Source organism: Ensifer sp. ENS08 (assembly GCF_014852195.1).
In the GTDB taxonomy this organism is placed as follows: domain Bacteria; phylum Pseudomonadota; class Alphaproteobacteria; order Rhizobiales; family Rhizobiaceae; genus Ensifer; species Ensifer adhaerens.
Genome location: NZ_JACVBF010000005.1, coordinates 230,687 through 286,422, shown reverse-complemented (window position 1 = coordinate 286,422; position 55,736 = coordinate 230,687). Strand labels below are relative to the sequence as shown.

At 60.2% G+C, this 55,736-nt stretch carries 54 protein-coding genes and 1 pseudogene (2 of these 55 running past the window's edge); 29 read left to right on the top strand and 26 right to left on the bottom strand.

The window, feature by feature from the left end; all coding sequences use genetic code 11:
• The 4 genes in view from IB272_RS14970 to IB272_RS14955 are tightly spaced (each overlapping or abutting the next) and all read left to right on the top strand, a layout consistent with a single transcriptional unit that may run on beyond the window.
• Window positions 1-1,085: the 3' portion of an NAD-dependent succinate-semialdehyde dehydrogenase gene (locus tag IB272_RS14970; RefSeq protein WP_060610035.1), read on the top strand. Its footprint begins 316 nt before the window's first position; only the last 1,085 of its 1,401 coding nucleotides appear in the window; its start codon lies off the left edge, out of view; its stop codon occupies window positions 1,083-1,085.
• Entirely contained in the window at window positions 1,082-1,507 is a 426-nt protein-coding gene (locus IB272_RS14965; RefSeq protein ID WP_060610038.1) for a cupin domain-containing protein, read from the top strand. The genes IB272_RS14970 and IB272_RS14965 overlap by 4 nt, the downstream gene beginning before the upstream one ends.
• Window positions 1,504-1,803 carry an antibiotic biosynthesis monooxygenase family protein gene (locus IB272_RS14960; protein WP_034801905.1) on the top strand — a complete coding sequence of 100 codons (300 nt, stop codon included), beginning with the start codon at window positions 1,504-1,506 and terminating at the stop codon, window positions 1,801-1,803. The genes IB272_RS14965 and IB272_RS14960 overlap by 4 nt, the downstream gene beginning before the upstream one ends.
• Window positions 1,746-2,885, top strand: a complete 1,140-nt coding sequence (locus IB272_RS14955) for an AbrB family transcriptional regulator (protein WP_348646597.1) — start codon at window positions 1,746-1,748, stop codon at window positions 2,883-2,885. Before IB272_RS14960 ends, IB272_RS14955 begins: the two co-directional genes overlap by 58 nt.
• Before the next feature lie 174 nt (window positions 2,886-3,059).
• On the opposite strand, the gene IB272_RS14950 is transcribed toward IB272_RS14955, so the two are convergent.
• Window positions 3,060-3,845: a L,D-transpeptidase gene (locus IB272_RS14950; protein WP_034801903.1), complete on the bottom strand. Its 786-nt coding sequence runs from the start codon at window positions 3,843-3,845 to the stop codon at window positions 3,060-3,062.
• Between the two features lie 138 nt (window positions 3,846-3,983).
• On the opposite strand from IB272_RS14950, the gene IB272_RS14945 reads away from it, so the two are divergent.
• Together IB272_RS14945 and IB272_RS14940 are read left to right on the top strand one after the other, a co-directional pair.
• A complete protein-coding gene (locus tag IB272_RS14945) occupies window positions 3,984-4,331 on the top strand; it encodes a metalloregulator ArsR/SmtB family transcription factor (RefSeq protein WP_060610044.1) in 348 nt (115 codons plus the stop codon).
• A complete protein-coding gene (locus tag IB272_RS14940; protein WP_060610047.1) occupies window positions 4,324-4,827 on the top strand; it encodes an SRPBCC family protein in 504 nt (167 codons plus the stop codon). Before IB272_RS14945 ends, IB272_RS14940 begins: the two co-directional genes overlap by 8 nt.
• Before the next feature lie 103 nt (window positions 4,828-4,930).
• Here the strand turns inward: IB272_RS14940 and IB272_RS14935 are convergent, their stop codons facing one another.
• The gene (locus IB272_RS14935; RefSeq protein WP_034801898.1) at window positions 4,931-5,155 is read right to left on the bottom strand and encodes a hypothetical protein; all 225 of its coding nucleotides are present in this window, start codon (window positions 5,153-5,155) and stop codon (window positions 4,931-4,933) included.
• 654 nt (window positions 5,156-5,809) lie between these two features.
• Here IB272_RS14935 and IB272_RS14930 point away from each other — a divergent pair.
• The 3 genes from IB272_RS14930 (at window position 5,810) to IB272_RS14920 (ending at window position 9,294) form a co-directional block, all read left to right on the top strand.
• Entirely contained in the window at window positions 5,810-6,958 is a 1,149-nt protein-coding gene (locus IB272_RS14930) for a mandelate racemase family protein (protein ID WP_060516797.1), read from the top strand.
• A gap of 17 nt (window positions 6,959-6,975) precedes the next feature.
• A complete protein-coding gene (locus tag IB272_RS14925) occupies window positions 6,976-7,605 on the top strand; it encodes an SGNH/GDSL hydrolase family protein (RefSeq protein WP_192357274.1) in 630 nt (209 codons plus the stop codon).
• A gap of 90 nt (window positions 7,606-7,695) precedes the next feature.
• Window positions 7,696-9,294, top strand: coding sequence for an ABC transporter substrate-binding protein (locus tag IB272_RS14920; RefSeq protein ID WP_089046266.1), 1,599 nt, complete (start codon window positions 7,696-7,698; stop codon window positions 9,292-9,294).
• A gap of 457 nt (window positions 9,295-9,751) precedes the next feature.
• On the opposite strand, the gene IB272_RS14915 is transcribed toward IB272_RS14920, so the two are convergent.
• The 9 genes from IB272_RS14915 to IB272_RS14875 all read right to left on the bottom strand — a co-directional run bounded on the left by IB272_RS14915 (window position 9,752) and on the right by IB272_RS14875 (window position 17,719).
• Window positions 9,752-10,513: an ABC transporter ATP-binding protein gene (locus IB272_RS14915; protein WP_034801890.1), complete on the bottom strand. Its 762-nt coding sequence runs from the start codon at window positions 10,511-10,513 to the stop codon at window positions 9,752-9,754.
• Window positions 10,513-11,349, bottom strand: a complete 837-nt coding sequence (locus tag IB272_RS14910) for an ABC transporter ATP-binding protein (RefSeq protein WP_060610052.1) — start codon at window positions 11,347-11,349, stop codon at window positions 10,513-10,515. Before IB272_RS14910 ends, IB272_RS14915 begins: the two co-directional genes overlap by 1 nt.
• A 4-nt stretch (window positions 11,350-11,353) precedes the next feature.
• Window positions 11,354-12,241 (bottom strand): ABC transporter permease, encoded by an 888-nt coding sequence (locus IB272_RS14905; protein ID WP_034801886.1) that lies wholly within the window; start codon window positions 12,239-12,241, stop codon window positions 11,354-11,356.
• Complete coding sequence (locus tag IB272_RS14900) at window positions 12,241-13,263, bottom strand: ABC transporter permease (protein ID WP_192444528.1); 1,023 nt, start codon at window positions 13,261-13,263, stop codon at window positions 12,241-12,243. Before IB272_RS14900 ends, IB272_RS14905 begins: the two co-directional genes overlap by 1 nt.
• A gap of 95 nt (window positions 13,264-13,358) precedes the next feature.
• The gene (locus IB272_RS14895) at window positions 13,359-13,724 is read right to left on the bottom strand and encodes a cupin domain-containing protein (RefSeq protein ID WP_246802717.1); all 366 of its coding nucleotides are present in this window, start codon (window positions 13,722-13,724) and stop codon (window positions 13,359-13,361) included.
• A gap of 38 nt (window positions 13,725-13,762) precedes the next feature.
• A complete protein-coding gene (locus tag IB272_RS14890) occupies window positions 13,763-14,503 on the bottom strand; it encodes a FadR/GntR family transcriptional regulator (RefSeq protein ID WP_034801882.1) in 741 nt (246 codons plus the stop codon).
• A gap of 80 nt (window positions 14,504-14,583) precedes the next feature.
• Window positions 14,584-15,321 (bottom strand): FadR/GntR family transcriptional regulator, encoded by a 738-nt coding sequence (locus IB272_RS14885; RefSeq protein ID WP_060516792.1) that lies wholly within the window; start codon window positions 15,319-15,321, stop codon window positions 14,584-14,586.
• A gap of 83 nt (window positions 15,322-15,404) precedes the next feature.
• Complete coding sequence (locus tag IB272_RS14880; RefSeq protein WP_089046267.1) at window positions 15,405-16,922, bottom strand: aldehyde dehydrogenase (NADP(+)); 1,518 nt, start codon at window positions 16,920-16,922, stop codon at window positions 15,405-15,407.
• 2 nt (window positions 16,923-16,924) lie between these two features.
• Window positions 16,925-17,719, bottom strand: a complete 795-nt coding sequence (locus tag IB272_RS14875) for an NAD(P)-dependent oxidoreductase (RefSeq protein WP_192444527.1) — start codon at window positions 17,717-17,719, stop codon at window positions 16,925-16,927.
• Window positions 17,720-17,804: 85 nt separating this feature from the next.
• Here IB272_RS14875 and kduI point away from each other — a divergent pair, with 85 nt between their 5' ends.
• From kduI to IB272_RS14855, 4 genes are all read left to right on the top strand, one after another.
• Window positions 17,805-18,629 carry a 5-dehydro-4-deoxy-D-glucuronate isomerase gene (kduI, locus tag IB272_RS14870; RefSeq protein WP_112985852.1) on the top strand — a complete coding sequence of 275 codons (825 nt, stop codon included), beginning with the start codon at window positions 17,805-17,807 and terminating at the stop codon, window positions 18,627-18,629.
• Complete coding sequence (gene kduD / locus IB272_RS14865; protein WP_060529547.1) at window positions 18,626-19,369, top strand: 2-dehydro-3-deoxy-D-gluconate 5-dehydrogenase KduD; 744 nt, start codon at window positions 18,626-18,628, stop codon at window positions 19,367-19,369. The genes kduI and kduD overlap by 4 nt, the downstream gene beginning before the upstream one ends.
• Before the next feature lie 92 nt (window positions 19,370-19,461).
• Window positions 19,462-20,373: a 5-dehydro-4-deoxyglucarate dehydratase gene (kdgD, locus tag IB272_RS14860; RefSeq protein ID WP_089046333.1), complete on the top strand. Its 912-nt coding sequence runs from the start codon at window positions 19,462-19,464 to the stop codon at window positions 20,371-20,373.
• 20 nt (window positions 20,374-20,393) lie between these two features.
• Window positions 20,394-21,530, top strand: coding sequence for a mandelate racemase/muconate lactonizing enzyme family protein (locus tag IB272_RS14855; RefSeq protein WP_192444526.1), 1,137 nt, complete (start codon window positions 20,394-20,396; stop codon window positions 21,528-21,530).
• 123 nt (window positions 21,531-21,653) lie between these two features.
• Here IB272_RS14855 and IB272_RS14850 read toward each other — a convergent pair whose 3' ends face one another.
• On the bottom strand, window positions 21,654-22,574 hold the full coding sequence (locus IB272_RS14850) for an AraC family transcriptional regulator (RefSeq protein WP_060609433.1): 921 nt from the start codon (window positions 22,572-22,574) through the stop codon (window positions 21,654-21,656).
• A gap of 213 nt (window positions 22,575-22,787) precedes the next feature.
• Between IB272_RS14850 and IB272_RS14845 the strand changes: the two genes are divergently transcribed.
• The 6 genes from IB272_RS14845 to IB272_RS14820 all read left to right on the top strand — a co-directional run bounded on the left by IB272_RS14845 (window position 22,788) and on the right by IB272_RS14820 (window position 29,758).
• Entirely contained in the window at window positions 22,788-23,669 is an 882-nt protein-coding gene (locus IB272_RS14845) for a sugar ABC transporter permease (protein ID WP_192444525.1), read from the top strand.
• A gap of 4 nt (window positions 23,670-23,673) precedes the next feature.
• Window positions 23,674-24,558 carry a carbohydrate ABC transporter permease gene (locus tag IB272_RS14840; protein ID WP_034798658.1) on the top strand — a complete coding sequence of 295 codons (885 nt, stop codon included), beginning with the start codon at window positions 23,674-23,676 and terminating at the stop codon, window positions 24,556-24,558.
• A gap of 2 nt (window positions 24,559-24,560) precedes the next feature.
• Window positions 24,561-25,655, top strand: coding sequence for a sn-glycerol-3-phosphate ABC transporter ATP-binding protein UgpC (gene ugpC, locus IB272_RS14835; RefSeq protein WP_034798661.1), 1,095 nt, complete (start codon window positions 24,561-24,563; stop codon window positions 25,653-25,655).
• A gap of 39 nt (window positions 25,656-25,694) precedes the next feature.
• Complete coding sequence (locus IB272_RS14830) at window positions 25,695-26,960, top strand: ABC transporter substrate-binding protein (RefSeq protein WP_192444524.1); 1,266 nt, start codon at window positions 25,695-25,697, stop codon at window positions 26,958-26,960.
• 75 nt (window positions 26,961-27,035) lie between these two features.
• Window positions 27,036-28,589, top strand: coding sequence for a glycoside hydrolase family 28 protein (locus IB272_RS14825; RefSeq protein ID WP_192444523.1), 1,554 nt, complete (start codon window positions 27,036-27,038; stop codon window positions 28,587-28,589).
• Window positions 28,590-28,597: 8 nt separating this feature from the next.
• Complete coding sequence (locus IB272_RS14820; RefSeq protein WP_060516775.1) at window positions 28,598-29,758, top strand: glycoside hydrolase family 88 protein; 1,161 nt, start codon at window positions 28,598-28,600, stop codon at window positions 29,756-29,758.
• On the opposite strand, the gene IB272_RS14815 is transcribed toward IB272_RS14820, so the two are convergent.
• Window positions 29,695-30,711, bottom strand: a complete 1,017-nt coding sequence (locus IB272_RS14815) for a LacI family DNA-binding transcriptional regulator (RefSeq protein ID WP_034798668.1) — start codon at window positions 30,709-30,711, stop codon at window positions 29,695-29,697. The genes IB272_RS14820 and IB272_RS14815 overlap by 64 nt on opposite strands.
• A gap of 137 nt (window positions 30,712-30,848) precedes the next feature.
• Here IB272_RS14815 and IB272_RS14810 point away from each other — a divergent pair, with 137 nt between their 5' ends.
• The 6 genes from IB272_RS14810 (at window position 30,849) to IB272_RS14785 (ending at window position 37,087) form a co-directional block, all read left to right on the top strand.
• Window positions 30,849-31,883: a Gfo/Idh/MocA family oxidoreductase gene (locus IB272_RS14810; protein WP_082936614.1), complete on the top strand. Its 1,035-nt coding sequence runs from the start codon at window positions 30,849-30,851 to the stop codon at window positions 31,881-31,883.
• 10 nt (window positions 31,884-31,893) lie between these two features.
• Window positions 31,894-32,796 (top strand): sugar phosphate isomerase/epimerase, encoded by a 903-nt coding sequence (locus IB272_RS14805; protein WP_034798673.1) that lies wholly within the window; start codon window positions 31,894-31,896, stop codon window positions 32,794-32,796.
• A gap of 59 nt (window positions 32,797-32,855) precedes the next feature.
• Window positions 32,856-34,088 carry a sugar ABC transporter substrate-binding protein gene (locus IB272_RS14800; protein WP_034798675.1) on the top strand — a complete coding sequence of 411 codons (1,233 nt, stop codon included), beginning with the start codon at window positions 32,856-32,858 and terminating at the stop codon, window positions 34,086-34,088.
• 202 nt (window positions 34,089-34,290) lie between these two features.
• Window positions 34,291-35,193, top strand: coding sequence for a sugar ABC transporter permease (locus tag IB272_RS14795; protein WP_060584395.1), 903 nt, complete (start codon window positions 34,291-34,293; stop codon window positions 35,191-35,193).
• Window positions 35,190-36,017, top strand: coding sequence for a carbohydrate ABC transporter permease (locus IB272_RS14790; RefSeq protein ID WP_192444522.1), 828 nt, complete (start codon window positions 35,190-35,192; stop codon window positions 36,015-36,017). Before IB272_RS14795 ends, IB272_RS14790 begins: the two co-directional genes overlap by 4 nt.
• Window positions 36,014-37,087: an ABC transporter ATP-binding protein gene (locus IB272_RS14785; RefSeq protein WP_034798682.1), complete on the top strand. Its 1,074-nt coding sequence runs from the start codon at window positions 36,014-36,016 to the stop codon at window positions 37,085-37,087. The genes IB272_RS14790 and IB272_RS14785 overlap by 4 nt, the downstream gene beginning before the upstream one ends.
• 310 nt (window positions 37,088-37,397) lie before the next feature.
• Here the strand turns inward: IB272_RS14785 and IB272_RS14780 are convergent, their stop codons facing one another.
• From IB272_RS14780 to IB272_RS14770, 3 genes are read right to left on the bottom strand one after another with little or no spacing between them, the layout of a single operon-like run.
• Window positions 37,398-38,666 carry a glycerate kinase gene (locus IB272_RS14780; protein WP_113189540.1) on the bottom strand — a complete coding sequence of 423 codons (1,269 nt, stop codon included), beginning with the start codon at window positions 38,664-38,666 and terminating at the stop codon, window positions 37,398-37,400.
• A complete protein-coding gene (locus IB272_RS14775; RefSeq protein WP_034798686.1) occupies window positions 38,663-39,751 on the bottom strand; it encodes a tartrate dehydrogenase in 1,089 nt (362 codons plus the stop codon). Before IB272_RS14775 ends, IB272_RS14780 begins: the two co-directional genes overlap by 4 nt.
• Before the next feature lie 21 nt (window positions 39,752-39,772).
• Window positions 39,773-41,071, bottom strand: coding sequence for an MFS transporter (locus tag IB272_RS14770; protein WP_192444521.1), 1,299 nt, complete (start codon window positions 41,069-41,071; stop codon window positions 39,773-39,775).
• Window positions 41,072-41,199: 128 nt separating this feature from the next.
• Between IB272_RS14770 and IB272_RS14765 the strand changes: the two genes are divergently transcribed.
• Window positions 41,200-42,114: a LysR family transcriptional regulator gene (locus IB272_RS14765; RefSeq protein WP_034798776.1), complete on the top strand. Its 915-nt coding sequence runs from the start codon at window positions 41,200-41,202 to the stop codon at window positions 42,112-42,114.
• Between the two features lie 133 nt (window positions 42,115-42,247).
• Here the strand turns inward: IB272_RS14765 and IB272_RS14760 are convergent, their stop codons facing one another.
• From IB272_RS14760 to IB272_RS14745, 4 genes are all read right to left on the bottom strand, one after another.
• Window positions 42,248-42,943: a FadR/GntR family transcriptional regulator gene (locus IB272_RS14760; protein WP_226020918.1), complete on the bottom strand. Its 696-nt coding sequence runs from the start codon at window positions 42,941-42,943 to the stop codon at window positions 42,248-42,250.
• Window positions 42,944-43,072: 129 nt separating this feature from the next.
• On the bottom strand, window positions 43,073-43,969 hold the full coding sequence (locus IB272_RS14755) for an NAD(P)-dependent oxidoreductase (protein WP_060584408.1): 897 nt from the start codon (window positions 43,967-43,969) through the stop codon (window positions 43,073-43,075).
• Between the two features lie 179 nt (window positions 43,970-44,148).
• Window positions 44,149-45,141, bottom strand: a complete 993-nt coding sequence (locus IB272_RS14750; protein WP_060516756.1) for a sugar-binding protein — start codon at window positions 45,139-45,141, stop codon at window positions 44,149-44,151.
• Between the two features lie 48 nt (window positions 45,142-45,189).
• Complete coding sequence (locus IB272_RS14745) at window positions 45,190-46,170, bottom strand: NAD(P)-dependent oxidoreductase (protein WP_192444520.1); 981 nt, start codon at window positions 46,168-46,170, stop codon at window positions 45,190-45,192.
• 147 nt (window positions 46,171-46,317) lie between these two features.
• On the opposite strand from IB272_RS14745, the gene IB272_RS14740 reads away from it, so the two are divergent.
• From IB272_RS14740 to IB272_RS34940, 3 genes and pseudogenes are all read left to right on the top strand, one after another.
• On the top strand, window positions 46,318-47,109 hold the full coding sequence (locus IB272_RS14740; protein ID WP_226020917.1) for an ATP-binding cassette domain-containing protein: 792 nt from the start codon (window positions 46,318-46,320) through the stop codon (window positions 47,107-47,109).
• Window positions 47,110-47,155: 46 nt separating this feature from the next.
• Window positions 47,156-48,151 (top strand): ABC transporter permease, encoded by a 996-nt coding sequence (locus IB272_RS14735; protein ID WP_060516753.1) that lies wholly within the window; start codon window positions 47,156-47,158, stop codon window positions 48,149-48,151.
• A 189-nt stretch (window positions 48,152-48,340) separates the two neighbouring features.
• A pseudogene (locus IB272_RS34940) lies at window positions 48,341-48,464 on the top strand (cupin); the annotation flags it as partial.
• A gap of 61 nt (window positions 48,465-48,525) precedes the next feature.
• Here the strand turns inward: IB272_RS34940 and IB272_RS14730 are convergent.
• From IB272_RS14730 to IB272_RS14705, 6 genes are all read right to left on the bottom strand, one after another.
• Window positions 48,526-48,753 (bottom strand): hypothetical protein, encoded by a 228-nt coding sequence (locus IB272_RS14730; protein WP_060516749.1) that lies wholly within the window; start codon window positions 48,751-48,753, stop codon window positions 48,526-48,528.
• Between the two features lie 385 nt (window positions 48,754-49,138).
• The gene (locus IB272_RS14725) at window positions 49,139-51,436 is read right to left on the bottom strand and encodes a PBP1A family penicillin-binding protein (protein ID WP_192444519.1); all 2,298 of its coding nucleotides are present in this window, start codon (window positions 51,434-51,436) and stop codon (window positions 49,139-49,141) included.
• Between the two features lie 178 nt (window positions 51,437-51,614).
• Complete coding sequence (locus IB272_RS14720; protein ID WP_192444518.1) at window positions 51,615-52,919, bottom strand: aspartate aminotransferase family protein; 1,305 nt, start codon at window positions 52,917-52,919, stop codon at window positions 51,615-51,617.
• A complete protein-coding gene (locus IB272_RS14715; protein ID WP_127890642.1) occupies window positions 52,916-53,734 on the bottom strand; it encodes an N-formylglutamate amidohydrolase in 819 nt (272 codons plus the stop codon). Before IB272_RS14715 ends, IB272_RS14720 begins: the two co-directional genes overlap by 4 nt.
• Before the next feature lie 18 nt (window positions 53,735-53,752).
• The gene (locus IB272_RS14710) at window positions 53,753-55,096 is read right to left on the bottom strand and encodes a glutamine synthetase family protein (RefSeq protein ID WP_192444517.1); all 1,344 of its coding nucleotides are present in this window, start codon (window positions 55,094-55,096) and stop codon (window positions 53,753-53,755) included.
• A 38-nt stretch (window positions 55,097-55,134) separates the two neighbouring features.
• Window positions 55,135-55,736 carry the 3' portion of an isochorismatase family cysteine hydrolase gene (locus tag IB272_RS14705; protein ID WP_082566430.1) on the bottom strand. The gene runs 61 nt beyond the window's last position, so only the last 602 of its 663 coding nucleotides appear in the window; its start codon lies beyond the right edge, outside the window; the stop codon is at window positions 55,135-55,137.

Here is a 55,736-nt window from a genome sequence, read left to right as displayed (position 1 = left end):
TGGCGTCGAACGCGGCTGAGAGCGTCATCGCCTTCGATCCGCTCGGTGTGGTCTTGGCGATCATGCCGTGGAACTATCCGTTCTGGCAGTTCTTCCGCTTTGCGGCCCCGGCCTTTGCAGCAGGCAATGGCGCAATCTTGAAGCACGCCAACAATGTTCCGGAATGCGCGCTCGCGATCGAAGAGGTGATGCGGGAAGCCGGCTGCCCTGAAGGTCTCTTCGCCACGCTGCTGATCGAGCCGTCGAAGGTTGCCGGCATCATCGCGGACGATCGGATCGCCGCCGTGACGTTGACGGGATCGACGGAAGTGGGGGCGATTGTCGCTGCCCAGGCCGGTAAGGCCTTGAAGAAGCAGGTGCTTGAGCTCGGCGGCTCGGACCCGTTCATCGTGCTCGCCGATGCCGATCTCGAAGAGGCGGCAAAGATCGCAGTCAAGGCGCGCTATATCAATGTCGGCCAATCCTGCGTCAATGCCAAGCGCTTCATCGTCGAGGAAACCATCGCCGACCGGTTCGTTGAACTCTTCCTACAAGAGGTGGCGAAGCTGAAGATCGGCGACCCGATGGAGCGCGAAACGAATATCGGCCCGATGGCCAGGGAGAACCTGATGACTGGCCTGCACAAACAGGTCGAGCGCAGCCTTTCTGCCGGCGCGATACTTAGAGTTGGCGGTGCGCCGCTTGAAGGTGATGGATTCTACTATTCGCCGACGGTCCTCGACCATGTCCGCCCCGACATGGCTGCGTTTTGCGAGGAGACCTTCGGGCCGGTTGCGGCGATTATCCGCGTTAAGGATGCCAAAGAGGCGGTGGCGCTCGCGAACCAGACGGAATTCGGCCTCGGTGCCGCGCTCTGGACCAGCGATCTTAAACGCGCCCGATCGCTTGCGCACGACATCGAAGCCGGCGCCGTCTTCATCAACGGCATGGTCGCCTCCGACCCTCGCTACCCTTTCGGCGGCATCAAGCGCTCCGGCTACGGGCGCGAACTCGGGGTCTACGGCATCCGCGAGTTCGTCAACATCAAGACCGTGTGGATTGGCGCCGCCCAGACGCCGGCGACAGCACATGGAGGAGCACGATGAGCATTGCGATGCCGGCCGTACTGCGGCCAAGGGAATTGAAGACCAACGACCGTGGCAACGGCGCACGCACCACGCCGCTGGTCACGCGCAAGTGCGGCTCAAATAGCATGATCAACGGCATCACCGCGTTCGATCCAGGCGCTGCGATTGGCATGCACAAGCACAATTGCGAGGAAAGCGTAATGATCCTCGATGGCGAGGCGATCGCCGAGATCGACGGTGTGCGCTATCCCCTCGGACCCAATGATACGACCTGGATACCGGCGAACGTTCCGCACCGCTTCATCAATGCGTCGGAGACGGAGCCCATGCGGATCTTCTGGGTCTATGCATCGATCGATGCCACCCGGACTATGATCGACACCGGCGAGGAGCACACGATTGACGCCGAGCATGGCCACAAGCCGGGCGCCCAGGCATGATCCAGGAAGTTGCAGAACTGACCATCAAGCCGGGGATGGAGGGTGATTTCGAGCGGGGCGTCGAAAAGGCCGCTCCGCTGTTCCTCCACGCCAGGGGATGTCGCGGGATCGCTCTCCACCGTGTTATCGAGACGCCGCAGGTCTATCGCCTCGTCGTCGATTGGGAAACGGTCGAGGATCACACGGTCGGGTTTCGAGGCTCGGCGGATTTTCAGACTTGGCGCAAGATCGTCGGTCCGTGCTTCGCGACCACACCCGTCGTAACGCACACGCGCCAGGTTATGAGCTTCCGGTGAACCGCGCCGGTAGGAAGACGGGCGGGCGATTTGCGCTGACGCTCTCCATAGGTGCTTTCGGCGGCTCCTTGATGTGGCTCGCGCATATGCCGCTCGCATGGCTGCTGGGGGCCATGCTGGCTACGGCCGTCTGTGCCTTTGCAGGCCTTCCCGTCTCTCTGCCAAAACAGGCCAGACCACCGATGACAGCGGTGATCGGTGCGATGCTCGGCACTTCGTTCTCACCGGATACATTCGCGCATGCGGCAGCCTGGAGCATTTCGCTCGTCGGCTTGGTCGCCTTCATTGCGCTCACCGGTGCACTGGCCTTTGTCTATTTTCGGTGGATTGCCAGGCTTGATCCCGTCACCGCCTTCTTCTCGGCTATGCCAGGTGGGCTCGTCGAAATGATCACACTTGGCGCGGAAAAGGGCGGCGATGAGCGCATGATTGCCCTCATTCACTCTGCCCGGATTTTCCTCGTCGTCTTAACTCTGCCTTTTCTGATCCAGACATTTGCAGGCATTACCATTGACAGAACGGGCATCTTTTCTGCCGGTGAAATGGCAATATCGGCGGAGGACGTTATCTGGTTTGGCAGTGCAGTCGTTGGTGGCGTTGCCCTTGGCACGCTTCTAAAACTGCCGGCACGGTTTCTCGTGGGGCCAATGCTTGCCAGCGCCATCCTGCATCTGGTTGGTGTGACGGATTTCGAACTGCCGGTGGCCGCTCTCGCCTGTGCGCAGGTCGTGATCGGCGCGACGATTGGATGCCGCTTTGCCAATGCCTCGCCGCGCTTGATCTTGCGCGCGCTGGCGCTAGCCGCTGGCGCGACGGTCCTGATGCTTCTGTCCACCGTCATGTTCGCCTGGCTGTTGTCGCTGGCCGGCGGCGACCGCTTCGTTGCCTATGTCCTTGCCTATTCTCCCGGTGGGGTCGCTGAAATGAGCCTCATTGCCTTGTCGCTGCATGTGGAAGTGCCCTTTGTCGTACTGCACCATGTTGTGCGCGTGCTCACCGTCGTCGCCGGTGCATCCCTCGCCTTCCGGCTGCTCAAGGAGCGGTGCGGTGAGTTCGTGCAGCGCCCCTGTTCGGGTAGCTAAAGGGCAGAACGAGTCTTGAGCGCATGCCGGGTGGCTCATTTGGTGGCTCGGAAGCTGCAGCCCAGTTTGCGGCTCGTTTTCGGCCGCGATGGCGGCGGCTCTATCCGCATATCCTCTTGGCCCTGGGTGTTTGGCATCCCGCGTGACTGTTAGAAATGGGCTCGAAGCGCCCTCTTATGCGACGACAATCGGGACTTTGGTCGGCGACGCCTTGACCCGGTTGTAGAGATCGACAACGTCCTGGTTGATCATGCGTACGCAACCGGAAGATGCCTGTGTGCCGATGGTCCACCACTCCGGTGAGCCATGCACGCGATAGCCGGTGTCTTGGCCGTCTTTGAAGATATAGTGTGCCCGGGCTCCGAGCGGGTTGTCGAGGCCACCCGGCTGGCCGCCCGTCCATTTCACCAGCTCCGGCTTGCGCGCAATCATCTCTTTGGGCGGCGTCCAGGTCGGCCACACCTTCGTATACTGGATCTCTGCCCGCCCACTCCACTCGAAGCCGGCCTTGCCGATGCCGACACCGTAGCGGACCGCTTCGCCACCTTCCTGCACCCAATAGAGATGCCGCTCGCTAAGCCGCACCACGATCGTGCCCGGCGCCTCGCCGGTAGGGTCGCGAACGATCTGACGACGGAATTCCGGTTTGACCTTCTGGAATGGGATTGCCGGGATGACGAAGCCATTGTCGTTCAGCGAGGCATACATCGTGCTGTTGTCGGTGATGTTGCTGTCGACACTGATCGGTGGGATTGCGCCGGTCGACATATAGTCAACGCTCGCAGTCGACATCCGACTGGACGGCTCGAGCGATGGGAGTTCGAGGGACTGCGAGCAGCCGGAGGCACCAAGCAGGGTCATGACGCCGAGGTTCGAAAGCAGGGCACGGCGGGTGATGAGGTAGCCGGGTTCCGAATTGGTCGCGCCGGAGGTGAGCTTCTGATCTTGCGGGTTACGCATGCACTTTTACCCTAGACGAACGTCGGCATCATGCCTCCGGATCTGCGCAGTTTCACGATTCATGGTTAAAAAGAAGTGAAAGCGTCCCCCGCCGCGCCGCTTGCGTTTCCTTCGGAAGCAAGTTAAATACTGAACTACATGGTTCAGTATTCTAATGCCCCTCTCGATCTCTCGTTCGCGGCGCTGTCCGATGCGACCCGTCGCGGGATCATCGATCTACTTGGGCAAGGGGACGCGTCGATCACCAGTCTGGCGGACAAGTTCCAGATGACACTGACCGGCATGAAGAAGCACGTCCAGGTTCTCGAACGGGCGGGGCTCGTCGTCACGCAGAAGGTCGGACGGGTGAGAACCTGCAAGCTTGGGAAACGTGGCCTTGAGGCAGAGGCCGAGTGGATCGAGGCGCATCGCAAACTCTTCGAGGCCCGCTTCGAAGCACTGGACGAGATCATCAGCGAACTGAAACGGGAGGTAAGCGATGAATGAGCAAGTCAACAAAGCCGCTGGCGCGCAGAACCGCACGTCAGTCGAGCGCAAAGGGGACCGCGAACTCGTCGTAACGCGGACATTCAATGCGCCGCCGAGCATGGTCTACAGGGCGTGGAGCCAGCCCGAGCTGTTCCAGCGCTGGTGGGTGCCAAAATCGGCACCTGGCGTTTCGCTCGTATCGTGCCAGATGGACGTGCGTACGGGCGGCAGGTATCGGCTGGAATTCGGCGCCGGCGGTTCGGACACCATCGCCTTTTATGGCAAGTATCTTGAGGTGGTGCCGAACGAGCGAATAGTCTGGACCAACGATGAGGGCGAAGAGGGCGCAATTACGACCGTGACCTTTAAGGACGAGGGCGGCAGAACGTTGCTGACTTTCCACGAAGTCTATCCGTCCAAGGAAGCGCTTGAGGAAGCACTGCAGAGCGGGGCGGCCGCATTGCCCGAGCAGTTGGATCAGCTCGACGAATTGCTTTCCAGCACCGGCGAGTAGCACGGATCGGGAAACGCTCCCCGGTAGACGTCTGGTCCTTTGACGCGGACTTCACGGCCGTTGGGGGGGGGCTGGGGCAAAGGCGCATAGCTGGCGAGGGCGGCTAGAGTATCTCAGTCAACTCGAACAGCGGCAGCGCCAAGCAGACCGACAGAACGTGCCAGGGCTCGCCCTCGACCGTGGCTCCGTCACTCATTTCGCTCAGTGTTAGGTTCGGGGCGACGTCGGCGCATGCCTGCTCGAGCAGGGCGATTGCTTCTTGTGATGTCAGTCCGTCCGGATAGCGGACAGCGTATTTTCGGCGAGGATCTGCTTCGTTCAAGGTCATCTTTGCAAGGCTGTCCGCTGAGGTGATGGCGAAGGTATGCGAAGGATCAGAGCTACATCGTGCGGACGGGGAGTGCTTTCGATAGCCCTTCGTTGGTAGCGGCCGCAGTCAAAAAGGATAGGGCAGTCTCGCCGCCGCATTTGTGCTTCCAAAGCGTGTCGTGAAGGAATGGGGTCCCCCACTGTGGCGCTGCCGGTGACACAGCCTTCGATTTCTACCAGAAGCCCTGCTCAGCGGTGCGTAACCGTGAAGAAACCCGGATCAGGACGGGTCTGCCGAGCGTTGCTACAAGCCAGCGCGATTTCCAATCGAGGGCAATTTCACGTCTGGATCCTCGGGGGCTGACTGGAAACCTACCCGGCCCGCGAGTAGACGGTCGTTTCCGTTGCTGTTGCGCATGTTCCCCTCTTTCGGCACGTCAATGTTGATCTCACACGTTGGCCGGTCGCTCGCCCTGCTGAAGCACGAAGTTGTCGCTCCGCTCGCATCATGGCTTGCGTCCCGATCTATGCGAAATCACATGATGGCCGGGTCCTTATCAGGTATATTCTAAAAACATGTCATACAGGTTTGACAGGTTGACTGATATCTGTCTAATCTAGCCCTAGACAAGTTGGTGTGGCGAGGCCGCGCCTTTCACATGCCGGAGGACCAATGATCATCACTGACGTCGAAGTGCGGGTTTTCCGCACGACCACGCGCCGCCATTCGGACAGCGCCGGTCACGCGCATCCAGGCCCGCCGCACCAGGTAGAGCAAGCTATGCTGACTGTTCGCACGGAGGACGGCCATGAGGGGCATTCCTTCACGGCGCCGGAAATCGTGCGGTCGCATGTCATCGACAAATTCGTCAAGAAAGTCCTGATTGGCCAGGACCACCGAGATCGCGAGCGGCTTTGGCAGGACCTTGCCCATTGGCAACGCGGATCGGCCGCGCAGTTGACGGATCGCACGCTCGCGGTGGTCGACTGCGCCCTTTGGGACCTCGCCGGGCGGAGTTTGAAGCAACCTGTATACAAGTTGGTGGGCGGCTATCGCGATAAGGTGTTGGCCTACGGTTCCATCATGTGCGGCGACGAACTGGAAGGGGGGCTCGCAACACCTGAAGACTATGGTCGCTTTGCCGAAGCTCTCGTCAAGCGCGGCTATAAGGGCATCAAGTTGCACACCTGGATGCCGCCTGTCAGCTGGGCGCCGGATGTGAAAATGGACATCAAGGCCTGTGCGGCCGTGCGCGAAGCCGTCGGACCGAATATCCGCCTGATGATCGACGCCTTTCATTGGTACTCGCGCACGGATGCGCTCGAGTTGGGGCGGGGACTGGAAAAGCTCGGCTTCGATTGGATCGAAGAGCCGATGGATGAGCAGTCGCTGTCTTCCTACAAGTGGCTGGCCGACAATCTCGATATCCCCGTCGTTGGTCCGGAAAGCGCTGGCGGCAAGCATTGGCACCGTGCCGAATGGATCAAGGCGGGCGCCTGCGACATCTTGCGGACCGGGGTGAATGACGTGGGCGGCATCACGCCGGCATTAAAAACGATGCATCTTGCCGAGGCCTTCGGGATGGAGTGCGAGGTACACGGCAATACGGCGATGAACTTGCATGTCGTCGCGGCGACGAAGAATTGCCGCTGGTACGAACGCGGGCTGCTTCACCCGTTCCTCGAATACGACGACGGGCACGACTACCTAAAGTCATTGTCCGATCCAATGGATCGCGAGGGCTATGTCCATGTCCCAGCTCGGCCGGGGCTCGGCGAGGATATCAACTTCGAGTTCATCGAGAACAACCGCGTGCGGTGAGAAGCGGGGTATCTTTCATGAAAAACATTCTCGCTTTTGGAGACAGCCTGACGTGGGGAGCGGATCCACAGACCGGGCTACGCCATCCGCCTGAAGGCCGCTGGCCCGAGGTGCTCTCGCGTGAACTCAACGGTGCGGCAAAGGTCATTCCCGAAGGACTTGGTGGCCGCACAACCTGCTATGACGACCATGGTGGACCGGCGTGCCGCAATGGGGCCAAGGCGCTGCAAGTGGCGCTCGCAAGCCACATGCCGCTCGACCTCATCATCGTGATGCTCGGTACAAATGACATCAAGCCCGTGCATGGCGGGCGGGCGGAGGGAGCGGTCTCCGGCGTGCGCCGGTTGGCGCAAATCATCGACACTTTTCCCTACAAGCCAAGTGGTGCGAGGCCAAAAATGCTGATCGTCGCCCCTCCACCCTGTTGCGCCGGTCCGGGCGGGGTGCCAGCGGCGGGACGCAGCATTGCTGAATCAGAGCGGCTTTCTCCGCTCTACCGCAAGCTCGCAGATGAACTTGGACACGCCTTCTTTGATGCCGGCTCTGTCGCACACGCCTCGCGGGTCGATGGGGTCCATCTGGAAGCCGCTGCCACGGCGGCGATTGGCCGGGCGCTCGCAGCACCCGTTGCCGAAATTCTTGGCTGATCTGTCCTGGTGCCTGTGGAGGAACAGGTGGGGCAGAACTTGTAACCGGAAGGCCGAACTCCCGCATGGGCGGCCGCAATAGGAGGAAACATGAAACGCTTTCTAGCAACGGTCGCGTTCGGCGCGCTTCTCATCGCTTCAACGCCACACGGCGTGTTCGCCGAAACTCCGGAAGATCAACTCGTCGTCGCAACGACAATGAGCAACATCCTGACGCTCGATCCCGCTGCCATCACTGGCCGCGAGACCGTACAGGTCCTCAACAACATCTACGATACGCTGGTCATCCTTTCGCCGAAGGACCGCAGTGTCCAGCCACGCCTTGCCGAGCGCTGGGAGGTCTCCGCCGATCGCAATTCAATTCGTTTTCACCTGCGTAGCGATGCGAAATTTGCGTCGGGCAATCCCGTCACGGCTCAGGATGTTGCCTGGAGCCTGAAGCGCCTGCTTGCGCGTAATCTCGCGCAGTCTTCTTTCCTGAAAACAAGGGGCTTCACGCTCGAAGAAGCCGACAAAGCCTTCGTCGCCGAAGACGACCACACCTTCGTTATCAATCTTCCGAAACCCGACGACCCGAACCTGCTGCTGATGATCCTTGCGCAGAACGGACCTGGCTCCATCTTCGACAGCAAGACGGTTCTCGAAAACGAGAAGGACGGCGATCTTGGCGCCGCCTGGCTGACCCTGAACTCCGCCGGTTCCGGCCCATTCACGCTCACGCAGTGGAAATCGAACGAGTACATCATCCTCACGCGCAACGACGACTACTGGGGTGAAAAGGCCGCAATGAAGCGGGTGCTGATGCGCCATCTGCCGGAATCGCAGTCGCAGCGGCTGCTTCTGGAAAAAGGCGACATTGACGTTGCCTATTCCTTGCAGGCGCCGGACCTGAAGTCGCTCGAGGCCGATGAGGCGATCGCCATCGCATCGACACCAGGCTCGGGTTTTTACTACCTCAGCGTCTCGATGAAGGATGAGCGCTTCGCCAACAAGAAAGTGCGTGAAGCACTGCGCTACCTGATCGATTACGAGGGTCTCGACAAGGCTGTCATGCCCTACTACGGCAAGCTGCATCAGCGGCCCTTGTCGACAGGCGTCCTCGGCGCGCTGCCGGACGAAGGCTACAAACTGGATGTGGCCAAGGCAAAGGCGCTGCTTGCCGAGGCAGGCTACCCGGACGGCTTTAAGACGACGTTGCGTGTGCTGTCTGAAGATCCTTTCATGAAGGCTGCGACGGCCATCCAGAACACGCTGAGCCAGGCTGGCATCCAGGCGGAGCTCATCAGCGGTTCGGGCGACCAGATCTACGGCGCGATGCGTGAACGGAACTTTGAACTGCTTCTCGGCCGCGGCGGCGGTGGCCAGCAGCCGCACCCCGACAACAATTTACGCTCTATCGCCTACAATCCCGACAATTCGGACGATGCCAAGCTCACCAACTATCAGAGCTGGCGCACCAGCTTCTATGACGAGAAGCTGAACAAGATGATCGAAGAGGCCCTGGTTGAGCGCGACCAGGCCAAGCAGGCCAAGCTCTACGAGGGCGTGCAGCAGTACATGGACGAGGTCGTCATGTCGATCCAACCCTTCTCGGAAGTGGTCGACACGGCCGCGTACCGCAGCGACGTGAAAGGGATGATCGTCAGCCCCTGGCTCTCGCGCTTCGAAGGTGTCACCAAGGAGCGGTGATCGGCTCCAGGAATTAATAAAATGAAGGAAAGAAGGCGCATGTGACCATGCGCCTTCTTTTTGCATTGAAAAGTGCCGTCGGCCGGGCGCCAACGCGTTGCCGAACGAAATCGGCAACGTCACCCCGTGGCTGCCGCTGTTCGGTTTCCTCTCGCTTGAAGCCGAAGTATTCCTCATCTGTGCGGATTTGCGTGGTTGCCTACCCATCGCCCTCGCCTCGCGAAGACCTTCATCACCGGTACGTCTGGGGAGGGGCAGCGATTGGCAAGCGTGCCGCGGCCAGGTTCACATGCCCGGGCTGCACTCGCCGAAAAGGTCGCAGGCGTGCACCCGGGATCATTGGCAAGCTCAGACACCCGATAGTCCTCAACCGGGGCCATCAGGCAAGGAAAAGCCCGGCACAGGACCGGGCGAGTTGGGGAGGAGGAGTCTTCTTTGGGGAGGAGATGCGGCTTGCTCAGTGCGAGCCTTCGTACTCCAGCGAGGCGCCGATCAGCTCACGCGCGTAAGCGTGGGTTGCCTGGTTGCCGGGGATCGCCTCGCGCGGCAGCACTTCGGTGATTTCTCCGCGCAACATGACCGCGAAACGGTCGCACATATGGTCCACGACGGCCAGATCGTGCGTCACCATGATGTAGGTGAAGCCGCGCTCCTCACGCAGACGCTGAAGCAGGTTCAGGATTTCCGCCTGCACCGAAACATCGAGCGCCGACGTCGGCTCGTCGAGGAGCAGCAGGGAAGGTTCGAGGATCAGCGCCCGCGCGATCGCAACACGCTGGCGCTGGCCGCCCGAGAGCTGGTGGGGGAAACGATCGAGGAAGGAGACCGGCAGCCCCACATCCGTGATTGCCTTGCGTATGCGCTCCTCCCGGTCGCCGAGCTTGTGGATGACGAGAGGCTCGTTCAGCACCGTGCGAACCGATTGGCGTGGATGCAGCGAACCGTAGGGATCCTGGAAGACCATCTGCAGCGTGCGGCAACGCTCAATCAGCGGCATGTCACGCACCGACCTGCCGCCGATCAGTACGTCGCCGGTCCAGATGTCGGTCAGCATAGAGATGCAACGCAGGACCGTGGACTTGCCTGATCCGCTTTCGCCGACGAGGCCGAAGCATTCGCCCGGCGCCACGGAGAAGGTGACGGTTGGCAACACCTTGACCGCGGTGGGACCGCTACCGAAGGTGATAGAGACATCGCGAACTTCGATAGAGACGGACATCAGGCTTTCTCCTCCAGCCATTCGGGACGGCGATCGAGCACGCGGAGCGGTGCGCGTGGGCCGCCGATCCGCGGCTGAGCTGCCAGCAGGCCACGGGTGTAGGGATGTTGGGCCTTGTCGAGATCGCAGGCGGCCAGCGTTTCAACGATACGGCCGGCATACATGATGAGTACGCGATCGCAGAAGTTGCGTACAAGGTTCAAGTCGTGACTGATCATGATGAGCCCGATGCCGCGATCCCGCACCAGCCCATCGAGAATGTTCAACACCTGAAGTCGCACCGTGACGTCGAGTGCCGAGGTCGGTTCGTCGGCGATGACGAGCTCGGGATCGGCAAGCAGCATCATGGCAATCATCACGCGCTGCCCCATGCCGCCGGATATCTCGTGCGGATACTGGTCATAAACGCGCTCCGGGTCGCGGATCTTGACTGCCGACAGCATGGCGAGCGCCTTTTCACGCGCCTCCGCCTTGGTGCAATTGAAATGCCGCAGATAAGTTTCCGCCACCTGGTCACCGACCCGGCGAATAGGGTTCAAAGAAAATTTCGGATCCTGAAGGATCATGGACATGCGCCGGCCGCGAACCTTGAGCAGTTCCTTTTCCGAAAGGGCTGTCAGATCAAGCTCGGCAAAGCGCAGCGTGTCGGCGGTAATCGTGGCGCCCGGCAGAAGTCGCAGCAAGGCCCGTCCGACAGTCGATTTGCCGGAACCGGACTCGCCAACGATGCCAAGGCGTTCGCGGCCGAGGGTGAAGGACACGCCGCGCACGGCATCGGTCGCTGCGCCGCCATAGCGGATGCGGAGGTTTTCGACCTGAAGAATGTCTTTGCTCATCGGTCTACCTCCGGTTCATCTGCTTCGGATCGAGCGCATCGCGCAGCCCGTCGCCGAGAAGGTTGAAAGCGAGACTGACCGAAAGAATGGCGACACCCGGGAAGGTGACGAGCCACCAGCTGTCCAGCATGTACTTGCGGCCTGTCGCAATCATCGCGCCCCATTCCGGCAGCGGAGGTTGGGCGCCGAGCCCCAGAAAACCGAGACCGGCAGCCGTCAGGATAACGGTCGCCATGTTCAGTGTCAGGCGAATGAGCACCGAGGGCAGGCACATGGGCATGATCGACTTGACGATGATGCGTGTGGCCGATGCGCCCTGGAGCCTGGCTGCCGAGATGTAGTCCGCCTTGCGAAAGGTCATTGCCTCTGCGCGCGCGAGGCGTGCGATCGGTGGCCAAGAGGTCAGCGCAATCGCGATAATGGCGTTGTTCAGGCTTGGACCCAGCGCTGCAACGAAGGCGAGCGAAAGAATGAGGCTCGGGAAGGAGAGAAAGATGTCCGTGATCCGCATCATCACGGTATCGACCTTCCCGCCGAGATAGCCGGCAGTCGTGCCGATGACGAGCCCGATTGGGCCAACGACAATCGAGACGAGGAAGATAATCGTAAGCGTGATACGCGAGCCCCAGACCAGGCGGCTGAAGATGTCACGACCAAGCTCGTCGGTGCCGAACAGATGTCCATTTCCAGGCGCCTGCAGCGTGTTTGCGAGGTTCTGGGCATAGGGGTCATGGGTGGCAATCAGCGGCGCGAAGGTTGCGACAAGGACGAGCAGCACCAGGACCGCAAGACCGAAGGTCGAGGTTGGGCTCTTCAACAGGAAGCGCACGATGTTCTTGAGTGCGTAAAGCGGAGCCGGCAAGCGGAACGCAGTTTCAGCTTGGGTGGTCATCAGCGTGTCCTCGGGTCGAAGATGCGATAGAGAACGTCGGACAGAAGATTGAGGGCGATAAAGATGATCCCGACGATCAGGACGCAGGTCATGACGGCGTTCATGTCGCCGGTAATGAGGTTATTGGTGAGATATTGGCCAAAGCCCGGCCACGCGAAGACTGTCTCAATCAGCACGGCGCCTTCGAGCAGCGAGCCATAGGCAAGCGCAATGATGGTGACCAGTTGCACCCGAATGTTGATGAAGGCGTGCTGCCAGATCGTCTGGCTGCGAGAAAGGCCTTTGACGCGCGCCGTCGTGACATATTCCTGACCGAGCTGATCCAGCATGAAGCTGCGGGTCATGCGCGTGATATAGGCGGACGAGGAGTAGCCAAGCAGCGACGCCGGCAGGATGATGTGGTTGACGGCCGACCAAAACATATCCATTTCGCCGGCGATCAGGCTATCGATCAGCAGGAATCCGGTCCGCTCCTCGACAAGGCCAATATAGAACTGGTCCATGCGTCCGCTGCCGCCGACGAGGCCGAGATAAGCATAAAAGACGATAAGCGCGATCATGCCGGTCCAGAAGATCGGCATGGAGTGCCCGAACAGGCTGAAGACGCGCACGACATGGTCGGGCCAGCGGTCCTTGTTGACGGCAGCAAGCACTCCGAGCGGAACGCCGAGGCCGGCTCCGATGAGGATTGCGAAGGTCGCAAGCTCGATCGTTGCCGGCATCACGTGCAGGATATCCTGAATGACCGGCTGGCCCGTGCGGATGGAGGTTCCGAAGTTGCCGGTGAAAACGTCTCCAAGATAGTAGGCGAATTGTTCCCAAAGAGGTCGATCAAGCCCGAGCGAACGATAGACCTGTTCGTAGGTCTCGCGGGTTGCGTCCTCCCCGACGATCGCGCGGACCGGATCGGCAGGCATAAGGCGGCCGATGAAGAACGTCAGGAGCAGAAGGCCGAGCAACGTGACCGCAATGGTCCCGACCTGCCCGGCCACGCCGTGGAAGCGTAGGCGACGAATTGACATGGTTCCTCCATTTGTCAGTCGCCTGCGGTGAGGCGTTACAGGCTCCAATCCTGTATGACAACTTTCACTGAACCTGTCACAGGTTATGTCGAGTGTCAAGCAGAGCTGACGGAGAGGAAGTCATCTCTGCGGGGCGTGAAGCAGTCGATGAGCTCTCCTGCCTCCAGGCATTCGCAGCCATGTTCCGTGTTTCCGGGGATTACGAGGCTGTCGCCAGTCTTCAATTCATAGGTCTGGCCATTGCGAAAGAAGCGGAATTTGCCGCGCGCCACATAGGTCGATTGCACGTGCGGGTGGCGGTGGAGCTTGCCTTTTGCACCGTTTTCGAAGCGAAAGGAGACGACCATGAGCTCAGGCGAATCTGAAAGCACCTGGCGCGTGACGCCGGTATCGGTCGAAATCGTGGGGAAAGTAGGAAGAGACATGCGGACCTCATAGATGATGTATGACAACATCACCATACATGTCCTTTTGCCTGTATGACAACTCTGCGCGTCTATTAAATTGCGTCGGGGCTCATGGTGCGGGAACGCAAGAGCGCGTTGTACCGATCAAGGCTTCCCCGCAAGTGGGCGCGCATGCGCTCGCGCGCCGCTTCAGCATTGCCTTCGATGATTGCCTCAACGATCTGGCCATGCTCTTCCTGAAGATGGAGGTTGTAGTCCTTCGGGCGCGACCCCGGCGCAGATCCCTGCAACTCGCCGCGCGGAATGATGCCAGTACGGATCAGTTGGAGAAACTCCGGAAAACGCCGGTTTTGCGTGGCTTCCGCAATCGCCAGGTGAAGCTCGAAATCCGCATCGCGCGTAGGATTGCCAGTTGCCAGGCACTCGCCAACACGATGATGGGCCTCAAGGATGGTTTCGATCTGGGCGGGTGAACGGCGCGCGGCCGCCAGCCCTGCCGATTCCACCTCGAAAACCGTCCGAAGTTCAAGAAGCTCTATGACCGACGAAATCCGCTCGGTCTTCAAATCCTTGAAAGGCTGCTCCTTTTCCGGCTTTGTCTCAAGGGCAAATATGCCGGCGCCCTTGCGCGCTTCGACCAGCCCGTCGGCGCGAAGGATGGCAATCGCTTCCCTTACGACTGTACGGCTGACGGAATACTCGCGCGTCAGAGCGCTTTCGCTCGGAAGCCGGTCGCCGGGGCGAAACACGCCTTCCGCCAGATCGCGACGCAGCGCGGCGCTGATTTTTGCCGCAAGCGACGTGCCACGCTCCATAGTGTTTACGGCTTCCATTTTCGTCCCAACATGCTCAAACCTGTCTGGCATGTTAGTCGTAATCTGTTCGAATGCAAGTGCGGCTCTCTCAACCAGTGCTAGCGCAAGGTTCGCAGCATGGAGCGATATCGTGTCTGGCTGTTCTTCAGGTGATCGCGCATGGCCGCGCGAGCCTGTTCCTCATCCCCGCTTTGGACCGCGTCGAGTATCGCCTCGTGTTCATCGAGAAGCCGGCGCATCTCGACGGAGGGAAGGGCGGCTTCCTCTCCCTCGCGGGCGACCGCACGGCGCGGGATGACAGCCGGCCCGAGCACATGGAGAAACTCGGCAAACCTTGGATTGTTCGTCGCTTCGGCAATGGCGAGATGAAAAGCAAAATCGGTTTCGGCGGTCGGCTCACCACTTTCGGCGCGGATGCGAAATGCTTCGAACGCTTCGATAATTTTGCCTTCCTGTCCCGGGGAGCGGCGAAGTGCGGCCAACCCGGCCGCATCGCCTTCGACTGCCGTTCTGATTTCCAGCATCTCGATCAATGATGAGACGCGGGCGAGATCGACGTTGTGAAACGAATTTCTTGCGGCCGGGGCAGGCTCCAGCACGAAAACGCCGACGCCATGTCGTGCCTCGACCAATCCGTCGGAACGCAGTGCTGCAATCGCTTCTCTTACGACAGTGCGGCTGACGTTAAATTCCTTGGTCAGTTGCGCCTCTGATGGCAGGCGGTCGCCGGGCCGGTAGCGGCCCTCGGCGATATGGGACCGCAGAACGTCGGTAACCTTTGCCACCAGGGTCCTGGGCTGCGGGGCGTTCGTATCGGAAGCAGTCGCTATCGTCATGTGGTTGCCCGGTTCCAGGATGTGGCGGCACCTGCCGCTTCATCTCTGGATACGCCAAAGATGGCGGACGAGGCAATCGCTCCTCAATCCGATAGCAAATCAGCAGGCAAAAGCCCGTCAGGTACATTCTGATAGGATACGGGCCTCAGAAACCTGCGGATCGCCATAGTTCCGACCGAGGTCGCGCCGAAATTCGTAGAGGCCGGATAGGGCCCGCCATGAACCATGGCGTCGCAGACTTCCACGCCCGTGGGAAATCCGTTCACGAGAAGACGGCCGGCCTTGCGCTCCAGGATCGGCATAAGTTGGCGTGCAAGATCGGTGTCTCCGTCGTTGAGATGAAGAGTTGCAGTCAGCTGGCCATCGAAACTCCTGGCGACGACGACCAGTTCTTCAATGCTTTCGGCCGTGACGATGAGGCCGAGCGGGCCGAAGACTTCTTCTGAAAGCGTATGGTTGGCGAGCCAGTCCCGTGCAGAGACGAGGAAGAGATTGGGTGTGACGTTGCGCCGATCGCAGCTGGATGTGAAGACGTCGCGAACGCCGCGGCCTGAGGCAATGCGATTGCGCCCATCGCGATACGCTTTGGCAATTCCATCCGTCAACATCACTTGTGCGCCGATCTGCGAAAGCGCCGCACGCACGCTTTCCGCAAACGCTGGCGCCTCGCCTGCTGCGATCACGGCAATGCCTGGATTGGTGCAGAATTGTCCGGCGCCCATCGTCAACGAGCTTGCCCAACCCTTGGCGATTTCCTCGCAGCGGACCTTGCCGGCTTCGGGCAGGATGAACATCGGGTTGACCGAACCCAGTTCGCCGAAGAAGGGGATTGGTTCCGGGCGCTTCGCACATAGGTCGAAAAGCGCGCGGCCACCCGCAAGCGAGCCGGTAAAGCCGACGGCCTTGATGAGGGGATGTGTAACGAGGCCAGTGCCGACGTCCCGGCGACCGCCCTGGATGAGTGAGAATACGCCGGGGTGAAGCCCTTGCTTCCTGATCGCTGCGTGGGCAGCCTCGGCAACCACTTCGCTCGTCCCAGGATGGGCTGAATGGCCCTTCACGATGACCGGGCACCCGGCGGCAAGAGCCGACGCGGTATCGCCGCCCATTGTCGAGAAAGCCAGCGGAAAATTGGAGGCACCGAACACCGCAACCGGACCGACAGGTCGCTGAAGCAGTCGGATGTCGGGGCGCGGCAGGGGCTTTCTGTCCGGCAGCGCTTCATCGTGGCGTCTGTCGAGATAGTCGCCCTTTCCGAGATGGGCTGCAAAAAGTCGGAGCTGGCCGGTGGTGCGTCCACGTTCTCCTTCTAGCCGGGCGGGCGGCAGACCGGTTTCTGCACTGCCGATCTCGGTAATGGCCGCCCCGCGGCTTTCTATCTCATCGGCAATCGTTTCTAGAAATGCCGCGCGCTCTTTCCGGCTTGAATGGCCATAGGACCAGAAGGCATCCTCGGCCGATTTTGCGGCCCTGTCGACCAGATCCGGCGTGCCGACGGAAAAGTCAAACGCGGCACCATGGGCCGGTTCGCTGCTGAATGTCTGCTCGGTCGCGATCCACTCGCCCGCAACCAGGTGTTTGCCGTGAGGGGTGAAGGTCATTGTCACTCCTTGAAGATAGGATTGTCGGTAAAGGCACCGCCTTGAAAGCGCGCCATTGATTTGTCGGGAGTTGGTTTCGCGGCGTTCGTTTCGATTTTCTCGCGCCAGGCCTCGGCGTTGTCTTTCGCCCTCCAGCCGAGCCAAGCCAGATGCGAATTGTCCCACCAGCAGCTGTCGTTTGCTGAAACGCCCCAAATGACCGGGCAACCAAGCACTGGGGAGCGGAAAGCGGCTTCGATCAGCGATGCGAAATCGCCATGAGAAAACCAGGTCGACAGCATCCGATGGTCCATCGGCTCAGTTGTACAGGAGCCGATGCGCACCAGTGCTGTCTCCTGTCCGAACTTGTCGAAGTACAGGCGGGCGAGCGATTCACCGAAGCATTTGGACACACCATAGAGCCCGTCGGGGCGAAACGGTGCATCGGGCCCAAGTCGATCAGTCTGCGGATAGTAGCCGATCGTGTGGTTTGAACTTGCAAAGATGATGCGGGGCAAGCCATGGGCGCGCGCGGCCTCGTAGAGATTGTAGAGGCCGACGATGTTGCCGGTGACAACCTCGTCGAACGGGCGTTCGACGGAGATCCCGCCCAGATGCACGATACCGTCGCAGCCCGCCACCATCGCGTCGACGGCCCATGGTTCGGCGAGATCGCAGTGCATCCATTCCTCGTTGGGGCCGGTGACATCAGCCGGTGCGATGTCGGCAAGACGGATTGTTTCGGCAAGCAACGCCAGTCGCGGTCGCAAGGCGCGGCCAAGCGCGCCAGCCGCGCCCGTGATCAGGAGGCGTTTCATTCGGGTCTTGACCTTGAACAAGTTATCATACAATACGGACTTACATGTATTATCTCTTGTTCGCAATACCTCAAAGGAGGACCGAATGCTGACCGTCGAAACAAGGCAGGCCGTTAATCCGGACTATGCGCGAGCGCTCGATACAGAAGGCTTGCGTAAGCATTTCCTGGCGCAGGATATGTTCCGCCCCGGTGAGATCCGGCTGGTCTACACGCACTACGATCGCTTCGTTATGGGAGGTGCCGTTCCTAACGGTGCTGCGCTGACGCTCGATCGGGTCGAGGAAACGAAGACGCCGTCCTTCCTTGACCGGCGCGAAATGGGTGTCGTGAACATCGGTGAGGCCGGTACGGTGACAGCCGGTGATGAGACATACGCGCTCAACCGCGGCGATGTGCTCTATCTCGGGGCCGGTTCTGGTGCGGTGACGTTTGCCGGACGCGGACGTTTCTACATCGTCTCCTGCCCGGCGCACCGCAGCCTGCCGGCGCGGCTTGTGACACTCGGTGAAAGCAAGGAGGTCAAGCTTGGCGCGATGGAAACCTCCAACAAGCGGACCATCAATCAGTTCATCCACCCGCTCGTGATGGAAAGCTGCCAGCTCGTGCTCGGCTACACAACGCTCGAAGACGGCTCCGTTTGGAACACGATCCCCTCCCACGTGCATGATCGCCGCATGGAGGCCTATCTCTATTTCGGTATGGACGAAAAATCTCGCGTGCTCCATCTGATGGGTGAGCCACAGCAGACGAGGCATCTGTTTATCGCCAACGAGGAAGGCGCGATCTCGCCGCCATGGTCGATCCACTCGGGCGCGGGCATCGGCTCTTATACCTTCATCTGGGCGATGGCCGGCGACAACGTCGATTACACGGATATGGATTTCATTCAACCGGCGGATCTGCGATGAAAAACCTCTTTTCTCTTGAAGGACATAAGGCTCTCGTCACAGGGGCGAATACTGGTCTTGGCCAAGCGATCGCGGTTGGCCTGGCTCAGGCGGGCGCTGAGGTTGTCTGCGCCGCGCGCAGGGCGCCCGACGAGACCCTTGCGCTCATCGACAAGGCCGGGGGAAGGGCGACTGCACTGGCGCTTGATTTCGCCAATCCGATGGCGGCAACCGGAGTATTTGCCGGTGCGGGATTCGACATTCTCGTCAACAACGCCGGAATCATCCGTCGCGCTGACGCGGTTGATTTTTCCGAAGCTGATTGGGATGCAGTCATGGATGTCAACCTCAAGGCACTGTTCTTCACGACCCAGGCTTTTGCCAAGGAGCTGCTTGCGAAGGGCATGTCCGGCAAGGTGGTCAACATCGCGTCGCTGCTTTCCTTCCAGGGCGGAATTCGCGTACCGTCCTACACCGCCGCCAAGCATGGCGTTGTGGGCGTCACGAAGCTTCTCGCCAACGAATGGGCGTCAAAAGGCATCAACGTCAATGCGGTTGCGCCCGGCTATATCGAGACCAACAACACCGAGGCTTTAAGGGCAGATCCTGAACGTAGCAAGGCAATACTCGAGCGGATTCCGGCGGGCCGCTGGGGGCGCTCCGAAGACATTGCGGGTGCGACCGTGTTTCTGTCTTCGGCGGCTGCGAACTACATCCATGGTGCGGTGTTGAATGTCGATGGCGGTTGGCTGGCGCGCTAAAATAACTTGTATGATGAGTTGTATGATGACTATTGACATTGGTGTGATATCCCGATTATCTGGGGCTATCAACCATAGAGGAAATCAACGTTATGAACCCTGAGCAGATCAAGGCCGCGCTTGGATCGGGCCTGCTTTCGTTCCCGGTGACGCATTTCGATGCGGAGGGTCGGTTTGCGCCGGACAGCTATCGGGCGCATGTCGAGTGGCTGGCCGGCTACAAGGCGCCGGTTCTGTTTGCGGCCGGTGGCACCGGCGAGTTCTTTTCGCTGAAGCCGGACGAGATCCCCGGCATCGTCAGGGCGGCCAAGGACGTTTCCGGCGACACGGCGATCGTATCGGGCTGCGGCTATGGCACGGAGATGGCGGTCGACATCGCTCGTTCGGTCGAGCGCGTCGGTGCCGACGGCATCCTGCTTCTGCCGCACTATCTGATCGATGCGCCGCAGGAAGGGCTTTATGCCCATGTGAAGACGATCTGCCAGTCGGTCGGCATCGGCGTCATGGTCTATAATCGCGACAACGCGGTGCTGCAGGCCGATACGCTCGCAAGGCTGTGCGACGAATGCCCGAACCTGATCGGCTTCAAGGATGGCACCGGCGACATCGGGCTGGTGCGCCAGGTCACCGCCAAGATGGGCGACCGGCTGATGTATCTCGGCGGCATGCCGACGGCCGAACTGTTTGCCGAGGCCTATCTCGGTGCCGGCTTCACCACCTATTCCTCGGCCGTCTTCAACTTCGTGCCCGGCCTTGCCAATGAGTTCTATGCCGCCCTTCGCGCCGGCGAGCGCGCCACCTGCGAGCGCATCCTCAACGACTTCTTCTATCCGTTCATGGCCATCCGCAACCGCGCCAAGGGCTATGCGGTGTCGGCGATCAAGGCCGGCGTGCGGCTGCAGGGTTTTGATGCCGGTCCGGTGCGTGCGCCGCTGAAAGACTTGACCGAGGAGGAAGTCGCCATGCTCGACGCGCTCATCGGTGCGAACAAGCGTCAGAAATGAGTGTTTTGCGAGGATAGCCCATGAAGATCGTCGCCGTCCGCACCCACCTTCTCGAACATCGGCTGGCCGTGCCGTTCGAAAGCGCCTCCATGCGTTTTGACCGTCGCGCCCATGTGCTGGTCGAGATCGAGTGCGACGACGGCACGATCGGCTGGGGCGAGTGCCTCGGCCCGGCGCGGCCGAATGCGGCGGTGGTTGCGGCGTACACGACCTGGCTGATCGGCCAGGACCCGCGCCAGACGGAAAAGCTCTGGGCGATCCTCTACAACGCGCTGCGCGATCAGGGGCAGCGCGGGCTTGCGGTCACCGCCCTTTCCGGCATCGATATCGCGCTCTGGGATATCAAGGGCAAACACTATCGTGCCTCCGTCTCCATGCTGCTTGGCGGGCGCTGGCGCGAGAGCGTGCGCGCCTATGCGACCGGCAGCTTCAAGCGCGATGGCGTCGACCGGGTCTCCGACAATGCGCTGGAGATGGCCGAGCGCCGGGCGCAAGGCTTCCATGCCTGCAAGATCAAGATCGGCTTCGGCATCGACGAAGATCTGCGGGTCATCCGCGCGGTGCGCGAGGCGATCGGCGACGAGATGCGGCTGATGATCGACGCCAACCACGGCTACACCGTCACCGAGGCGATCCGGCTTGGCAAGGCGGCGGCCGACTACGACATCGACTGGTTCGAGGAGCCGGTCGTGCCGGAACAGCTTTCCGCCTATCGCGCGGTCAGGGCCGGCCAGCCGATCCCGGTTGCCGGCGGCGAGACCTGGCATGGCCGCTATGGCATGTGGCCGGCGATCGAAAGCCGTGCCGTCGATATCCTGCAGCCGGATCTCTGCGGCTGCGGCGGTTTTTCCGAGATGGCGAAGATCACGAGCCTTGCGACGCTGCACGGCGTTCGCATCGTGCCGCATGTCTGGGGCACGGGCGTGCATATCGCTGCCGCGCTGCAGTTCATGGCGGCGATGACGCCGGATCCGGTGCGGGTCAACCCGATCGAACCGATCCTGGAGTTCGACCGGACGGAAAATCCGTTCCGGCAGGCGGTGCTGAAGGCGCCGATCGAGGCGGTCGACGGTGTCGTTGCCATCCCCGATGCACCCGGCCTTGGCATCGAGATCGATCGTGACGCGCTCGCCAGGTTCAAGATGCCCGAGACATGAGAGTGTTGTTGACATGCGCGCCGACCAGGGCCATGTCCGAAATTGCCGGGTATGTTCTCCCACATCATCGCGGCGAGACACATGGGTGCTTGTCTGTCCGGCTTAGCGCCAACACACTTCGAGCTAGTCGGCCGCAAGCCCGTCGGCAAGTACCAGGGCCTGTTCGCGCTCGTCGAGGTGCATGAGGCCGCCATCTCGGCTTTGGCGAACCCTTTTCATGTGATCGCGTGGACTGAGACCCAGAGTTCGCTTGAACATGCGTGAGAAGTAGTAGGGGTCGGGATAGCCGACTTCCGCGGCCGCAGAGGAAACCGAAAGCCCTGCTTCGAGAAAGTGCATCGCCCGCTCCATGCGTTTCAGTTCCTGGTACTTGCGCGGCGTGCGCGCCACGCGCTTTTGGAATTCCCGCAGGAAATAATCGCGATTGTAGGGTGATGCCTCAACCGCTTTCGTCGCAATATCCGGGTCGAGCGGATTGGCGGAGATCATCGTTGCGGCCTTCATGACAGCGAGATCGATCGCGTCTGCCCCCTCGGGCTGGTAGGTGGCATGGTCTCGCCACCCGATGAACGCATCCTCGATGAAAGCGATCAACAGAACCATGAACAGGTGGTGCTGGCCAAGCGTCACGGAAGAGGGCGGCGCGCTTTGACGATAGTGGCGCGCCAACGGCTCAAGCAACCCCCACCGCGCCAGTCTCAACTTCGGCACCAAATCCATCTGCTCGACCAGGTTGTGGCGGCCGTAAATATCAAGAGTGAAATGCTGGGCGAGGCCAAGATACGTCTCCGGTCCCTCGCTCCATCCGATGAAGCGCTGGCCGCGCGAAATCAGCATGGCATCACCCGGCTCCATCACGCGTGGCTCGCCGTCGACCAGATAGTGGCCGCGCCCTTCAAGGCAGATGACGAGGTCGTCGACCGGGTTCGACTTGTCGATGCGCCAAGTCTGCGAATGCTCCATCCGGATAGCAGCGCGGGTCAGATTAAGCGTCAGCGCCGCCGGTGGAATAGCTGAGAGAATTCCACCTTCAATTTCGTCCATCTTTTTCCTCGCCTTTGTGAATTCATTCTGCGACAAAAATACGTGAATGTCATCGCAGAAATGCATGCACGCACCGCATCGAACTGGGAGGAGATCGGTCAGCGGACGGGAAGGAGGCTACAGCCTGCGCCTGTCTGCGCCGTTCCGGGAGCGTAATTTGTACGAAACCGTATCTAAAATGGCCGCTCTGCAGTGCCGTCCGGGAGGGCCGGCATGAAAGGGCATCGTCTTTTAGGGCTTGGCTATCTGGCGCCCTACATTATCGGCCTCTTGATCTTCACGGCCATTCCGTTCATCGGCTCATTCTATCTCAGCTTCACGAGTTACGACTTGATGAGCGAGCCGCGCTGGACAGGTGTCGCCAACTACGAGCGGCTGTTTACCCGCGACCGGACTTTCATCAAGTCGCTGAACGTAACGCTGCTTTACGTGTTCATTACCGTGCCTTTGAAGCTCGCCTTTGCGCTCTTCATCGCTGCAATTCTAAACCACAGGTTGAAATTCATCGGTCTTTTTCGAACGGCGTTCTATGTGCCTTCAATCCTTGGGGGGTCGATCGCGATTGCCGTTTTGTGGCGTTATGTCTTCGCTTCGCAGGGCCTTGCGAACATGGCGCTTTCGACCCTTGGTATCGCGCCCGTCGATTGGTTCGGCGATCCCGTGAATGCGCTTTTCACCATCACGCTGCTGCGCTGCTGGCAGTTCGGCTCGGCCATGGTGATCTTTCTTGCCGCCCTTCAATCGATCGACAAGTCACTTTATGAAGCGGCCGCCATCGACGGCGCCGGCAAAGTGCGCACCTTCTTCTGGATCACCCTACCGCTGCTAACGCCGGTTATTTTCTTCAACTTGATCATGCAGATGGTTCAGGCGTTCCAGGAGTTTAACGGCCCTTACATCATCACCCAGGGCGGCCCACTCAAGGCGACCTATCTACTGCCGATCTACATTTATGACGAGGCTTTCAAGAAGTTCAACATGGGCTACGCCTCGTCTATCGCCTGGGTGCTCTTCGCCATCATCACTGTGCTGACCCTTGTTGCCTTCTGGTCCTCCAAGAAGTGGGTCTATTACGCCGGCGACAAGAGGAGCTGACGAGATGACCGAGTTTCAAGCTCTCAACGATCGCGTGGCTGCACGCAGGGCAAGGGTCCGCCTGATCTCCACGGCGGTTCGCTATGTGCTTCTGTTTTCTGTTGGGTTCGTCATGCTCTACCCGCTGATCTGGCTGGTAGGCGCGAGTTTCAAGACGAATTCGGAGATCTTTTCTGGTGCTGGTTTCATGCCGGCAAATCCGACGGCTGACGGCTATGTAAAGGGCTGGCAGACGTCGACGCCCTATACGTTCGGCCGGTTCTTCTGGAATTCCTTCCTGATCATTCTGCCCAAGGTCATCGGTACGGCGATCTCATGCACGATGGCGGCTTATGCCTTCGCAAGGTTCGACTTTCCGCTGAAGAAGATCCTCTTCGGTTCGGTCATTGCCATCCTGCTTCTGCCAAATGTTGTAACCCGCATTCCGCAGTATATTCTCTTTCGCGATCTCGGCTGGCTCGACACGTTCCTGCCGCTCTGGGTACCTTCCGCCTTTGCGGGCGATGCCTTCTTCGTCTTCATGCTGGTGCAGTTCCTGCGCTCGCTTCCGGCGGATATGGAAGAGGCCGCTCGTGTTGACGGCGCAAACAGTCTCCAGACGCTGGTCTACATCGTCGTGCCGATGCTCGCGCCGGCGCTGATCTCTGTCTGCCTGTTTCAGTTCATGTGGACCATGAACGACTTCCTGGGACCGCTGATTTACCTGTCATCGGTCGACAAATATCCCGTGAGCCTCGCGCTCAAACTTTCCATCGACACCACCGAAGCCTTCGAATGGAACCGCATTCTCGCAATGTCGGTGCTGACGATCACGCCTGCCTTGGTCGTCTTCTTCGCTGCGCAACGGTACTTCATTGAAGGGATCTCCTCTGGGGGAGTCAAAGGCTGAACATGGCTAAGGTCCAATTGAAGAACCTCGAAAAGGTCTACGGCAACGCATTCAAGGCCGTGCACGGGATCAATCTCGATATCGAGGATGGCGAGTTCATGGTCTTCGTCGGTCCCTCTGGCTGCGCCAAGTCCACCACATTGCGCATGGTCGCGGGGCTCGAGGAGATTTCGGGAGGCGAGGTCGTGATCGGCGACCAGCGGGTTAACGACCTGCCGCCCGGCAAACGCTCCATCGCAATGGTGTTCCAGAACTATGCACTGTACCCGCACATGAAAGTGCGCGGCAATCTGGCCTTCGGGTTGAAGATTGCCGGCAAGCCGAAGGCGGAGATCGACGCGGCTATCGCTCACGTAGCCAAGATCCTTGAAATCGAGCCGTTGCTCGATCGGTTGCCGAAGCAGCTCTCCGGCGGCCAGGCCCAGCGCGTGGCGCTCGGGCGTGCATTGATCAAGAAGCCCGGCGTCTTCCTGTTCGACGAGCCGCTGTCCAACCTCGACGCCAAGCTGCGTGCCTCGATGCGTGTCCGCATCACCGACCTGCACCGCCAGCTCAAGGCCGAAGGCTTATCCTCAACGGTCATTTACGTGACACATGACCAGACCGAGGCGATGACGATGGGCGACCGCATCTGCGTCATGCAGGCGGGCCACATCATGCAGGTCGCCGCGCCGAAGGAGCTCTACAATCGCCCGGCGAACCTTTTTGTCGCTGGCTTCATCGGCAGCCCCGAGATGAACCTTGTCGATGCCGAACTTGTCGACGGGCATCTTTCGATCGGGACCCAGCGCCTGCCGCTCGGCTCCAACCTTCAAGCAAGGCTCTCGGCGAGGCCGGCAGAGGCGGTGCTCGGCATGCGCCCGCAGCACCTCTCACTCGCCACCGACGGCCCTGCGTTCACAGCGAAACTCACGAATGCCGAGTTCATGGGCCATGAAGTCTACCTTCACGCCGATCTCGAGGGTCGAAAGCTGGTGAGTGTAGTGGGCGCCGCCGAATTCGAGGCTCTTGGCCGCTCCGATCTGATCCGGCTGCGCCCGGACCCCAGAAAGCTTCATGTTTTCGACAAGACCGATGGCCGCAACGTGTCGCTTTGAGGAGGCGATGCGTCGTTCAATTTCAAGGAGGAGAAACCAATGAGAATGACAGTAAAGATCGCTGCGCTCGCCAGCGTTGCATATGGCGCTCTCGCGCTCGCCACGGCAGCGCACGCCGCTGAGCTACGCATGGCGTGGTGGGGCGGCGAGAGCCGCCACGTTGCCACCCAGAAGGCGATCGCAGCTTGCGGTGAAAAATATGGCCATACCGTCAAAGGCGAGTTCACTGGTTTTGACGGCTACCTCGAAAAGTTAACGACCCAAATGGCCGGCAAGACCGAGGCCGATATCGTGCAGGTCAATTGGCCGTGGCTGCCGCTGTTTTCGAAAAATGGTGACGGTTTTGCGGACCTGCGGACGCTCCAGGCGATCGATCTTTCCAACTGGAGCGAAGCCGATCTCGCGGCGGCCTCAATGAACGGCGTCTTGCAGGGGCTTTCCGTCTCGACCACCGGCCGCGTCTTCTTCTTCAACGCCACGACCTTCGAGAAGGCCGGGGTGCCTATCCCGAAAACCTGGGAAGAGTTCTTCGCTACGACGGCAACGATTAAGGAGAAGCTTGGCAAGGACTATTACACCTTCAACGCCGTCAAGGAGACCGCGCAACTTCTAACGACATTGGCCGTCGTCCAGAAGACCGGAAAGGATCTCGTCGATCCTGAGACCAACCGTGTCGCCTGGACACCTGAGGAGCTGGCTGAAGGCATTTCCTTCCTCGGCAAGCTGGTCGAGACCGGCGCCATTCGCTCCCAGAAGGAAGAGGCCGCCGACGGCAACGTCAATCTGTTCGAGAAACCCTCCTGGGCCGAGGGGAAGGTCGCCGGTTCCTATGAATGGGATTCGACCTATTCCAAGTATGCCGACCCGTTGAAGGACGGTCAGGTGTTGACGCCCGTGCCGATGCTCAAGCTTGCTGATGCGGTAACGGACGGCGTCTATCGCAAGCCCTCCATGGTGTTCTCGATCTCGAAGAATTCGAAGGACCCAGCGGCTGCGGCGCAAATCGTCAACTGCCTGTTGAACGAGCCGGAGGGGATCGATGCACTCGGTACCTCTCGCGGCCTGCCGGCGTCGAAGGCCGCTGCCGCTCGCCTTGGTGAAAAGGGCGAGCCCGAGGTGCGGGCCGCCAATGCCATCGTGCTGGCCGCCGGCGGGCCGACGGTTTCGCCGTTCAATGAACACCCAGAGATCCGCGCCGCCTTCATCGATACGCTCGAGGAATACGCCTACGGGCAGCTCGATGCCAAGGAGGCGGCAGAACAGATCATCGATACGGTGAACGACGTTCTCGCCAAGTTTGACTGATCGCTAAGACTGCCCGCCGTTGCTTGTCGCGGCGGGCGTCCCTGCGCCCTGCGGGAAGCCTACACGAGAGAGATCATGACCCGACCATCCATCATCGCGCTGTCGGCGCGAACGGCGGCGTTTTGCCTGGCGGCACGCGGAGCGCTATACCACCTGCCGGCGACAGCGAAGTGGCGCCTTTCCTCGTCCGACGGGGACAATCAGATGCGGCAGGGAGAGACCTCCCTTGCTGTGCCTCTGCTGCACGAGCTTCAACCTCGCACACGTTACTGCTTCGAAGCGGAAGGGTTTGAAGCGGTCGAGTTTGACACCCCGTCCTGCGCGGGGCTCGTCGACGCCGCCGAGTTTGGTCTTGTCCTTGATGTTCTTCCCGAGGATTTCGACGGTGCCCGCCGGAATGCGGCTGCTTTGAGAGAGGCCGTTGCTGCGGTTCCGGTGGGCGGTACGTTGAGGGTGCCGGCTGGGGTCTGGACGGCATTTCCGGTCAAACTCAAGAGCCACATGACTTTCCACCTTTCCCAAGGGGCGGTCTTGCGAGCGCCGTCGGTGCGGCGCGGATGGCCCATCCTGCCCGCCCGTGACGCGTCCGGCCGGATGTTGGGGAGCTGGGAAGGCCTTCCGGCCGACTGTTTCGCAGCTCCGCTCCATGCCGTTGGCGTGAAAGAGTTGACAATCGAGGGGCAGGGCACGCTCGACGGTTCCGGTGATAGGGGCGACTGGTGGACCTGGCCGAAAGAAACGCGTGACGGTGCACGCCGCCCGCGCGGCCTTCATCTCGTTTCCTGCTCAAATGTGCAGCTCCTTGGCTTTGCCATCCGGAATGCGCCCTCCTGGACGATCCACCCGCAGGGCTGCAGGCAATTGACGGCGGCAGGACTATTCATTTCCGCTCCGTTCGACAGCCCAAATACCGATGGCTTCAATCCTGAAAGTTGTCGCGACGTGACAATCACCGGCGTGCGCTTTTCCGTCGGGGATGATTGCATCGCCGTGAAGGCCGGCAAACGCGGCCCAAATGGTGAGGATGACCATTTGAGCGAAACGCGTGGCGTGCGGGTGAGCCACTGCTTGATGGAGCGTGGCCACGGGGGGCTCGTCATTGGTTCGGAAATGTCTGGCGGCGTGCACGACGTTTCGATCGAGAATTGCGCCATGGTCGGTACAGATCGCGGCCTGCGCCTTAAGACGCGGCGCGGCCGTGGTGGAGCGATCACCGATATCGCTATGCGCAGCGTTCTTATGGACGGCGTCGAGACCGCGCTTTCTGCCAACGCACACTACCATTGCGATGCCGACGGCCACGACGCCTGGGTGCAATCCCGCCAGCCGGCTCCAGTCGATGTGGGCACGCCTGTCATCGACGGCGTCACGATCGAGAATGTCGAGATCCGGAAGTTGGCCCATGTCGCCGGTACCTTCCTTGGCCTGCCGGAGGCCCCAATCCGCAACATCAAAATTCGTCGGCTCAAGATCGTCTCCTTCAACTACGAGGCCACAGCCGCTCCTCCTGTCATGGCCGACGGGATCCGACCGATGCGGCATGAAACGATCGTCTCGGAACAAGCGGACGTCGATTGCGACGAGCCGGCGCTCCTGAGCACCGCCGCGATATCAACGCACTTCGAGTGAGAGATCCCATGAACCCGACCGACTATTTCGACCAGTTCGCGCATCGCTACAGTCCCTACAAGGGCGGGAGCTGGTGTTACGAAGACGGCTGCCTCTACCGAGGCCTTCAGCTGCTGTTTCAGGCGACGGGCGAGAAACGTTGGATGGACCATCTTCACCGGCTGGCCGATCGGCAAATCGGGCCCGATGGCTCACTCCTCGGCTACGATCCCACAGAATACAATATCGACCACATTCTCGCCGGACGATCGCTCTTTGCCTTGGCCAGGGATACCGGCGACGCCCGCTATCTCGCGGCGGCAGAACATCTGGCTGGTCAACTCGAAAGCCATCCGCGCATCCCCCAGGGCAACTACTGGCACAAGAAGCGCTACCCACACCAGGTCTGGCTCGATGGGCTCTATATGGGCCTGCCGTTTCAAATCGAATATGCGCTGGCCACGGATAGGCCGGCGCTTGTTACTGACGCCCTTCGGCAATTTTCGACGGCGCTTTCGCTAACGGCGACCCCGGCCGGCCTCTATGTTCATGGTTACGACGACAGCCGAAAACAGCTGTGGTCCGATCCGGAGACAGGCAAATCGCCTGCCGTGTGGGCACGCGCTGTTGGCTGGCTGGCGATGGCGCTCGTGGATGCGCTGGCGCTTCTACCTGATGACGAAATCTCCGGTCCTCATCGGCTGAGGGCACGCCAGCTTTTGGTGGAACTCATGGCGCGGCAGACATCGTCTGGCCTCTGGATGCAGGTGCTTGACGCACCGAACCTCGAAGGCAACTACGAGGAAAGCTCGGCCTCCGCCATGTTTGCCTATGCGCTGATCCGCGCCGCACGCCTTGGGCTCGTCGAACCTGATCGAGCGTCAGAGACAATCGCGGCCGGCCGCCGCGCACTCGACGCTCTGCTCTCTATGCGGCTCATTGCCGACGCCCAGGGCATAACCAGGCTGACGACGATCGTCTGCGTTGCAGGTCTCGGAGGCTTCGAAGGCACGTACAGGGACGGTACGCCCGGCTACTACCTCGCAGAACGGCTGGTGAGCGACGATCCCAAGGGCGTCGGTCCGCTGATGATGGCCTTCGCCGAAAGTGTCAGCAAACGTGTCGATCAGTCGCTCTCACCCGGGACGAGCGTCATGGGCCAGAGGAACCGCGCAGATCTCACCGGGTAAATGTCGGCAAAAGCCGGCATCGTACCAAGCAGGGATTCGGCAAGTGCTATGCCAAGATCGCGTAGGGACAGGCTGAAAGCCGTCAATCGGGGCGACAGGAATTGCGAATGCGGACTTTGACGACCGATGATCGCCATGTCCCGTCCGGGCTTTATGCTGGCTTCCACCAGTCCGCGATAAAGGCCGACAGTGATTGCTTCGTTGATGAGCACAATCGCCGTCGGACGGGTCTCAAGCGCACTCAGTTCCCGGGCGATTTGATACCCTCCCGCTTCGTTCGGGGTTGAGCGGAATACATGACGCTCGTCGAGGTGAAGCCCATGTCGGGCCAGGGTCGCGCGGCACTGATCTTCAAACACATAGCCCAGGTTCATGTCGTCATGCGGCCGCGTAATCGCTATGTGCTTGTGGCCGTGCGCAACCAGCCGATCGATCGATGCCTCAGCCATGCCCTCGAAATCCAGATCAAGCCAGGGTTGACCGACATCTGTCAGGCTACGTCCGAGCGTGATGAACGGGATCTTGCGTTTGGACAACAGCTCGAAGCGGGCATCGTGTCGCCTTGTTGCCGAAAGGATGATGCCGTCGGCAAAACCGCGCGCGACAACGCGCTTCAAGTAGTCGTTCGGATCCTCCTCAGAGGAGCAGAGCAGGGCGACGAGGTCGAGCTTGTGACGAGCAAAGACGGTCTGGACACCGTCGAAGACGCTCATGAAGAATGTGTCCCCCTGGCCGGTGATTTCGGAGCCGGTCTGCATCATGAAGCCGATGACGCCGGTCGCGCCCTTGCGGAGCGCACGGCCCGATTGGTTGGCGACATAACCAAGGGACTCGGCTGCTTCGAGCACCCTTTTTCGGGTCTCTTCGTTGACGTCGGGCTTACCGTTCAGCGCCCGGGATACTGTCCCGATCGAGATATCGAGGTGTTCGGCAAGCTCGCGAATCCCCTTCATTTTTCCGCGTTCCTCCCCAGACCCGCGACTGGTCATTTTCACACCTCTTGACATAAAAACCCTTTGCCGCATAGTATCGTAAACGTTTACGGAAGCCAATTGAGGAGTTGCTGCTTCCGTTTCTTGGAGGAAATCACGTGCGATACAGGGCCGTTTTGTGCGGGTGCGGAGCTATGGCCAAAGGCTGGCTGAGGGCGCTGACGGAGAGCGAACTTCTTCGCGTGAAAGTCGAGATTGTTGGCCTCGTCGATCTCGACCAGGCGACTGCTGAGGCGCTCGCTACCGAATTTAACCTTGGCGGCATCGTTATCGGAACGGACCTGCCGACCGTGCTTCGCGAGAGCCGCGCAGATCTTTTGTTCGACATCGTCGTTCCGGCCGCACGTCGTGCGGTGGTGGCCGCCGGACTTGCGCATGGTTGCCACGTTTTGAGTGAGAAGCCCATGGCCGCCTCGCTCGGCGAGGCACGCGAATTGCGTCGACTTGCTGCAGCGGCCTCGCGGATCCATGCGATCGTTCAAAACCGTCGCTTCATCAGCGGTGTTCGGCGCATACGCCGCCTCATCGAGTCGCTCGTTCTCGGTGAGCTGACGGCGTTGCATTGCGACTTCTTCCTCGGCCCGCATTTCGGAGGATTTCGCGAGCAGATGGACAATGTCTTGCTGCTCGACATGGCCATCCACACCTTCGATGCAGCGCGCTTCATGTCGGGCAAGGACCCGCTCGCGGTCTATTGCCACGAATACAATCCCAAGGGCTCCTGGTATCGCCATGGCGCGGCCGCCAATGCGATCTTCGAGTTCTCCGACAATGTCGCCTTCACCTATCGCGGTTCCTGGTGCGCTGAGGGTGCCAACACCAGTTGGGAGAGCGCGTGGCGCATCACCGGTTCGAAGGGCACCTTGCTTTGGGATGGCGGCGATCGCTTTGACGCCAAAGTCGTTACGGGTCAGGAGGGCTTCATGCGCACCGTTGAACCGGTCGCGGTGCCCGATACCGAAGATCTCGCCGATACGAACGGGCATGCCAGCGTGATCGAGAATTTCATCCGCGCGATCGACGCGGGAACCGTGCCGGAAACCGACGGCAGCGACAACATCAAGAGCCTTGCCATGGTCTTCGGCGCGATCGACAGCGCGCGGGATGGCAAACGCGTCACCATTGCAGCCTAGGGAGCCTATTTTGATCAACCCAAGCAAATCCATCCGTATTGGCACGATGATCTCTGCCACGAAGGGCGGTGCCGACAGGCGTATCGCCCAGATCGCGGGCATGGGCTTCGAGAGTTTCGAGCCCTTCTTCTGGCAAACGACGAATGGCCAGGACCTCGCCGACCTCGGCAAGCGTTGCGTTGCGGCGGTCGGCGATCGTGACATCACCATCTCCACGATCGGCATGTTCGGCAATCCGTTGGAGACGACCGCGATCGACGAAGAGACCTTGCAGGGCTGGCGAGACTGCATCGACAATGCCCACCACTTCGGCGCGACCTGCGTTGCCGGGTTCACCGGCCGCCTTCGCGGCAAGCCTTTGACCGACAGCCTGCCGCGTTACAGGAAAATCTGGTCCGAGCTGTCGAAACGTGCCGCCGACAAGGGCGTGAGGATTGCATTCGAGAACTGTGCCATGGACGGCAACTGGCATACCGGCGATTGGAACATCGCGCATAATCCGGATGCCTGGGAACTGATCTTCAACGAGACGCCAGACGACCACATCGGGCTCGAATGGGAGCCATGCCATCAAATGGTCTATCTGATCGATCCGCTGCCGCAGATCCGCAAATGGGCAAGCAAGATCTTCCACGTGCACGGCAAGGACGCGACCATCCGCTGGGACGTCATCCGTGAACACGGGATCTTCGGCAAAGAGAAATTCGTCTTCATGCGTACGCCCGGCTTTGGCGACACGAACTGGACCGACGTGATCTCCGAACTTCGGCTGGCTGGTTGGTCCGGCTCGATCGATATCGAAGGCTGGCATGACCCGGTCTATCGCGACGATCTGGAGATGACCGGCCAGGTTCACGGCCTGAATTACCTCAAAACGTGCCGGGGCGGCGACTTCGTCATCGATCCGGTCTGAGACGTGCATGTTGGCCGGCATGGAGGATGCCGGCTCGGGGATAATCAAAGGAGGAGAAAATGGCTATCCGCGGATCCGCAATCCTGGGCGCGCTCGCCCTTGCAGGTGTCTCTCTATTCGGCCTCACCGCCAAGGCGGAGGATGTCACGATCAGCGTCTGGTCGCTCGATCGCGATATTCAACCCGCACCGAACTTGATTTCGGACTTCAACAAGCTGAACACTGGCATCAAGGTCGAGTACCGCCAGATCCAGTTTGACGACGTCGTCAGCGAGGCGATGCGCGCCTATTCGACCGGGCAGGCACCCGACATCATCGCTATCGACAATCCTGAGCATGCGCTTTTTTCGTCGCGCGGCGCGTTCCTCGATCTCACCGATATGATCGCCAAGTCGACGGTGGTCAAGACGTCGACCTATTTCCCTGGCCCGCTCGCCTCCACCATGTGGGATGGCAAGAATTACGGTCTTCCCAAGGCCACGAACACGATTGCGCTCTACTACAACAAGGACATGTTCAAGACGAAGGGCCTCGATCCTTCCAAGCCGCCGCAAACCTGGGACGAACTCGTCGATGCGGCTCGCAAGCTGACGGACCCTGCGGCCAACGTTTATGGGATCGCGTTTTCAGCTAAGGCGAACGAGGAGGGGACCTTCCAGTTTCTCCCCTGGGCCCAAATGGCCGGTGGTGGCTACGAGCACATCAATTCGGATGGCGCCGTCAAGGCGCTCGACATCTGGAAGACCATCATTACGGAGAAGCTGGCGTCGCCGGACACGCTCACCCGCGGACAGTGGGATTCGACCGGTACCTTCAACTCCGGCAACGCCGCCATGGTCATCTCCGGTCCGTGGGAGCTCGACCGGATGGTCAAGGAGGCGAAGTTCGATTGGGGTGTCGCTCTGTTGCCCGTGCCTGAGCTCGGTGCGGAGCGTTCATCGGCCATGGGCGATTTCAACTGGGCGATATTCTCCAACACGCAACACCCTGCCGAAGCGTTCAAGGTGCTCGAGTACTTCGTCTCGCAGGACGATCGCATGTTCAAGGACTTCGGCCAGCTTCCCGCCCGTTCCGACATCGCTATTCCGGAGACTGGCGTGCCGCTCAAGGACGCGGCCCTTAAGGTCTTCAATGAGCAGTTGAAATACGCAAAGCCGCGCGGCCCGCACCCGGAATGGCCGAAGATCTCAAAGGCAATCCAGGATGCAATCCAGGCAGCGTTGACGGGACAGATGAGCTCGAAGGAAGCACTCGACCAGGCTGCTGAAAAGATAAAGGCAGTCCTGGGCTAAAGTCTTGGCCAAGGCGGCCCAGAGGCATCCCGCCTGAACCGGAGAGCCGGGCCGCCTTCCGCAAGCGCTCGATCGCATTGAGGCGCTGGGACGGAAACCCGCAAAAACCATGCCGGCTATGCCGGCGTGGTTCTGGTTGTCTAGTTTGCAGGCCAAGCTGCGTCAGCCCAAATGCGCTGAGGCCTTGGCGGCGGAGGAGCTCATGAAACGCCTTCTATCCAGCATCATCGACGGCCGCGGCTTCGATATCGGCCTCGTGAGCCTGCCGCTCGCCTTCCTGCTAACCCTGTCCGGCCTGCCACTGCTCTACAACATCGCCATGAGCTTCCAGGAGGTGGACATGTTCAGCCTCGGCAGCTTCTGGCGCCCGTTCGTCGGTCTCAAGAACTACCGCGATCTCTTCGCCCAGCCGGAAACCTGGCCGATCCTGGCCAATACCGCGACTTTCGTCGTCGCCTCGATCGCCGGTCAGTTCCTCGTCGGCTTTGGACTGGCGCTGTTCTTTTGGACAAATTTTCCAGGCGCCTCGTGGGTGCGGGGTCTGTTTCTGGTTTCCTGGGTGATGCCTGGCCTCGTGGTTGGCGCGATCTGGAATTGGATCCTGTCGGGTGATTTTGGCGTGCTCAACTTCATACTGAGGGAAACGGGCCTCATCGACAGTAATATCTTCTGGCGCTCGGATCCCGGTTACTCGCTCTGGGCCGTCATAATCGCGAATATCTGGCTCGGTACCTCCTTCAACATGATCCTGATGTCCGTCGGTCTGTCGGCCATTCCGCGGGACCTTTATGAGGCGTCCGAATTGGATGGTGCCAATGTCTGGCAACGCTTCTGGACGATCACGCTGCCGATGATGCGCTCGTCCATAGGGGCCATCATCGCGCTCGGGCTCATTTTCACGCTGCAGCAGTTCGATCTTTTCGCCTCGATCACCTCCGGAGGGCCGAACAATGCCTCCAACGTCACGCAATACTGGGCCTGGGATCTGTCTTTCCGGCAGTACGATTTCGCCAAGGGCGCGACGATCTCGGTGATCATGATCGTCTTTGTGATGATCGCTTCTGTCGTCTACGTGCGTTCGACACGGCATGAGGTGCGCGGATGAGCAATGTATCCCAGGATCGCCTGCTTCTCGCAATCGCGATCATTCTCGCCGGCCTTTATCTGTTCCCACTCTACTGGATGTACATCACCACGATCAAATCGGGGTCGGAGATGTTTGCCACTCCGCCGACCTTCTGGCCGAGCGATCCCCAGTGGCAAATCTTCGGCAACGTGTGGCAGAGCCGGAACATGGGCCGGTACATCTGGAACTCCTTGGTCATCGCCTGCGGAGCGGTCAGCGTCATCACCGTGCTTGGTGTTGGCTGCGCCTACGTGCTGGCGCGCTATCGCAACATCTGGATCGATATCGGGCTCTTCCTCATCCTCATGTTGCAGGTCCTTCCGGCGTCGCTGATGGTGACGCCGATTTTCGTGGGCTTTTCGCAAGTTGGGTTGCTCAACTATCCGCGGCTTGCCGTCATCCTGGCGATTGCGGCCAAGAGCATGCCGTTCTTCGTCGTCCTGGTGCGCGCGACCTTCATGAGCGTGCCACAGGAACTGGAGGAAGCAGCCCTTGTCGACGGCAACTCCAGGGTCGGCGCATTCTTCAATATCGTCCTGCCGCTCGCACGCAACGGCATCCTCGTCAGTGCGATCCTGATTTTCATGCAGGCCTTTGGCGAGTTCGTCTATTCGAAATCGATGATCCAGGCCGTCGAGCTGCAACCGGCAAGCGTGGGGTTGAACTCCTTCATGGGGCCAAACACCAATGAATGGAACAATATCATGGCCTACGCGGCGATCTACGTGACGCCGATCCTCGCCATTTTCGTCCTCCTGCAACGCCGCATCGTCTCTGGTCTTACCTCGGGAGCGCTCAAATGAATGCCCAGATCGAACTAAGGAACGTCAACAAGTATTATGGTGCCTACCATGCGCTGAAGGACATCGAGCTTTCGATCCGCAAAGGCAGCTTTACAGCTCTCGTCGGTCCGTCAGGTTGCGGGAAGTCGACGTTGTTGCGGTCTCTGGCGGGCCTGGAGAGCATATCGTCCGGTACGCTCAAGATCGCTGGCGAGGTGATGAATGCAGTGCCGCCGCGCAAGCGCGATGTGGCGATGGTGTTCCAGTCCTACGCGCTCTATCCGCACATGACGGTTGAGGAAAACCTGACTTATAGCCTACGCATCAGGGGCGTTGCCAAGGCCGAACGCAAGAAGGCGGCACATGAAGTTGCCGCCGTCACCGGGCTCACGCATCTCCTGGCGCGCTACCCGCGCGAGCTTTCCGGGGGTCAGCGGCAACGCGTAGCGATGAGCCGGGCGATTATCCGGCACCCAAAGGCGTTCCTGTTCGACGAGCCGCTCTCCAATCTTGATGCCGCACTTCGCGTTCATATGCGCAAAGAAATCCGCGCGCTGCACGATCGGCTGGGCGCCACGTCGGTCTATGTCACGCACGATCAGGTGGAAGCGATGACAATGGCGGACCATGTCGTCATCATGCGTGACGGCGTCATCGAACAACAGGGCAGTCCGCTTGAGCTTTATGACCGGCCGGCTAACAAGTTCGTGGCCGGCTTCATTGGATCTCCTGCCATGAATTTCCTGCCCGCGGTCGGCGGTCCGGACGGACGCTCGATCATCCTCGATGTCGGTACCAAACAAACGATCGCCCTTAACCGGACGGTGCAGCCAGGACAGGCCTTGAGCGTCGGCTTGCGTCCGGAGCATATCGAACTTGCGGCAGCCGATGAGGGCATTCTCTCAGCACCAGTGGCAATGATCGAATCGACCGGTGCGACGTGCTTTCTGACAATGGCAACCACGCCCGAGCTGTCGGTGGTCTTCAATGGCCGATCGGTCGCAAGAGCAGGCGACCGGGTCGGACTGAGCTTTGCTCCCGGCAGCATGCATCTTTTCGATGCCGATACCCAGCGCCGCCTTGCCGATTGAAGCCCAAACTATCCAGGCGCGCACCGCCAAAAAAGGAGCCTGCCGACGCCTCGGCCGTGCGTTCCCGGCCAACTCGTCGGTTCTCAGCGGTGGCTCGACCCGCTTCGAGGATCATGCTTTCCCGATCTGAGCGACACGGAGATTATTCGTGCTGCCTTCAGTCGCGAACGGGAATCCGCTGACGATGACAGTTTGAAAGTCCGTCCGACGCCGGTGAGGAACAACGATTTGAGCGTTTCGGGCGAATTTGAAGCCGGCCCGACCGTCGCAACGATCTTGGCCTTGCGGTTGCTGCGTGGGAGCATGATTTCTATCCGATCAGGATTGCGCGTATGTCATTGACGTTTGTGAGTGTTGGCCCGGTGACGACAAGGTCGCCAATCGCCTTGAATGCGGTGTAGCTGTCATGTTGTGAAAGCGCGGTGCGCGGAGCAATGCCGACTTGCTGCAGACGGGTAAGGGTGTCAGGAGTGACGAAAGCACCCGCAGCGTCCTCGACACCGTCGATACCGTCTGTGTCTCCGGCAATTGCCCAGATCGAATTTGCACCACTCAAGCCAATCGCAAGGCTCAGCAGGAATTCGGTGTTGCGGCCGCCACGTCCGGTCGAGCCTTTCGGCAAGGACACGGACGTTTCTCCGCCCGACAGGAGCACGGCTGGTCCCGCAACCGGTAAGCCCTTGTCGCGCGCGGAGAGCGCGATGCCGGCAAAGACTGTACCGACTTCTCTCGCTTCTCCCTCAAGCGCATCGCCAAGGATCAAGGGGCGGATCCCGTGAGATTGCGCAACTTGTGCCGCCGCATGCAGGGCTGTGGACGGTGAGGCTATCAGCCGCGTTTCTGCGTTAATCGGGGCGCTCGCCGCCGCGGAGCCGCCACCGTCGAGAACGGCGATCGCTTCCGGTGGAAGAGCGAGTTTGTAGCGCGCGACGATTTCGCGAGCCTCGACAACGCCCGTCTCGTTGGAGACAGTGGGTCCCGAGGCAATTTCGGAAGAGTTGTCGCCCGGCACGTCGGAGATCACGAGCGTGACGACCCTTGCAGGATATGCTGCCTGCGCGAGCCGTCCGCCTTTTATGTTTGAAAGCTGCTTTCGAACGGTGTTCATCTCCGAGATCGTCGCACCGCTGGCAAGCAGCATCCGGTTGACCTCCTTCTTGTCGGCCAACGTCATGTTGCCGGCTGGAGCAACCAGCAAAGCGGAACCGCCGCCTGAAATCAGGGCAATGACCAGATCGTCCGGCCCAAGGTCGCGGACCTTCTCAAGGATACGTGTCGCCGCCTCAACGCTCATCGCGTCGGGGACCGGATGGGCCGCTTCGACGATTTCGATGCGCCCGGCAGGAACTGCATGGCCATACCTCGTCACGACTAGTCCGGAAAGTTCAACGTCGCTCCATGCGGCGTCGAGTGCCGCCGCCATCGCAGCCGAAGCCTTTCCGGCTCCGATCACGATGCAGCGGCCCTTGGGCGGATCCGGTAGGTGGTTTGACACCACTCTAACCGGATCCGCGCTGGTGACCGCTGCGTCGAACATTTGACGCAGCGCATCGCGGGCGGATGTATCGCTAAAGGTCATTCGGCAGCAACGAGGATGTTTGAGCCGGCGATCGCCTCGCAAACGGCATCGGTCACCTGCTGTGTGGTGGCGGTGCCGCCGACATCAGGGGTGAGGATGCCTGCCTCGGTGACGCGTTCGACAGCCGTCATCAGTCTTGTCGCAGCGTCTTTTTCTCCAAGATGTTCGAGCATCTGGGCGGCCGTCCAGAAGGTGGCGATGGGGTTGGCGATGCCCTTGCCGGTGATGTCGAAAGCTGAGCCGTGAATCGGCTCGAACATTGATGGGAAGCGACGCTCCGGGTCGATATTGGCAGTCGGTGCGACGCCGAGGGAACCAGCAAGGGCGCCGGCGAGATCCGATAGGATGTCGGCATGCAGGTTGGTCGCTACAATGGTGTCAAGACTTTCCGGCCTCAGCGTCATGCGCACCGTCATCGCGTCGACTAGCATCTTGTCCCAGGTCACGTCCGGGAATTCCTTCGAAACTTCGGCAGCGATCTCGTCCCACATGACCATGCCATGCCGCTGCGCGTTCGACTTGGTGACGACGGTCAAGAGCTTGCGCGGCCGCGACTGGGCGAGTTTGAAGGCGTAGCGCATAATGCGGGTAACGCCGACGCGTGTGAAGATGGCAACCTCGGTGCCAACTTCCTCCGGCAGCCCCTTGTGGGCGCGACCGCCGTGGCCCGAGTATTCGCCTTCGGAATTTTCTCGAACGATGACCCAGTCCAGGTCGCCTGGCCCGCAGTTGCGCAGCGGCGGAGTAATTCCTGGGAGTATCTTGGTCGGTCGGACGTTGGCGTACTGGTCAAAGCCCTGGCAGATTGGAAGACGCAGGCCCCAGAGCGTGATGTGATCGGGGACATCCGGCGCACCAACCGCACCAAAGTAGATTGCGTCGAACTTCTTGAGTGTCTCCAAACCATCGGCCGGCATCATGACGCCATGTTTTTTGTAGTAATCCGAGCCCCAGTCAAAGGTTTCGGAGTGGATCTTGAAGTCGCCGCTACGCTTCTCCAGCGCCTCAAGGACCTGAAGACCCGCTGCGATCACTTCCGGGCCAATTCCGTCGGCCGGTATCGCTGCAATTTTGTATTCGCGCATTGTTGTTCTCCAATCTGGATTTCAATGTTGAATGGAAGCCGTCGGAGTGGCCTCGCGGGAGGCCCCGCGAGCAAGGATCAGAGTGACCACTGCCGAAATCACGAGCAGTGCCGCGACGAAGTAGAGACCACCGGCAAAACTCCCTGTCGTGTCCTTGATCCAGCCGATCATCGAGGGGCCGACGAAGCCGCCGAGGTTGCCCAATGAATTGATGGTGGCGATACCAGCGGCTGCGGCCGGGCCTGAGAGGAACATCGTCGGCATGCTCCACAGCGGCGGCTTGGAGGCGCTGATCCCGATGTTCACAAGCGTCAGGGCGATCATCACGGCAAACACAGTCGTCGCACCGGTTGCAAAGACAAGGCCCGCGGCAGCCAGCAGACAGGAACCGACAACGTGCCAAGTGCGTTCGCCGGTCCTGTCGGAATGGCGTGCCCAGACAATCATGCCGATCACAGCAAAAACAGCTGGAATGGAATTGATCAAACCAACGTGGAAAGACGAAAGGCCAAAGCTCTTGATGATCTGTGGTGCCCAGATTCCGAGCGTGTAGAGACCTGCTGACGTGCCAAAGTAGATGAGCGAAAGTGCAAGGACCCTTACATCAGCGAGCCCTGCCCAGATGCCGTGGCTTGCCTTCACCTTGCCGGCCTGTTCCTGCTCCATGGTCTTCACAAGCCAAGCACGCTCGTCGTCGGTAAGCCACTTTGCCTTTTCCGGTCGGTCCGTCAGGAAAAACAATACGACCACACCGAAGATTACCGCCGGAACAGCTTCGATGATGAACATCCACTGCCAGCCGGCCAGGCCCCAGATGCCGTGCATCTCGAGAAGGGCGCCAGAAATCGGCGACCCGATGGCTGTTGCAAGCGGAGCAGCTGCCATAAACATCGCGGTGACCGCCGCTCGGCGACGCGCAGGAAACCAATAGCTCAGATAAAGAATGATGCCTGGGAAGAACCCAGCTTCGGCCACGCCCAGCAAGAAGCGCAGGGTGTAGAAGCTCGTCGTGCCTTGGACCAGCGCCATCGCACCCGATACCAGGCCCCAAGTAATCATCACCCGGGCAATCCAGATGCGGGCGCCGACTTTGTGGAGAATGAGGTTCGACGGCACCTCGAAAAGAAAGTAGCCGAGAAAAAAGATGCCCGCGCCCACGCCGAAGACGGTCGATGAAAATCCAAGGTCCTGGTTCATCGTCAAAGACGCGAAGCCGATGTTCACGCGATCGATGAATGCGATCAGGTAGAGAACCATGATGAATGGCACGATGCGCCATGTGATTTTGCGCAATACGCGCGTCTCCCGGTCGCTCGTCAAAACAAGCTCCTCCCTATGTTCGAACCCGGCGCGTCCTCTCGCGCTTGTCGAGAAGGTTAGTTTCTCCTTTCCTGCGCATGAAGGTTCATGCAATTATATAATTTATTGATATAATGGAGGGCGTGGGGGTGGAACTCGAACAGCTCAGGTGTTTTGTCGCGGTCGCCGAAGAACTGCACTTTGGAAGAGCTGCCCAGAAGACGGGCATGCTGCCTGCTTCGCTCGGCCGGCACATCCGGTTACTGGAAGAATCTTTGCGAACGCAGTTGTTGAGTAGAACAACCCGAAGCGTGAGCCTGACCGATGACGGCGTGTCGCTTTTGCAAGAAGTGCGGCCGCTCCTGGGGCGGCTTGACGAAGTCGCCGAAAAATTTCGTGCAGCCCGACACAGGCCGTCCGCCATACTGCGCATCGGCGCGATCGATAGTGCTGCCGCCGGTCTCTTACCGTTGCTCTTGCAGGATTTTCGGGAGGCGGCGCCTGATGTCATCACCCAGATCATTGAAGACAAGTCTGTCCGGCTTATTCCGAAACTGTTGGCCGGGCGCCTCGACCTTGTTTTGATCCGTCCTCGCGATGGGATCAGCCGCACCCTGAATGTGCAGTTGCTGTTTCATGAAACGGCAGTTGTTGCGGTACCAATGGGGAGTGCTCTTGCTGGACGGTCTGAAATTACCGTCCAGGATCTGGCGGAAGAGCCATTGATCGTGCCAGAACGCCGCTCGCGACCGCACAGTCATGACCTCACAATGGGATTGTTCGCGGACTTTGACATGCGTCCCCGCGTCGCACAAATAGCCGATGAAAAGCAGACGATAATCAATCTGGTTGCCGCCGGAATCGGGTCCGCCATCGTTCCACGCTGGACCTCGAAACTTGCTGTGTCAGGTGTCAGCTACATCCCGCTCGCTCATCCATCGGGATCGCCGATGCATCGACTACCCCTCTCAGCCGCCTGGATGAAAGCGGTGCGAGATCCGTTGCGCGACACGATGCTCGCCTTGTTGCAGCACAATGTCGCGCGATACGCGGAATTTGCGTGAACGCCACGAGCCGTAAAAGGCTGTCACGATCGCGATCCTCGGCCTGACGCTGCGCGGGGGGCCTTAGCCGGTCCACCGCATGGGTAGCTCTCAGCAGCAGTTTGTTCACGACGACGTGCGGCGCGCCCTGAGCTCACATGTTGCGCTCTGAATGCGCAATGAGTGCATCGGTGTTCGCTAAAAGTCGCCTTACGGCGTTACGGGCCGCGTTCGGGCGTTGAAGCCGAATGCTTTTCTCGATGTTCTCATGGAGCCTAAGGGCATGGACGAGGGTGCTGTCGTTCCGGGTTACCAGCAGGAAAAGGTGGTTGAGTGCGGATTCGATCAACGTCCCGAGCGGAATGAGGAGGTCATTTCCGGAAGCGCGCAGGATCGCGAGGTGGAAGCGCGTGTCAGCTTGGGTGCGAGCCTGCAGCGTTGTCGCTTGCCCCATGTCTCTCAGTGCCTCGGTGATTTCGGCCATCTGTTCTTCGCTGCGGCGGATCGCTGCAAGGGCGGTGGCTTCCGGTTCGATGATGTGACGAAATTCCTGTACGGTCTTGAGGAACTGGATCCGATCCGGCGAGTGTGCGTACCAACTCAGGACGTCGCGGTCGAGCAGGTTCCAACGCTCCTTCGGCTCCACCCAACTGCCGATTTTTGGACGCGATGCGAGTAGCCCCTTGGCCATCAATATCTTGATCGCCTCCCTGACAGCGGTTCGGCTTACATTGAAGATTTCCGTCCACTGGGCCTCGTTCGGCAGGATCGTTCCCGGAGGATAGTCGCCACGCACGATCCTGAGCCCGATATCTTCGGCAAGCGACATATGAACGCTCGGCCCTGACATGCGCGGCGCGTCGAGCCGTCGGGTCGCACGCGCCGCCTCCGCGGTACCCGAGCCTGCGGAGCGTTTTTCTGGTCGCTGTTCAGCCATTCATCTTTTCTCGTATCTCGAACCCTCTAGCCACGCATTGCGTCACCTGCCGCCAACATAGGTCCGCCAGCTGTGTTGCGGCTGAAAACCGAGCATCGCGCGCGCCTTCCGGTTCGACAGAAGTGTCTCGTATTCGCCAAGCTGTCCTTTGACCGGTACGCCCCGATAGAACCGGTCGATCAGCTCTTGCGTCGGAAGGTCTGAAGACGTCTCGTCGTTCGCTGCATTGAAGATCTGGAACCCGAGACCATCCGTGTCGATGGCCCTGAGGGTGATCTGGCCGAGGTCCCGCGCGTCGATGTAGCTCCAGGCGATGCGCTTTCGAAATCCAGGATCGGTAAACCAGCCTGGGAAAAGGTGGTATTCGTTGGGCTCGATCACATTTCCAATGCGCAATGCATAGATGTCGGCTCCGCTTCTGAGCGCAAAGGCGCGCGCGGTCCTTTCGTTCACCACCTTGGAGAGCGCGTAGCTGTCCATCGGATCGACGTCATAGTCCTCATCGAGCGGAAAATAGTGCGGGTTTCGTGGCTCATTGGCGAAGACGAGACCGTAGGTCGTTTCGCTGGATGCGATGACGATCTTGCGGATGCCAAGTTTCGTCGCGGCCTCAATGACATTGTAGGTGCCCATCACATTGATGCGAAAGAGTTCATTGTCAGGCGCGATCAGGATGCGCGGGATCGCCGCGAAATGAACAACGGCATCGATCGGTTGCGGCGCAAGCGACGGGTCGAATTCGTGCAGGCCGGTGTAGCTCGACAGCGCATTGAACACTTGGCCGCTGTCGGTAATGTCGGTGATCAGCGTGCGTACTTTCGGGTTATCGAGGGGCTTGGTGTCGAGGTTGAGCACCTGATGGCCCTGCTCGAGGAGGTATTGCACGACATGGCGGCCAGCCTTGCCGCTACCTCCGGTGAAGATGATCCGCTTGGTCATTGCGCTCTCCGTGCTTTGCAAAATTGGGGAATGGTCTTGTCGATGATAGTTCGCCGAAGGGAACTTCCAAGCGGGGTCGTTGCAAGGAGTCGCGGCCGGCCGTCAAGCGTGCTGACCGCGCTCGCTGCTCATGGGGCGGAGGCGCCGGAGGCCGTCAAAGGGCGCTCCGGCCACCGTTCCTATTTCTGGATGCAGGTATCGGCCGTATCCTTGGTGCATTCATCGAGACCGGTAAATACCGGATCGTCTACCGGCTTGCCGGCGATCAGGTCGAGCATGACCGATGGCGCCTTGTAGCCCATTTCGAAGGGTCGTTGGCCGACAAGTGCGGTCACGAGACCCTCCTTGGCGATCGCCACTTCCTCTCCGATCGTATCGGCCGCGCCGATGACGAATTCATTCTTCGCAATCTTGTCTGCCATTGGCTTGAACAGATCGCGATAGGGTTGCGGCGCACCGAACAGTGGCCAACCACCCATGATGCCGAAGGCGTCGAGATCGGGATTGGCCGCAAGAATGTCCGTCATCGCCTGCACGCCTTTGGCGCCGTCGTCATTGGTAAAGACCGGGCAGCCAGCAACCTCGGTCCAGCCACCTTCACCCTTTAGCTCGGCCAGCCCGTCCTTGCCGGTCAGCACGTCACGCATCCCTTGAGCACGGCGCAGGATGTTATCAGCGCCAGGGTTCCCTTCGATCGTGCAGATCTTGCCGCCGTTCGGTTTTGCCTTCTTGATGTAGTCCGCGATCCGCGCGCCCATCGTATAGTTGTCGGTACCAAGATAGGTCTTTCGCAGGCCCGCATCTTCCTTGGCAAGGTCGGCGTCAAGCGTCATGACCGGGACTGTCGGGTTTGCCGACTTCAACGTCTGGGCGATCAGCTTGGCGTTTGAAGGCGAAATGGCGATCGCAGCCGTGCTGGGCTTGCCGAGCATGTCCTGGACGATCTGCGCTTCTCCTGCTTCGTCGGAAGTCGACGCCGGGCCGGTATAGAAGCATTCATATTCCGAGCTTGTGTTTTCCTTGTTCCACTTCTGGCAACCCTGATTGATCGCCTCGAAGAAGGGATTGTCGAGACCCTTGACGACGATGACGAGCTGCTTTTTCGTCTGGGCGCCGGCGGGGCCGGCGGCCAGCGCCAGCGCTGCGACTGCGAGCACCAATGCTTTCCTCATTTTATCCTCCCGTTGAAACAAGCGGACACCCTCTGTCCGCGGCACAAATCAACCCGGATACCAGACGATACGAGGGTCACTTGGTGGACGCTCGTATTGAAAGGCCTGGTCGATAAGCTTTTCGAGATCGTATTCCGGTTGCCAGTCCAGCAGGAATTTTGCCTTGCTGTTGTCCAACCAGTTTGAGTGGAAATGGCTTGGAACATCGACCGACGGCAGGTCGCGCGTGCGTTCGAGATAGCTTGCGACCTCGCCGTAATCGACCGGACGATCCATGGCGATGTTGAAACGTTGACGCTCTGCGTGCGGATTGTCGATCGTGCTGAGGATCGCTGACACAAGGTCGCTGACGTGGACGAAGTTGCGCTTGAGCGGTCTTCCGTCGGCATCGCGCAGTAATGGTACGGTTCCGGCCTTTGCGTGGCGCCTGGCTTCATGGGGCGGAAAATACGTCTTCCAGTCCGGTCCACCGAAAACGTCGTCGCCGAAGGAAAGCGAGTGCCTGAAGTCGTCCTTTTCCATGATCCACGGCGCACGCAGGCAGCAGACGTTCATCCCATATTGGACTGAGTACTGCTCGACCATCACCTCCTCGAGGACTTTGGAGAGCGCGTAGCTGCCGGGATAGGCGCGATGCGGTGTCACCTCGGTTATCGGTCCTTCATGGCGATAGAAGAAATGGCCGACCGCGGCGTCGCCGCCGATCAGAATGAACTGCCGGGCTGTTGGGCTCATTCTGAACGCTTCGAGCAGCCAAAAGAGACCTTTGACGGTCACATCCATGACGTCGGCGGGCGTTTCCTTGCAGGTCGCCAGATGCACGATATGGGTCGCGCCGGCAATCGCGGCGTCAGCGACCGCGCGATCGGCGATGGAGCCGCGGATAATCTCGAGGCGCTCGCTTGGATTGAGCACGCGGTTGTGGCAGAGCGCGCGAATGCGCGCTTTCGAAAAACGTGGTCGGTCAAGCAGCGTGGATATGAGGTGCTGCCCGACCTTGCCCGTTGCCCCGGTGACAAGGATAAGCATGCTTATCTCCCAGTAGTAGCTAATATATGATTGCGACTTTCGTCAATGTCTAATTGTCATACAAATAAGGTTTATCAGACGAGAGATCATTGACGCGGTTGTGATGATTTGCGTAAATAAGCAATCTCTCACTCAAGGGGCGGGCATATTGTGACGCGCCTTGGTGAAGGCCGCGCGTCTTGGGAGTTTGGAAGGCTGGTCGTGCTGCTAGAACTCAGCAATATTTCCAAGCACTTCGGGGCCATACAGGCCGTCAATGACATTTCGCTGTCGTTAGAGGCGGGCCAGGTTGTCGGATTGATGGGCGACAACGGCGCCGGCAAGTCGACTCTCGTCAAAATGATTGCGGGCAACTTTCGACCGAGCGAAGGCACGATGCGCCTCAATGGCAGCGAAATCGTGCTGCATCGCCCGGTCGAGGCGCGGCACTTCGGAATTGAGATCGTGCACCAGGATCTTGCCCTTTGTGACAATCTCACCGCGGCGGCGAACGTTTTTCTCGGACGCGAACTGAGGCGGGGCATCGGCCCATTGGGCGTGCTCGACTACAAGGCAATGTACCGGAGGGCCGCGGAGATCTTTAAGGAACTCCGTTCCGAGACCAGAGCACGCGACCTCGTGAAACAGATGTCGGGCGGTCAACGCCAGGCGGTGGCGATTGCGCGTACGATGATTTCGGAGGCGAAAATCGTTCTGATGGACGAGCCGACCGCGGCCATTTCCGTGCGCCAGGTCGCTGAAGTGCTCCATCTCATCCGACAACTGCGCGATCGTGGCATTCTGGTTGTGCTTATCAGCCATCGCATGCCCGACGTATTCGATGTCGCCGATCGCGTCGTTGTCATGCGCCGAGGCCGAAAGGTGGCGGACAAGCCAATCATCGAGACCTCTCCGGAAGAGGTGACAGGGCTTATTACTGGCGCCATTGAGGGTGGATAGAGGAAAACGATCTGGGTCTTTTGCGCCGGAGGAACGCGAGGTTAACATGGCAACGACGCTGCACGAGACGATAGCCCATAGGCAGCGCACGCTCGCAGCAACAGTCCTGGGCAGCCAGACCTTCTGGGTACTGGTCGCCGTCATTCTCGCCTGCATCTTCCTGTCATTCGCCACCGACAGTTTCGCAACGGCAAAGAACCTCTACAACATCACCCGCAACGTCACTTTCATCGCAATCATCGCGCTCGGGATGACGCTTGTCATCATCACCGGTGGGATTGATTTATCGGTAGGGTCGGTGCTCTGCCTGTGCAGTATGGTACTTGCAGTCACGATGCATGCGGGATACGGCATAGGGACGGGCATTGCCGTCTCGGTCGCCACGGCATTAGTGATCGGCGCGTTCAATGGCATCTTGATTGCCTATCTCGGCTTTCCGCCCTTTGTCGTAACGCTCGGCATGCTCTCGGTTGCCCGGAGCCTGGCCATGGTCGCGTCCAACAATACTGTCGTCTTCGAATTTGGCCCCGATCATGCCAAGCTGCTGGCGCTGGGCGGTGGGGCGGTCTTCGGTATCGCCAATCCAGTGATCTACATGATCGTGCTGGCGCTCCTGACCGGCTTCGTGCTGCGGTGGACGCGGATCGGCCGCTACATTTACGCCATTGGTGGCAACGAAAAGGCGGCCGTTGCCACGGGCCTTCCCGTACGACCCATCAAGGTCTGCGTCTATATGATCTCGGCGCTGTCGGCTGGCATCGCCGGCATCATTCAGACCGGCTGGCTGGGTGCTGTGACGACCAATATTGGAGCGGGCATGGAGTTGCAAGTCATCGCTGCGGCAGTGATTGGGGGCGCTAATCTCGCTGGCGGCGCAGGTACTGCCTTCGGCGCACTTGTCGGTGCGGCACTCATCGAGGTGATCCGCAATAGCCTCGGACTTCTCGGCATCAATGCGTTCTGGCAGGGGACATTCATCGGCGGCGCGATAATCCTTGCAGTCCTTTTCGATCGCATCCGCAATTTCCGCCAAAGCGAGTAGCGCACACGCCCTGCAGCACGCGATTTTCTCACGCGTTGGTCGCGCACGCCAGTGCGCGCGGTAGTGCGAGTTTGTGTTCTATTCCCGGTGGAGAACGCGTTCATCACCCGCCTACCATTCTTCGAAGGCCGCTTGCGGTCGTGAAGGCTGCTCGGACCTATGCGTCTCACTGGAGAGGAGAGGCATGACGGATCCAGCATGCTGTGGCTCGGGGTGCTCGCTACCCATAGGCATACGAGCCAGCGCCTATGGCCATCAGGGCCAGGAGACGGGGATACTTATGACCGAGGGCAAAGAGGTCGAGATTTGGTCGAGGGCAAGCTCGACGGTGTTGCACTTGTGAGGCAATTTACGGCCAAACCCGCAGCGCCACACTAGCCATTCGGCAGTTCTTTGAGCATTGTCAGTCGGTTTCCAGGCAACAGAGCGATGATTTTGTCCTGTTCAAGAGCGTAGAGCACCTCCAGGATTTCATCCTGCGAGAATCCTGCCGAGGTCAAAGGATCGCCGACTTCAAACACGTTGATGGACATGTCCGGCATAGCCTTCAATGCGCGTAGGCGCTCGATCAATGCGATTTCGGTTTCCGTGAATCTGCTCATACCAACTACATAACGCTCTTCGGGCAGAATTGTCTCATGGCCATTGCACGTCTGCCGTCATCGCTATGACCATGGTCCGCGGATCGAGCTGTTCCAGCGGATCGAGCTCTTCCAGTTGCACGACCTGCGCACGGCCTGGCGGCGGCCCTCGGCTACGCGGTGTTGTCACGAAGCGTTGACGGCGTTGTGAAAAAGCCCCACCTTCGCCGGAGCGATGATGGGGCTCCTACCTTGATCCGGAGGGATCCGAGATCATCAGCAAAGCAAAAACACGAATGTACGGAAAAGGTTCCCGCTTGCTGGGCCGCCTTGGCCGGTTCCGAGAGGGGAAGGCATCGAGGCTTGCCGCCTTTGTGGGCGGTTCGCATTTGATCCGACGTATTCGTCATTTTTCGCAGAGCCTTCGCTCCCCGAAATAGGGTTGGTAGCTGCAGTCCGATGGCCGGAAGGAGCGATAGCTGCGAGAGCAAGCGGTGATGTTGCAGCTCTGAGGCGGAGCGCTGTCGTCAACCAGAACGCCCGCTGCGGGGGTCGCCAACGCTTCCCGCATGAAATCCCGCCAAATCTGCGCTGGCATATCCCCGCCCGTTACGCCTTTCATCGGCGTGTCGTCGTCGTTGCCGACCCAGACCCCTGCGACAAGCGGCTCGGTGAACCCGACAAACCAAGCGTCACGATTGTTCTGGCTGGTGCCGGTCTTGCCAGCAGCAAACGCGCCGGGGTCGGCTGCGCGCCCGGTACCGCGTTCCACAACAAGCTGTAGAAGGGAAAGGAGATCGCGCCGATAGGGGGCCAGATCCACGCTTGGCGTATCTTTTGCCCCGACTCGAAAAGCCGTTGCTTGGTTCGAAGCCCGAAATTCGATAATTCCCCTGGGTTCAACGGGGGCCTTGCCGAATTGCACGGACGCATAGGCACTTGTCAGGTCAAGCAAGCTGACCTCGGACGTGCCTAACGCCAGCGAAGGCGTATCGACAAGTGGCGCGTCGATCCCGAGTTCACGCGCGGCACTGATCACCTTGTCAAGGCCGACATGTTGGGCGAGCGCCACTGTTGGCGCGTTGAGAGACCGGGCGAAGGCCTCAGCGATCGTGACCCAGCCGCGATAGCGGCCGCCGGAATTCTCTGGTGACCAGCCGTTGATTTCGATCGGTGCGTCCAGTACCCGGTCGGATAAGGAAAGTCCGGCCTTCAGAGCGGCATAGTAAACGAACAACTTGAAGGTGGAGCCCGGCTGCCGTTTTGCCGTGACGGCACGGTTGAACTGGCTCTCTTTGTAATCGCGGCCGCCGACCATGGCCACAACCGCTCCATCCGGGGTCATTGCCACCAATGCGGCCTGAGATGCACCAACAGTTCTTCCCTCAGTATCCAAGGCCCTCTTGATGACCCTTTCGGCAATCCCCTGAAGCCGGGGAACAAGCGTCGTTCGAACTGTGGTCGAGCCCGGCGAAGTCCCGGCGATTTCGCTCGCCTGCGGTGAGACCCAGTCCGCAAACCAACTGCCGGATCGGGGCGTTGGCGTTGTCGGGTGGAGGGTAGCAAAGCTCGCCTTGATCTGCGCAGCCTTTGACGCGTCAACCTTGCCGTTCGCAACCATCGCGTCGAGGACGACCGATGTGCGCTTTCGGGAACCTTCAAGATTGTCGATCGGGTTCCATAGGCTAGGAGCCCGCAACAATCCCGCCAGAAGCGCCGATTCCGAAAGGTTTAGCGCTCCGATATCCTTGTTGAAATAAATGCGTGCGGCGGCCGGCATACCCGTTGCGCCAGCGCCAAGATAGGCGCTGTTGAGGTAACGCGTCAGGATTTCCTGCTTTCCGAGTTTCCACTCCAGCCACAGGGCAATCACAAACTCCTGTATCTTTCGTTTTACCGTACGATCGCTGTCGAGATACTGCAACTTGATGAGCTGCTGGGTGATCGTGCTACCACCCTCCACAACCGACCCTGCCTTGAGGTTTCGAAGAAGCGCTCGTCCGATGCCTCTGATATCGATGCCGAAGTGGTCCATGAACCGCCGGTCTTCAACAGACAGTACCGCATCGATCAGTTGTGGCGTGAATTGGTCGAACTGTGCGTAAGGTCCTTGATAAGGTCCTTGTCTGACCAGCGGCTGACCGTCCGCGGTTTCCAACACCACGATAGGCTTTAGTGTACCGTCCCTGATCTCGGCCCAAGGGACATCTTTTAGCGCCCACACCAAGCCCGTTACACCAACCAGAATACAGAAAACGGCGGTCAGCCGCACCGCCGATTTCCACCTGGCTTTCCTTTGCAAGACAGGCTGGCTAGACCGGCGAAGCGCTCGTCCTGCCTTTTTGGGAGCGTTCGCAAGTGCCCCGCCGAGATTTTTCAGCAGAAATGAAAGAGTTTGCTTATCCGCAGCCTGGACCTTGGTCTTTACGGACGAAGCAGCCGCCCGGACCTTGACCTTGACCGCTGTTGAGATAGCCCGCAAATCGTCGTGAAGCGCACGAAGCAGAGCGTGCGCTGCCTGTCGGGTCTGCTCAAACGGCAGAGGCAGATGTTCGCTCGTTCCAGCTCGGATGAACGGGTCAGCGTCTGCGCTGTGATCCGCCTCTTTTGTTGCCGCGGGGGCTCTCTGGGCGAGCACTTCCGCCTTTTGATGGTCGTCCGACCCAGTGCCACTTCGTGTAGAGACGTGAGGATTGCGGGGCATTTTTTAAGACGCTCAAACCCTTAATGACTTAGAGCACTGTGGCGGGTTCTCAACGTACGGCAAAGACGCTGGTTCCAGCCAAAGGAAATACGCCGCCATCATCAGTGCGCGCGTCACGACAGGTGGGACCTAAAAATCCCAACCGTGGCGGGCGCGAGCTTAGGTCTTGAGACTGCCTTTACCAGCCCGCGAACTGCGAAACAACTGTATCCGGAGCGTCGGAGACTTCGGCGAAAGCTCGATCCAGAACGTTTAATGCCTGAACGATGTCGGTGTCCGGGACGGTCAGCGGCGGAGTCATCTCCAGAACATTTGCGTTCATCCCGACACAGTAGACGACGAGGCCGAGTTCATAGGCCCGATAGATAAGTTTTGCTGCTTCCGCTCGCGCTGGAGCCCGTGTCTGCCGATCGAGAACGAGGTCGACGCCGCAGGCAAGACCTCGACCGCGGATATCGCCGATCAGTTGATATCGTTCGGCAAGCCTTGCCAGGCCGTCGCGCAGCAGTTTGCCTTTGCGCTCCGCTTCCTGCGCAAGCTCGTCGCGCTCAATGGTTTCAAGAACGGCAAGGCCGGCGGCAGTAGAGATCGGATTGCCGTGGAGCGTCTGCATGGCAAAGGCGCTGGCACAATCGAGGATGCGTGCCGGGCCGATCGCGGCAGAAAGCGGCAGCCCGCCGCCAAGACCCTTGCCGATGGTCAGGATGTCGGGGACGAAATCCTCATGTTCGAAGCAATGCAGGCGGCCGCTGCGGCCAAGCCCGACCTTCACTTCGTCGCAGACGACGAGCACACCGTATTCCCGGCAGATCGCGGAAAAGGCTTTAAAAAAACCGGTTGGCGGAACGATCAGGCCGCCGTCTGACTGGATCGGCTCGATGAAGGCGACCGCGAAACGCTCCGGCGCCGCCTCAAGTCGCTCCCGTAATTCTGCGAGTATCGCACCACCTGTCGGGTCGTCGTGGTAGGGCCGGTAGGGATCGGGGTACGGTAGCAGGAGCAGTCCGTCCGCCTTGGTCGCGCCCGCCTGGACGCTGTGGCCGGAAAAAGCCATCGAGCCCACGGTACAGCCGTGGTAGGCGCCGACGAAGGCGATGACGCCCGACCGTCCCGTCGCCTTGGTGACAGCGCGGAAGACCGCCTCGTTGGCATCGGATCCGGAATGACCGAACCAGACCTTGTTGTCGCCCGATCCGGGAAAGGCCGTGAGGAGTTTTTCGGCAAGGGCCGCCGCCGGTCCATTGGCGGCAGAAAGAACACTGGCGCCGGCGGGATTTGCCGCAGCACCGGAGATTGCCTCAACCAGCGCCGGGTGGCCATAGCCAAGGCTCGCCGCCCCCCATGCCCCGGAGAGGTCGATCAGTTCGCGGCCGTTTTCCTCCGTCAGCCTCGCGCCGCGGCCACCGGTCACTGCAAGCGGGAAGAAGCGCAGCTTCTGCAGGTTGGCGATTGCCGTTTGGTCTCTCTCGTAGAGTGCGGTCACGGGGCTTCCCCTACGCTAGCTTTAAGACACCGGGTGAGACGCTCGCCCCAGGCAGTGACGCCCGCATCCGTATCGATCAGATCGTGGCGCACCTCGATCAGAACGCCCGGAAGCCCACGCGCGTCGGCATGAACCGGCACGGTGTAATCCTCGTCGGGATGGATGTTGTAGGGCTCGTTGTCGCCGATCGTCAGCTGGCTTTCGCTGGCCAGTTCTCGGATCAGCGAACCGGCAAAATCGACGGCGTCGCGATAGAGGATGCCGGCCTGCCAGGGGCGCGGCTTACCGAAGTAGACCGGCGTGAAGCTGTGGATGCCGACGACAAATGGCCGCTTGCCTTCGCCTTCGAGCCGGTCGAGACGGCGGCTGACCGCTTCAGCGAAGGGCGTGAACAGCGTATCGATCCGCTGCTGCCGCTCTTCGTCGCTCAGGTTTCGGTTGGCGGGGATCTCCGTCGTCTCGCTGATCTCGGGGATCATCGAGGGGGCGGGAAGCGGCCGGTTGCAGTCAATCACCAGCCTTGAATAGTTGGTGAAGAACAGTGGTGCATCGAGGCTGAGGCTTAGGTGCTGAGCCAGCGCCATGGCGCCGATATCCCAGGCGATGTGGCGCTGGCGCTCGTGCAGCGGAAGCCCCATATCGCCGAGCGCGCGTGGCATCCGGTTGGAGGCGTGCTCGCATAAGAGCAGGATCGGGGAGGTGCCGTCCGGGTTGAAGACCGCATAGGGCGGCAGTTCGTCGATCGAAAGCAGCGGCGCGCTCGGGTCGTGTCGCGCGCCGGGTTCTAGGCTCTTGATGGCCGTTGTCGAGGTCATGGGTTGCCCATCCGTCAATCAGTAGACCGCCGCATAGCGGGCACAAAGTTCGTCCGGCGAGAGCCCATCGACGATCTCGATCTCCTTGCGCTTCATCGCCATGTAGCAGTCAAGGAAATCTCGAGAGAACCAGCCCGTGACGACCGGATCGGCGGCGAGCGTATCCAGAGCTTCCGGCAGGCTCGCGGGCAGACGACGAATACCGAGCTTCTCCTGCTCTGCCGCCGAGAAATCGGAGGGGTCGGAATTGATCAAGGGCGGCTGTTCGAGCCCGGCCTTGATGCCTTCGAGGCCGGCCTTCAACAAGACGGCCAGCGACAGATGCGGGCTGGCGCATGCGTCGGCGGCGCGGTATTCCATGTTGAACTGCCTGGCCGGATTGCTGCCGGGAAGGTCCAGTGTCGGGCAGATCCTGAGCGTCGCTTCGCGGTTCTTTTCGCCAAGGCAGGTGTAAGCGGCGCTCCAATTGTGCGGCACGAGCCGCATGTAGGAAAGCACCGACGGAGCGGTAAAGGCGATCAGCGCCGGCAGATGCTTGATGACGCCGGCGGCAAAGGCGCCGGCGATCTTGGAGAGCCTGCCGGGGCGCGAGGCGTCAAAGGTCACCGGATTGCCGTCGAGATCGGTGAAGCTCACATGCAGGTGCACGCCGTTGCCGACGCCATTCGAGACCGTCTTCGGGGCAAAACTCGCGTTCCAGCCGAAGAGGGCGGCGACTTCCTTGGTGATTGCACGGATGGTAGCGCCGCGATCGGCGGCGGTCAGCGCGTCGGCGGGACGGCAGGTGATTTCGAACTGGTCCTTTCCGTATTCCGGCAGGAACATTTCCGGCTCGGCGCCGGCTTCCTGCAAAGCGGTCATCAGCAGAGACCCGAAGGGTTCGGCACGGCGCTGGGCGCGCAGGCCGAAGGACGGCGCATCCGGCCAGTCGACGCCGAGCAACTGGAACTCCTGCTCGACGGCTGAAATGACTTTGAGGCCGACTTGTTCGTATTCCTTCAGCGTCTGTTTCAGGAAGCTGCGTACGCAGCAGTCCCAGGCATTGCCTTGGAGGTCGGTGATGTCGGCGTGATAGAAATGCAGCGGCGTCTCGTCTGGCAGGCAGGTGACGCGCGCCTTGCTGTCGGGGTCGGCCATCAGCCGGAGGTCGCCGGCCGAGCCCCAGGGATTGTTCTCGGCAATCAGGTCGAAGGGCGTGAGCGCCAGGTTGGCCGGCACCCAGCCGACACCCTTGCGCAGGTAGCTGTCGATCTCGGAAGCCGCAAAACTGCGGCCGCGCGTGATGCCGGCGATGTCGGTCGTGACGAAGGTGGCAAGTTCCGTCAGTGCGGCGGCCGCCTTGCCGTTGTTGGTTTCCGTCATGGGGTTCCCCTCTATTCGTTCATTTTTTAGGCGGCGACTCAGGCTTGGCGCAAAGTGCCGAGGCGGCTGACCACCGTCTCAGTGTCGGTCGTCCAGCAATAGCCGGAGTAGGCACGAAGGGCCGCGTCATGGCGCTGCTCGCTATAGGTGGCGCAGGCGTCGTTGACGACGGTGACAAGGTAACCGCGGTCGGCGGCGTCGCGCACCGCCATGTCGACGCACTGGTCGGTGATGACGCCGGCGATGATCAGGTAGCGGGTGTTGAGGTTGCGCAGGACGTAGTCGATGTTGGTCGAGTTGAAGACGCCCGACGACGTCTTCGGCAGCACGATCTCGTTGTCGATGGGCGAAAGTTCCGGAATGACCTGCCCCTCCGGAGAACCTTTCGGCACGTGCATGTCGGAGAGCTTGTGGTCGAGCGAGCGGTCGCGGCCGTCGAGCGTCAGGCTTTCGATGATCGTGTGCAGCACATCGCAACCGGCCTTTCGCGCCGCCTCCAGAATGCGTACCTGGTTTGGGATGACGGTCTGGCGCAGGCGCCTGTGATAATAGCTCTCGGCGTCCTGCGGGTGGGTCGGGTCGAGGTTCGGCTCGCACCAGATGCGCTGCATGTCGACGAACAGCAGCGAGGTGCGGCCAG

Excerpts from the sequence above, each read along its gene's own strand:
- IB272_RS14760 (WP_226020918.1), bottom strand. The coding sequence starts at position 42,943 with ATGTCAGGGCCGAGCGTTCATATGTCGCTTGCCGAAGATATCGGGCTC.
- IB272_RS14730 (WP_060516749.1), bottom strand. The coding sequence starts at position 48,753 with ATGAGCAGATTCACGGAAACCGAAATCGCATTGATCGAGCGCCTACGC.
- IB272_RS14940 (WP_060610047.1), top strand. The coding sequence starts at position 4,324 with ATGAATGAGCAAGTCAACAAAGCCGCTGGCGCGCAGAACCGCACGTCA.
- IB272_RS14915 (WP_034801890.1), bottom strand. The coding sequence starts at position 10,513 with ATGTCCGTCTCTATCGAAGTTCGCGATGTCTCTATCACCTTCGGTAGC.
- IB272_RS14825 (WP_192444523.1), top strand. The coding sequence starts at position 27,036 with ATGACCCGACCATCCATCATCGCGCTGTCGGCGCGAACGGCGGCGTTT.
- IB272_RS14920 (WP_089046266.1), top strand. The coding sequence starts at position 7,696 with ATGAAACGCTTTCTAGCAACGGTCGCGTTCGGCGCGCTTCTCATCGCT.
- IB272_RS14725 (WP_192444519.1), bottom strand. The coding sequence starts at position 51,436 with ATGCCCCGCAATCCTCACGTCTCTACACGAAGTGGCACTGGGTCGGAC.
- IB272_RS14855 (WP_192444526.1), top strand. The coding sequence starts at position 20,394 with ATGAAGATCGTCGCCGTCCGCACCCACCTTCTCGAACATCGGCTGGCC.
- IB272_RS14840 (WP_034798658.1), top strand. The coding sequence starts at position 23,674 with ATGACCGAGTTTCAAGCTCTCAACGATCGCGTGGCTGCACGCAGGGCA.
- IB272_RS14850 (WP_060609433.1), bottom strand. The coding sequence starts at position 22,574 with ATGGACGAAATTGAAGGTGGAATTCTCTCAGCTATTCCACCGGCGGCG.
- IB272_RS14875 (WP_192444527.1), bottom strand. The coding sequence starts at position 17,719 with ATGAAACGCCTCCTGATCACGGGCGCGGCTGGCGCGCTTGGCCGCGCC.
- IB272_RS14930 (WP_060516797.1), top strand. The coding sequence starts at position 5,810 with ATGATCATCACTGACGTCGAAGTGCGGGTTTTCCGCACGACCACGCGC.
- IB272_RS14880 (WP_089046267.1), bottom strand. The coding sequence starts at position 16,922 with ATGACCTTCACCCCTCACGGCAAACACCTGGTTGCGGGCGAGTGGATC.
- IB272_RS14735 (WP_060516753.1), top strand. The coding sequence starts at position 47,156 with ATGGCAACGACGCTGCACGAGACGATAGCCCATAGGCAGCGCACGCTC.
- IB272_RS14895 (WP_246802717.1), bottom strand. The coding sequence starts at position 13,724 with ATGGTGATGTTGTCATACATCATCTATGAGGTCCGCATGTCTCTTCCT.
- IB272_RS14925 (WP_192357274.1), top strand. The coding sequence starts at position 6,976 with ATGAAAAACATTCTCGCTTTTGGAGACAGCCTGACGTGGGGAGCGGAT.
- IB272_RS14775 (WP_034798686.1), bottom strand. The coding sequence starts at position 39,751 with ATGCGCGAATACAAAATTGCAGCGATACCGGCCGACGGAATTGGCCCG.
- IB272_RS14795 (WP_060584395.1), top strand. The coding sequence starts at position 34,291 with ATGAAACGCCTTCTATCCAGCATCATCGACGGCCGCGGCTTCGATATC.
- IB272_RS14715 (WP_127890642.1), bottom strand. The coding sequence starts at position 53,734 with ATGACCTCGACAACGGCCATCAAGAGCCTAGAACCCGGCGCGCGACAC.
- IB272_RS14935 (WP_034801898.1), bottom strand. The coding sequence starts at position 5,155 with ATGACCTTGAACGAAGCAGATCCTCGCCGAAAATACGCTGTCCGCTAT.
- ugpC (WP_034798661.1), top strand. The coding sequence starts at position 24,561 with ATGGCTAAGGTCCAATTGAAGAACCTCGAAAAGGTCTACGGCAACGCA.
- IB272_RS14815 (WP_034798668.1), bottom strand. The coding sequence starts at position 30,711 with ATGAAGGGGATTCGCGAGCTTGCCGAACACCTCGATATCTCGATCGGG.
- IB272_RS14830 (WP_192444524.1), top strand. The coding sequence starts at position 25,695 with ATGAGAATGACAGTAAAGATCGCTGCGCTCGCCAGCGTTGCATATGGC.
- IB272_RS14885 (WP_060516792.1), bottom strand. The coding sequence starts at position 15,321 with ATGACGATAGCGACTGCTTCCGATACGAACGCCCCGCAGCCCAGGACC.
- IB272_RS14945 (WP_060610044.1), top strand. The coding sequence starts at position 3,984 with ATGGTTCAGTATTCTAATGCCCCTCTCGATCTCTCGTTCGCGGCGCTG.
- IB272_RS14800 (WP_034798675.1), top strand. The coding sequence starts at position 32,856 with ATGGCTATCCGCGGATCCGCAATCCTGGGCGCGCTCGCCCTTGCAGGT.
- IB272_RS14820 (WP_060516775.1), top strand. The coding sequence starts at position 28,598 with ATGAACCCGACCGACTATTTCGACCAGTTCGCGCATCGCTACAGTCCC.
- IB272_RS14900 (WP_192444528.1), bottom strand. The coding sequence starts at position 13,263 with ATGTCAATTCGTCGCCTACGCTTCCACGGCGTGGCCGGGCAGGTCGGG.
- IB272_RS14910 (WP_060610052.1), bottom strand. The coding sequence starts at position 11,349 with ATGAGCAAAGACATTCTTCAGGTCGAAAACCTCCGCATCCGCTATGGC.
- IB272_RS14785 (WP_034798682.1), top strand. The coding sequence starts at position 36,014 with ATGAATGCCCAGATCGAACTAAGGAACGTCAACAAGTATTATGGTGCC.
- kdgD (WP_089046333.1), top strand. The coding sequence starts at position 19,462 with ATGAACCCTGAGCAGATCAAGGCCGCGCTTGGATCGGGCCTGCTTTCG.
- kduD (WP_060529547.1), top strand. The coding sequence starts at position 18,626 with ATGAAAAACCTCTTTTCTCTTGAAGGACATAAGGCTCTCGTCACAGGG.
- IB272_RS14745 (WP_192444520.1), bottom strand. The coding sequence starts at position 46,170 with ATGCTTATCCTTGTCACCGGGGCAACGGGCAAGGTCGGGCAGCACCTC.
- kduI (WP_112985852.1), top strand. The coding sequence starts at position 17,805 with ATGCTGACCGTCGAAACAAGGCAGGCCGTTAATCCGGACTATGCGCGA.
- IB272_RS14950 (WP_034801903.1), bottom strand. The coding sequence starts at position 3,845 with ATGCGTAACCCGCAAGATCAGAAGCTCACCTCCGGCGCGACCAATTCG.
- IB272_RS14755 (WP_060584408.1), bottom strand. The coding sequence starts at position 43,969 with ATGACCAAGCGGATCATCTTCACCGGAGGTAGCGGCAAGGCTGGCCGC.
- IB272_RS14845 (WP_192444525.1), top strand. The coding sequence starts at position 22,788 with ATGAAAGGGCATCGTCTTTTAGGGCTTGGCTATCTGGCGCCCTACATT.
- IB272_RS14890 (WP_034801882.1), bottom strand. The coding sequence starts at position 14,503 with ATGGAAGCCGTAAACACTATGGAGCGTGGCACGTCGCTTGCGGCAAAA.
- IB272_RS14750 (WP_060516756.1), bottom strand. The coding sequence starts at position 45,141 with ATGAGGAAAGCATTGGTGCTCGCAGTCGCAGCGCTGGCGCTGGCCGCC.
- IB272_RS14905 (WP_034801886.1), bottom strand. The coding sequence starts at position 12,241 with ATGACCACCCAAGCTGAAACTGCGTTCCGCTTGCCGGCTCCGCTTTAC.
- IB272_RS14780 (WP_113189540.1), bottom strand. The coding sequence starts at position 38,666 with ATGACCTTTAGCGATACATCCGCCCGCGATGCGCTGCGTCAAATGTTC.
- IB272_RS14710 (WP_192444517.1), bottom strand. The coding sequence starts at position 55,096 with ATGACGGAAACCAACAACGGCAAGGCGGCCGCCGCACTGACGGAACTT.
- IB272_RS14960 (WP_034801905.1), top strand. The coding sequence starts at position 1,504 with ATGATCCAGGAAGTTGCAGAACTGACCATCAAGCCGGGGATGGAGGGT.
- IB272_RS14965 (WP_060610038.1), top strand. The coding sequence starts at position 1,082 with ATGAGCATTGCGATGCCGGCCGTACTGCGGCCAAGGGAATTGAAGACC.
- IB272_RS14790 (WP_192444522.1), top strand. The coding sequence starts at position 35,190 with ATGAGCAATGTATCCCAGGATCGCCTGCTTCTCGCAATCGCGATCATT.